The sequence below is a fragment of the Nocardiopsis sp. NPDC058789 genome, from assembly GCF_042745575.1.
Classification (GTDB): Bacteria; Actinomycetota; Actinomycetes; order Streptosporangiales; family Streptosporangiaceae; genus Nocardiopsis; species Nocardiopsis eucommiae.
In genome coordinates this window covers 1-56,555 of the sequence record NZ_JBHYOW010000003.1, presented here as the reverse complement: position 1 = coordinate 56,555, position 56,555 = coordinate 1, and the positions used below count along the sequence as shown (strand labels likewise).

The window sequence follows — 56,555 nt, the reverse complement described above, 5'->3', positions numbered from 1 at the left end:
TGAGGGTGAGGGGTTGGTGGGGTGCGTGGCGTAGTGCGTTGGTGAGGGCTTCCTGGGCGATGCGGTAGGTCTCGCGGGAGAGCAGGGCGGGGACGGGGGTGGTGTCGCCGCTGATGTGGCAGGTCAGGTCGGTGCCGGTGTGGTGGGTGGCCTGGGTGAGGTGGGTGAGGTCGCCCAGGTCGGGTGGGGGTGTGCGGGGGGTGGTGGTGTTCTCGCGCAGGAGGCCGAGGGCGTGGTCGAGGTCGGCGGTGGCGGTGCGGGCGGTGTCCGCGATGTGGGTGAGGGCCTGGCGGGCGAAGTCGGGGTTGGTGTCCAGGAGACGGGCGGCGGTGGCGGCTTGGAGGGTGACCACGGACAGGGCGTGGCCGAGGGAGTCGTGGAGTTCGCGGGCCAGGCGGTTGCGTTCGGCGAGGCGGTGGGCGTGGGCGTGGGCGGCGTGCAGGCGGTCGGTGGGGGTGGGGCCGAGCAGGTGGGGTGCGGCTCTGGCGAGGAGGTGGCCGGTGAGGGCGAGGGCGTAGATCAGGGCCAGGACCCAGGCCAGGGCGAGGAGGGGTCCCCAGGCGGGGTGGGTGAGGTGGCCTTGTCCGTAGAGGGTGAGGGGGCCTTGGGAGATGGGGTGGGGTGCGGGGTTCAGGGGTGCGGCGGCCAGGAGGGCGGCTTCGGTGAGCAGGGTCATGGTGGCCAGGCTGGCGGCCATGCCGACGATGAGGTGCAGGTGGAGCCAGAGGGTGGTGCGCCAGCGGCTGGTGGTGGGGGTGTGTGGCAGTGGGGTGAGCAGGGCGCGGGCGAGGTGGAGTTGGCCGGTGCGGGTGGCGGGCAGGAGTGCGGTGGCGGTGATGAGGGCGGTGCCGATGAGGAGGGTGAGGGGGAGGGTGGCGGGTGTGGGGGTGTTGGTGCGTGTGATGAGGGTGCTCAGGACGAGGGAGGCCATGAGGTAGGGCGTCAGGAGTGCGCCGCCGATGACGAGGTAGGCCCAGCGTTGGTGGGTGCGGGCGCTGACCAGGGGGTGCAGTGCCCGGGTCAGGGTGGTGGTGAGGTGGCGCATGGGTGGATGGTGGCACGTCGGGGTGGGCGGGCGCTTCCCTCTGGGGTGGGAGTGCGTTGGGGCGGGGGGTGTGGGGGTGGGCTGCCTCACTTTTGTTGGTTCATGGGTTGTTTGGCGGGGTCAGTGGGAAAGGTGCTCGAGCTTGCGTCCTAGGGTGGGGCCGTGACAGGCAGTGAGACGTCGCCCCCGGAGGCGACACATACGGACGACGGGTCGGGGCTGGCGCATTCGCTGCGCCGCCGACACATGACACTGATCGCGATCGGCGGGTCGGTGGGTGCGGGGCTGTTCATCGGCTCCGGTGCGGTGATCCAGACCGCGGGTCCGGCGGCGGTGGTGTCCTACGCGCTGGCCGGGGCCCTGGTGTTCCTGACCCTGCGGGCGTTGGGTGAGATGGTCGTGTCGGTGCCGGCCGGGGGGTCGTTCTCCGACTACGCCCGGTTGGCGTTCGGTCCCCGGGCGGGGTTCGCCATCGGGTGGCTGTACTGGTGGATGTACGCGGTCCTGGTGGCGGCGGAGTCGGTGGCGGGGGCGGCGATCCTGAGCCAGTGGGTCGAGGGCGTGGCTCCCTGGGCGCTGGCCCTGGTCGTGCTGTTGACAATGACGGTGGCGAACCTGATCTCGGTGCGGGTCTTCGCCGAGACCGAGTCCCTGTTCTCGCTGGTCAAGGTCGCGACGATCGTGGCGTTCCTACTGGTGGGAGGTTTGTACGCGCTGGGGCTGTGGAGTGGCGCGGAAGGGGCGACCTTCGCGCACCTGTGGGACCTGGGCGGGTTTGCGCCCAACGGTTGGGTGGCGGTGCTCGGTGCGACGGTGGTGGTGCTGTTCGCCTTCGGTGGCGTGGAGATCATCACGATCGCGGCGGGTGAGAGCGCGGAGCCGGAGCGGGGTGTGGCCTCGGCCATCACGAACGTGCTGTGGCGTATCGGTCTGTTCTACGTGGCCTCGATCCTGGTGGTGGTGATGGTCGTGCCGTGGAACTCCACGGATCTGGACCGTAGCCCCTTCGTGGTGGTCATGGAGACGGTGGGTATCCCCGGTGCGGCGCTGATCATGGAGATCGTGGTGCTGATCGCGGTGCTGAGCGTCCTCAACGCCGCCATGTACACGTCCTCGCGGATGTTGTTCATGCTGACCCGTCAGGGGGACGCACCCAGGGTGCTGCGGGGGACGAGCCGTCGTGGTGTGCCGGTGCGGGCGATCCTGTTGGGCACCGTGGTGGGGTACGCCGCGGTGGTCGCGGACTACCTGTTCCCCGGTCAGGTGTTCGCGTTCCTGGTGGCTTCCATCGGTGCGATCCTGTTGGTGCTGTTCCTGACCATCTGTGCTTCGCAGCTGGTGGTGGGGGCGCGGGTGCGGCGCAACGCGCCCGAGCGGATCACGTTGCGGATGTGGGGTTTCCCCTACCTGACGTGGGTGACGTTGCTGGGGTTGGTGGCGATCTTCGTGGCCATGGCGACCCTGCCCGAACACCGTCAGGCGTTGTGGGCGACGGTCGCGGCCGTGGTGGTGGCGGTGTTGGCCTACGAGGCGCGCCGCGTGTTCGGTGCCTCCCCGCCGAGCCGCCGGGTGCTGGGGGTGGACGGGCGTGCGACGCCCGAGGAGTTGGACCGGGTGGCCGGAACCGGCGCGGTGGCGGCCGCGGGCGGGTCCGAGGGCCGGGAGGGGTCCGGTGACGGGGACGCGGCGGCCGAGGATGAGGGTCACTCCCCCGGCCGGTGATCGGGACCGGTTTCCTGGCGGGTCGCCGTGGCGTCGTCCCCCGTGTGGGGGGCGGCGCCACGGCGCGTTCCGGGGGTGTGGGGGCGGGTCGAGGGGTGGGAACGGGCAGATGACGATCCGATGTCCGGGATGCCCCATTTTGTGGTTATGGTGCCGAACTCCGTTTTTGTCGCTATGGTGCTGCGCAACCCCTGAGAGGAGCACCCCCGTGCGACATTTCGTCGGCTTCCTGTCGGGCCTGTTGTTGGGCCCGGTCCTACTTCTGGTGACTGGATGGGCGTTCGCTCACCTGCGGGGCCTGAACGCGGTGCAGGCCAGCGCGCTGCAGGGCACCGGCCCCGTGGCGCTGGCCGGACTGGTGGGCGTGGGCCTGCTGGTGGCCCTGGTCGCGGTTCCACCGCGCCTGACCCCGATGCTGCCCTTCTCCGCCGCCCTGGTCCTGGGCGGCGCGACCGCCGCCGCCCTGGTGCGCATGCACCTGCTGGAGCGGCTGCCGGTCCTTCCCGGTGTGGAGGGCGCCCTGACGCTGCTGCCCCTGGGTGTGTTCGTGCCCCTGGCGCTGGTGTTGGCGGCTCCGGTGTTCGTCGGCGCCCGCTGGGTCCGCGACGACGAGGACGGTCCCACCAAGGAGGAGTACTTCGAGGGCCTCTACGACGAGGGCGAGGGAGACGGTCGGCCTCGCTCCAGCGCGACCCGCTCCGAGCCGGTCCCGGCCCACCACGAGCCCCGACACCGTCTGGAGGACGCCTGAGGGCCGCGGCCGCCCCTGAACACGGTGGGGCCCGGGAGAGCACGCTCTCCCGGGCCCCACGGCGTCGCTGCGTGGTACGCGGTCCCCTGGGGCGCTCTCAGCGCCAGGCCGGACCCCAGCCCGAGCTCTGGGAGACCCCGCGCGGCATGCGGGGCAGCCCGGTGGGGGTGGTCGCGGCAGGCGCGGCCCCGGGGGCCCGGTCCCGCTCCGCCGGCCCGGCCGGGCCGGCGGTCGAGGGAGCGGCCCGCTCCCCCTCCTCGGGCTGGTCGGCCACGCCCTCCGTCGCGGGGGCGCCGGAGCGCGCGTGCGTCCGTGGGGCGCGGTCTTCCTCACGCGGGTCCGGGTCGGAGCTCCCCCGTTGTTCGGGGTGGTGCGGGCCGCTGCCGTCGTCGTCGGCGTCGATGAGGTCGGGCTCCCAGGGCTCGACGGACGGCGCGGGCCGGTCGGGCAGGGCGTCGACGGGAGCGGTGCCGTCTCCGTGTCCGGTGGTGGGCAGTGCGGTCGAGCGTGGTGGAGCGTCCACGAGTCCGGTGGTGCTCACGGTCGCGAGGTCGGGCGCGGCGGGTTCCTCGACCGGGTCGCGGTGGTCATCGTCCTCGGTGCTGACCCGGGGGACGAAACCGCGTACGCGCTGGGCCTCGGAGGCGGGGGTGTGCAGGACCACGGGTTCGGGCAGGGGCGTGTGGTCCTGGGCGTCGGGGTCGGGGATGGCGGGTTCGGCCGGGGCCACCCGCTTCCACCACAGGGAGGCCTCCTCGGTGTCGAGTTCGGAGTCCACCTCCAGCCAGGCGCGTACGTGGGGCAGGCGGCGTCCGGCGTTCCAGGAGCGCGGGTAGGGCTGTTCGTCCAGGACCAGGACGTGTTCGCCGTCGATGGTGGGGATCTCGGCGGGTACGCCCTCGTTCCAGACCCAGGCGCCGTCGTGGGCGACGAGGTTCCACCAGCCCCACACGGTCTGGGCGGCCGGGTCGACGGGGCCGTCGCGGAAGGAGGCGGTCCAGCGCGGGTCGGGGGCGTCTCCGGGCAGTCCCTGGCCGTGGGGGCCGATGAGGGCGTCCGCGAGCAGGGTGTGGAGTTGGAAGTTGTCGCTGACGCCGTCGAAGCGGACGCGGAAGGCGCGGCCGGAGGCGCGGTCCATGACCAGGGCGGAGGAGGTCTCGGCCATGCGCAGCAGGGAGCGGACCTCGTCGAACTCGTCGAGGTGGTCGCTGAGCTGGTGGGCGATGGCGACGAGTTCGGTGTGTGTGGAGGGGTCGTTCCGGGTGTGGGCGCGGACGCTGGGCTCCCCCAGCATGGTGCGGGCGGCCAGGCCGTGGCGGCGGATGGTCCACCAGCACATGGTGGCGGCGGGGGCGTCGGGGCCCAGGTCGGCGGCCACGCGTGCTTCGGCGTCGGCGGTAACGGCGTCGGGGTCGGGCGGGGGGCCGCCGCCGGTGCGTTCCCAGGCGCGGACGAAGACGATGGCGCCCCTGCCCATGGTGCGCAGACGGTGCAGGATCTCGACGCCCGCGGGGCCGGGGTCGGTGCCCATCTCGACCAGGGCTCCGGCGACGACGGACAGGTCGGCGATGATGCCGGGGGCCGCGTGGTCTCCGGACAGGAGCGGGGTGAGGGCCTCCAGGGCCAGTTCCCGTTCGGAGGCGGGGATCTGGGAGGCGAGGAGGTAGACCTTGTGGACGGCGGGTGGGAACTGTTGGGGGTCGGTGGCGACGGAGGCGTCGATCAGTTCTTGGAATGCCGCGCGAAACTCGTCGACCATGGGACCGTCCCCTTTCTCACGCAACCAACCTAATGTCTCATCAGGGAAGGATCGCACTTTAACGGGTTGTATCTGGCGTTGCTGGTGGGTTTGTTGGTGTTTCGAGATGAGCGGGTGTCCGTTGAGTCGCAGCTCACACGCCCTGGGTGGGCTCACAGGCCCAGTCGGGTGACCGCGTTGTCCTCCAGTGGGTTGGCGGTGCGGATGTAGTCGTGGACGGTCTGGGCGTTGGTCCACCGTCCCTGCCGCATGATCTCGCGGTCGTTGGCCCCGCCCAGCGCGGCCTGGGTGGCGAACCCGGCTCTGAGGGAGTGACCGCCGAAGTCGTCGGGGTCCAGCCCGGCCCGTTCGGCGTAGCGTTTGACCAGGTTGCCCACGGACTTGGGGGTCATGGCCCTGTCCGCCACACGTCCGTGCCGGTCCACGGCGGGCAGCAGCGGCCGCCCGGTGCCGTCGGCCAGCTCCAGACGGGTCAGGTCCTGGCAGGAGTGGGCCGGGGCGGCCTCGGGGGCCCGGGGACGTTCGAGCCAGGCGCGCACCGCCTCCGCTCCCCCGTCGCGGTGCACCACCACCAGCGCCGACCAGTCGGCCACCGCGCACACCGGGCAGGTCAGGCGGTGACGGCCCCGGGGCAGCGCCACCCGTTGGTGGGCCCGGCCCTCCTGGTCGGTCTTGGTCGCCCACAGTGACGCCACCAGGGTGGGCGCCCCGGAGGCGGCGTCGGTGCGCAGCTCCAGGTCGTCGAAGCTCAGCCCGGCCAGCTCCGAGCGGCGCAGCGCCCCGGCGAAGCCGGTGAGCAGCAGCACGGCGTCGCGCCTGCGGGCCACTCCCCCGGGATGGCCTTCGGCCGGGCGCACCGCCAGCATCGACTCCAGGGTGCTCAGCACCACGGGGGCCTTACGGCGCGGGCGGGCCCTGCGGGTGCGGCGGATGCCGCGCAGGGTCATCCTGACCACCTCGGCGCGGGTGGGCGAGTCCAGACCGTGGGCGCCGTGCACGGCGGCGATGGCGGCCGAGCGGCGCTCCAGAGTGGAGGGCGAGAACGCCCAGGTGGTGCCGTCCTCACCCCGTTGCTCGGCGCAGGCGGCGAGGTAGACGGCCACGTCCACGGGGTCGGCGGGCAGGGAGGTGCGCTGTTCGGTCAGGCACCAGGCGCCGAAGGAGGTCCAGTCGGCGCGGTAGGCGCGCAGGGTGGCCGGGGACTGGGCGTTGGTCAGGTACCGGCCCAGGGTGTGCGCCTGCTCGGTGTCGAAGCGCTCACGCACCCGTTCCAGGGCGCGGGTGTCCACCAGGACGCTCTGGTCCAGGTGCTCCAGGCGCGAGCGCACGGTGGAGGGCAGGGCGATCTCGGCCCGGGGCTCGGGTGTCAGGGAGGGGTCGGTGGTGTCCACGGGTTCCATTGTGGCCCGGGTGGGGGCCCGGAGGTGGCAGGCGGGGCGGGCGTACGGGCAAGGGGTGTCAGCCGAACAGGTGGGTGGTGAGCGCTCCCCACAGCTCGACCGGGGAGACGGTGAGCAGGAGCAGCCCCACCGACAGGGCCAGCGCGACGGTGAAGGAGATCGCCGCCATCCTACGGCGCAGCACGGCGGCGGTGATCGCTCCCACGGCCGGGACGACCCAGGCCATGACCAGGAACCAGATCAGGGCGGTGCCGATGGCGCGCACCGCCTGGGCCTCCTGCTCGGCGAGCAGCCCCGGGTCGGGCACCGCGCCGGGGTCGATCGGGTCGGCGGTCATGTCGAAGGCGTTGAGCCCGGCCAGGAGCAGGGCGAGCAGGGCCAGCGGGCTGCCCAGGGCCCACAGCGACCACAGCAGGACCCACAGGGCGGTGATCCTGCGGTCGGGCGGGTCCGCGACCGTGACGGGGGTCCGGCTCACGGGGCGCTTGTCCGGGGTGTGCCCGGGTTCGACACGGCCCGCCTCGGGGGTCGGGTTCTGCTCGGACGACCCCTGGGCGGGCTTGCGGCGGTTGCGTTTCTTGGGTGACACCCCCGGGAGCCTACCCGGCCAGACCGGCCAGGTGGATGACCACGACGAACACCACGGGCCAGATCAGCAGCGCCAGCGACCACAGGGCGGCCCTGCGGTCCCCCGCCACGGTGGCCACGGCCGCGGCCAGGAAGGGCAGGCCCACGGCCGCGCCGAAGGCCAGGGTGAACCACTCGGCGGCCGAACCGGCGTGGGAGTCGGCGTCGACGCCCATCAGGTAGCCGAAGGGGCCCAGGGCCAGCGCGAGCAGCGCCAGGACGATGACGACGACACGGATGCCGGTGGGGTGGCGGGTGTTGCGGCCACCGCCGGAGGAGGAGGGACGTTCAGACACGGGGGCCGTGGTGCCTTTCGAGAACGGTGGCGGGCCGGGGCGGCGTGGCCCACCAGCGGGTGTGGGGGTGGGCTGGGTCGTGTTCACCGGTGCGGGGGCGAGGCCGGGCTGGCCGTGGCCGTGCCGCGCGACCCGGTGGGCGCGGGCTCGGAGGAGCCTGGCAAAGCATCCGCGGAACACTCCCTCGTGGCGCACGCCGTGGCCAGCGCTCGCGAGGCGCTGGGCGCTCGCGGGTCGGGCGTGGTGTGCTCCCTAAAACGTACTCCACCTGGGGGGTGTCCGAAACCCTGGGGCGTCGGCGTGTGGGGTGGTTCTCATGGTGAGGGAGTCACTGTTGGGGCCAGGGTCGGGCGGCGCCGACCAGTCCGGTGAAGGCGGCCAGCAGGCGGAGTTCGTCGATGGTGCGCGGGGCGGTGGTGAGCAGGTCGGGTGAGTGCACCACCAGGGCCAGGACCTGGGCTCGGGAGAGGGCGACGTTGAGCCGGTTGCGGTCCAGGACGAAGGAGGGGCCGCGGCTGGTCTCGGCGGCGTCGGAGGTGGTCATCGAGCACAGGACGGCGGCGGCCTCCTGGCCCTGGAACTTGTCGACCGTGCCCACGCGGACGCCCTCCAGGGCGGGGGTGTCGTGTTGGGCGTGGGCCAGGGCCTGGCGCAGGGTGCGCACCTGGAGGTTGTAGGGGGCCACGACGAGGATGTCGTGGCCGGTGAGGGGGCGGGGGCCCTGGTCGGGGTCAGTGGTGACCCGTTCGGTGACCAGGTGGCGGGCGGCGGCCACCACCGCCTCGACCTCCTCGGGGCTGTGGGTGGTGCGCCCGGTGTGGTGGACGGGCAGGGTGTACACGCCCGGGGTGAGGGCGCTGGGGGCGGTGGGGGTGCCCAGGGTGCGGTGGGCGGTGGAGGGGTGGGCCTGGAGGCGGCCCTGGTAGGACAGGTCGGAGACCGGCGCGCACACGTGGGGGTGCATGCGGCGGGTCTGGTCGAGGAAGTAGCCCAGGGCGGGGTCGATGATGGCGTCCGCGCCCATGAGGTGTTGCAGGGCGGAGGCGTCGGCGCCCTCGGTGTGCACTCCCTGGACGACCTGGGGCAGTTGTTGGGGGTCGCCGAGCAGGACGAGGTTGTGGGCCGAGGCGGACACCGCGAGGGTGTCGGCCAGGGCGAACTGTCCGGCCTCGTCGATGATGAGCACGTCGAGCGGGTCAGCGATGGTGTCGGCGCCGGACAGGCCCCAGGCGGTGCCGCCGATGAGGACGGGTTGGCCTTGGGCGGCGCGTTTGGCGCGCCAGTTGGCCAGGACCTTCTGGCTGGAGGGCTGTTCCCAGGGGGCGTCGGGGTCCTTCCGGCCGCCGCGCGGGCGTTTGGCGGCGGCCACTTCCAGGCCCTGCTGGTCGGCGGCGCGCAGGGCGGCGGCCATGACGTTCTCCACGGCCTTGTGCCCGGTGGAGCACACTCCGACGCTGCGGCCCTCCTTGATCAGGTGGGTGATGAGTTGGGCGGCCAGGTAGGTCTTGCCGGCGCCGGGCGGTCCCTGGACGGCGAGGTAGGAGTGGTCCAGGCGGTCGACGGCGGTGATGGCGGCGCTGATGAGGTCGCCCTGGTCGGGGGCGGGCAGCGGGCCCGGGGGGTGCAGGCGCGGGGGCAGGCGGCGCAGGACGTCCAGTCCGGGGTGGTGGGGCCACTCGGGCAGGCCCGCCACGGCGGTGTGGGCCACGCTCTCCAGGGCGCCGTCCTTGGGTTTGGGGTCCACCGGGGAGCCGGGCAGGGCCGCGACGGGGGCGCGGGAGACGGTCTCGTCGGGGTGGGCGGTCTCCACCAGGGTCAGGGCGTCGGGTTCGGCGCGGGTGACGGTGGCGGGGTGGGTGGTGGCGGCCTGGCCGGGGGCTCCGGGGTGGAGCAGGTGGACGCTCTCTCCGGTGGTGAAGGGGTTGGGGTGGGCGCGGTCCAGGCGCATGGACACCTCGCGGCGGGCCTTGGTGCGCCTGCCGGTGGGCTCCTCCCACTCCCCCACGTGCACCTGCCAGGGAACCGCGCAGTTGCTGTCGGTCTCCAGGTCCTGCAGGGGTGCGCTCTGGCGTTGGAAGTGTTCGCGCCAGGGCGGGGTGTTCTCGCGCTGGTAGTAGCCGACCAGGGCGGCCAGGGAGGCTCGGGGCTGGTCCTGCGGGGTGCGCTCGTCGGGGTCGGAGGGCACGTGTTCGAGGAGGGGTCGGGTCAGGGCGGCGTGGCGGGCGGCCTTCTCCGCGCGTTTGCGGGCGCGCTCGGCCTCCTCCTCGGTGAGTTCGAACTGGATGAGGGGCCGGTCGGTGATGCCCTGTGCGGTGCGGTGGCCCTCCAGCCAGTCGCGCAGGCGGGCGGTGGAGTGGCAGTCGTCGCGGTTGTAGGCGGCGATGTCGGCCAGGATCCGGTCGGCCTCGGCGGTGTCTCCGGCCTCGTGCGCGGCCAGGTAGGCGGCGTAGGCGTCGATGCTGGAGGCCGCGGTGGTGACGCCGCCGTCGCGGGAGGAGTCCAGGTAGAGGGGTTCGAGGTACTTGATGGAGTAGGAGCGCTGGGACACGCGCAGGCTCTTGCGGACCACGGTGAACAGGTCCACGAGCCGGTTCTCGCGCAGGAGCCGGTCGACCTCCTCCTCGCGGGTGTCGAACTCCGCGCTCAGGTGTTTGAGCCGGTCCACCTCGTAGGAGGCGTAGTGGTAGACGTGCGCGTTCTCGTCGGCGTCGACCCGCGCGGTGACGAAGTCGACGAAGTCCTCCAGGGCCTGCTTCTCCTGGGCGCGGTCGTGGGCCCAGAAGGCGTGGAAGGTCTCGTGTCCGTCGGTGTCCTCGGTGGTGGCGCCGAACAGGTACTCCAGGCCGCGTTCGCCCTGGCGGGAGTGGTAGGGGTAGCCCTCCATGTCGAAGAAGACGTCGCCGGGGCTGGGGGCGGGCAGGGTGGCCAGGCCCTCGGGTGAGAACACCTCGGCGGTGACGGTGCCCTGGGGATTGGCGGGGGTGCGGGTGGTGTCCTGGCGGACCTGGAGGGCGGCCTGGGCGCGCAGTTGGTCGAAGGAGCGGCGCGGCAGGGTGGTGGGGCGGGCGTCGTCGGGTGCGCAGGCCAGGGCGTCGATGGTGTCCAGGCCCGCGTCGCTGAGTTTGGTGGCCTGGTCGGTGCGCAGCCCGGCGACCAGGGACAGGTGACGGGCGGCGGTGCGGCCTTGGGAGCACCAGGTGTTGTAGCCGCAGCCCTCGCAGGCGGGGCGGGGCTGGCCCCAGGTGGGGGCGGGCAGGGCGGGTTCGGTGGCCAGGTGGGCCAGGAGGCGTTCGGTGATGGTGGTGAGGATGGGGGTGAACTCGGCGGTGGGCAGCGTGTGGGTGTGCTGGTCGCCGGTGAGCAGGTGCATGTGCTGGGGGGCGTGGCCGTGCAGGACGGTCACGGCCTGGGCGTAGGCGGCGAGCTGGACCACGGCGGCGGGTCCGGGTCGGCGGGCGAGTTTGGTGTCCCAGGGTTCGTAGGTGTGGGGGGTGGTGGCGTCGGGGCGGGGGTGGCCGGTGGCGGGGTCCAGGTCGGAGCGGATGAGGAAGTCGGCGCGTCCGTGGAAGGCGACGGTGTCGGTGAGGGGGTGGTGGAAGGAGGCCTGGTAGATGACGGGGGCTCCGGCGGCCATGGCCTCGGCGGTGGCTCGGGCGGCCTGGGCCAGGGAGTGGTCGTCGGCGGTGGGGGGTTCCACGCGTACGAGGTCGTCGCCGAACAGGGCGGTGAGGCGGTCGAGTTCGGCCTTCTCGTGGAGGTCGCCGTGGTGGGCGACCAGGGCGTCGACCTCTTCGGGGTGGGGTGCGCCGGGCACGTGGGCGGCGAGCGCGCTCTTGAGGGCGCTGCGGTGGTCGCACTCCAGTGTGTCGACGAGGTCGGTGGGCGAGACGACCCAGCCGGTGGTGGTGCGGAACAACGCCCGACTCCCCTTGGTGTTGTGGTGCCTGCGGTGTGGGTGGTGGGGATTGTGCCATGCCGTGGCGACGTGCGGGGCCCCGTGCTCGCTGGTGGGCGGCCTGGGGTGGGGCGTGTGGTGGCCCCGGTGGGGGGAGTCTACGCGGGGTCGACGATGTGTGGGGGTTGGTCGGCCCAGGTCAGCGGGGTGTCGGGGGTGAAGACGGCGGCGCGCCCCGCACCGGTGGGGTGCGGGGCGCGCCGGACGTGCCGTCGGGGGGTGTGGGCCTACCCGACGACCTCCCAGGCGACGGTGCCCACACCGGCGCCGGTGCCGATGATCTCGTCGAAGGCGGCCGTGGACAGGTCCAGGCAGCGTCCGGCGATGAAGGGGCCGCGGTCGTTGATGCGGACTGTGACCGACTTGCCGTTGTTGGGGTTGGTCACCTTCACCATGGTGTCGAACGGCAGCGTCTTGTGCGCGGCCGTCATTCCGTAGGTGTCGAAGGTCTCCCCGCTGGCGGTGGTGGCGCCGTGGAAGCCGTCTCCGTAGAAGGAGGCCTCGCAGGTGCCGCCCTCTCCGGTGCCCTCGCCCCCGCTGGAGCCACCGGTCTCACCCGAGGGTGCCTCGGGCGCGGTGGTCTCCTCCTCTTCGGGCTCCTCGCGGATGTCGGAGCCGGAGGCGGTCAGGGCCTGGGGCGCGGCGGCCTGGGTGCGGTCCTGGTCGTCCTCGGCCTGGGCGGTGTCCTCCTCGGGCTCCTCCACGACCAGCGTCTGGGGCTGGGCCCGCGGGATGCCCGCGGCGTTGGTGGCGGTGTCCGGGTCGGCGCCGGAGATGAGGACGGCCGCGGCGGCGGTGCCGCCCACGACCAGGGTCAGACCAGCGGCGGAGGCCACGACCAGGGCGCGCTTGCGGCGCGAACGCGAGCGCGCGGCGGCCAGGCGGGGGCCGACGACGGGTGCGGCCTCGGTGGCCGCCTCATGGTCGTCGGCGGGTGGTATCTGGGGCTCGTTTGTGCCCACAACACAGTCCTTCGAACGGGAACAGGGGCGTGGCGGTGACCTCCCGGCACGGCGGCCGTGGGAGGCGCGGTGCGCCGGGTGGTGCGGGCCCCGCAAGCGGGTGGAGCCGAGCACGGGAGACAGCGGGGACCGCCGGTGGCTTGGCACGGGGTCCGGGCGCAGAGCCTAGGGGTAACGCGAGGGTAACGGTACCGGAAAGGGCCGGTTTGTGGAACTTATCACCCACTGATATGGGATGTCCGCAGTTCCGGTCGGCGCGGAGGGAGCCCCTGGGGAAAGAGCCTGGTCAGCGGGTCGGGCAGGTCCAGGCCGCTGAGCTCGGCCACCGCCTGGGACAGGGTGGGGTTGTCCAGGTGCCCGCCCACGGTGGGGATGAGGGCGGCCATGGCCTCCAGGGGCGGGGCACCCAGGGTGGCGACCGCGTAGCGGGCGGCCACCGCCGGGGTGCGGGAGGCGCCCGCCCAGCAGTGCAGCAGCACCCGTTTGCCCTCGGCGCGCAGCGCGGCCACGGCTGAGGCGGCCTCGTCCAGGGTGAAGTGGAGGTTCGGGTTGCGGCCCGGGGTGTCGTGCAGCCACACCCGGACCCAGTCCGGACCGGCCAGGTGGGGGGCGTCCTCGGGGTGCGTGCGGCACAGGGAGACGGCCGCGTCCACCTCCTCCGGGCGGGTGCGCAGGTAGTCCAGGTTGCCGAGCAGGACCTGGGGGTCCAGGGGGTGGGGCACGGCGAAGGGCGGCAGGCGCAGTTCGGGCCGGTCCCGGATGGGCAGCTGGGGCCAGCGGTCGGGGTGGGAGCCGTTGAGGGACACCAGGGCGGTGGTGGTCAGCGCGTGCGGGTCGGTGTGTTCGCTGAGCCTGCGCACGGCCTGGAGCGGCAGGGCCGAGGTCCCCCACCGTGCTCCGGCCAGCGCTCCGGTGTACATCGCGGCCAGGTCCCCGTGCGAGTGGTAGGCCGCCCACACCGCGTCCACCAGGTGGGCGCAGGAGAACGCGCCCCGGGCGGGGCCGTCCGCGGGGTGGGGGGTGCGGGTCAGGGCCCGCCAGGACGCCCCGAGCGGGTCGTCGTTGGCGGTGTGCTCCAACACGGGTTCGCCGGCGGAGACCGCTCCGGTGAGGACCAGCGAGCGCAGCGCCCGCACCCACGCGGTGGAGACCGGGTCCGTTCCCGGGGACGAGGGGGCCGCGCGCAGGGCGGTGCGGACCAGGTGGGCCAGGGTCTCGGGGCCGGTGCCGTCCGGCACGTGCGGGGAGGCGGTGGTGGCCGCGGCGGCGAAGCGCTGTGCCGGGCCCGTGGGCGTGCCGACCAGGGCCGCGGCGGCCACGGCGCCCAGGAGGGAGCCGACGGCGCGGTCGTGTGAGGGTTCCTCGACGGGGCGGGAGTGGGTGGGTGCTGGCCACACGGCTGTCCTGTCCGGAGTGGGGTCGGGCGGGGCCCGGGCCCCGAGGGGGCGGGGCCCACCGGGGGTCTTCCCTGGAGAGGTGTGCCCCGCACACGCCTTGCCGGTTGTGGCCACGCCGGTACCCGGGCCCGGGGCGGGGACGTGGACAGGGGGCGCTGTGATGGTCAGGATGGGAGGTGTTATGCACACCATCGACGTCGCGCGCCCGGTGCGCGCCCTGGCCTCCCTGACCGCACTGTCCGTGGGCGACGCCTTCGGCTCCCAGTTCTTCGTCCCCGACAACCGGCCCCACCTGGTCGACCGGGAGCTGCCGCCCGGTCCCTGGCAGTGGACCGACGACACCGAGATGGCGGCGTCGGTCTACGCCGAGGTGCGGCGCGGCGCGGGGCTGGACCCCGACCGGTTGGCGTCCTCCTTCGCCCGCCACCACGACGTCGACCGGGGATACGGCCTGGCCACGGGGCGGATGCTGCGCCAGGTGCGGGAGGGCGGTGACTGGCGGTCGCTGGCCTCGGAGCCGTTCGAGGGGGCGGGGTCCTTCGGGAACGGGGCGGCGATGCGGGTGGCGCCGTTGGGCGCCTGGTACGCCGAGGACCTGGACGAGGTGGCCGCTCGGGCCGAGGCGAGCGCGCGGGTGACGCACACCCACCCCGAGGCGGTGGACGGGGCCGTGGCGGTGGCGTTGGCGGCGGCCCTGACGGCGCGGCGCGAACCGTTGGGTGCGGGCCCCTATCTGGACCGGGTGGTGGAGCGCCTGCCCCGGGGGCGGGTGCGTGAGGCGGTACGGGACGCCCGTGCCCTGCTGATCACCACCGATCCGATGGGGGTGGCCCGGGAGCTGGGCAACGGGTCGCGGGTCAGTGCCCTGGACACGGTGCCGTTCGCGCTGTGGGTGACGGCCCGACACCGGTCGGGGCTGGCGTCGGCGCTGTGGGCGACGGTGGCACCGGGCGGCGACACGGACACCACGTGCGCGATCGTGGGGGGTGTGCTCGGCGCGGGGCTGCCCGTGGGGGCGCTGCCCCGGGAGTGGGTGGAGCGCACCGAGGCCCTGCCCGCGTGGGCGTTGGGCTGAGTCCTCGTGTCAGGGCCCCGGGGCGGGCGGGTGGAGGAGTCGTTGGCGGTGGCGCGCGCGGCGCACGGCGGTGACGACGACCAGGGTCAGCCCGCCCGCGATGCCCAGGGCCGGGAGGAACAGCAGTGACCCCAGCGCGCCGAAGAGCCCGGTCACGAGGGTGCCGGTGCTCTGCGCGCCGGGGGCGATCCCGAAGCGGACGTCGTCGGCGGCCCGGCAGGTGAGGGAGTACTCCCCCGGTTCGGTGAGGGTGACCATGCCGATCATCGCCCAGGACCCGTTCTCGTCCTCCACCTGGTGGTTGAAGGTGGGGTAGCTGAAGGCGGGTCGGCGGCCGTCCGGGGCGGTCAGGGCGCAGGCGGTGTGGTCCACGCCCCGGGGTGAGCCGTACAGCAGCCAGCCCTGTTCGGTGTGGTCGGGGTCCTGGACGGTGAAGGTGGCGCTCTGGGAGCCGTGGGTGCTCGCGGCGAAGTCGGGCAGGGCGACGGCACGCACGAGCAGCAGGGCGAAGAGGACGGCCCCGGCGGCCAGGGACAGGGGGACGAGTGCTCCGCCCACCCAGTACCAGGCGCGGGAGGGGCGCAGGCGCCGGGGGTCCACGGGGGGTCGTCCGGGGCGCGGGTTCGGTGCGGCCATGCGGTGAGTGTCGCATGGGTGACCTGCGGTTCCCCAGGTGTTTGGCGGGTTCTTGGGTGTGTGGTGCCCGTTCCGTGGTCGGGCGGCGGGGCGCGTCCTCGGCGGGGGTCGGTGGCCGGTGGCCGTTCCGGGGGTGGTGCGCGCCGTGGTGGCCCGGCCTCCCGGGGTGTGGCAGTCGGGGGCCGGAGGACGGTTCAGCCGGGATTTGAGGGATGGCGTCCGGGTGATTCCTTCGCACTGCGGGTTTCTGACGAAAAGTCTCACAGAGCAGTTGAATGACACACTTGAAGGGTGGTGGTCGCGGGGATCACCCGGACTCCGTGAGGGGGCGCGATGGACCAGGCCGAGGTCATCCGGTACGTGACCGGGTTGGGTGAGGTGGACGTGGAGACCGCGAGTCGGGAGAGCGGGGCGCCGGAGGTCGCCTGGGGCGACTCGTTCGTCCTGTACGACCCGGACGGCCGGGCTCGCGAGCGTGCCGGCTTCACCCCGTTCGCGACGGTGGTGACCAAGGACTACCCGGGCTTCGACACCGACTCCGACCTGGACCGTCCCGGGGTGTTCCGGGTCAACGTCGCGGTGGGGCGGGCGCTGTTCGAGGAGGTGGTGGGGCACTCCCCCGCCGCGCACGCCGAACACCGGCGAGGGTTCGACTTCACCGAGCTGGACCGGCTCCTGCCCCACCCGGTCCACGCCACCCAGGGGTGGGTGTCGGTGCTCAACCCGGGGCCCCGGACCGCGGAGCGCACGCGTGAGCTGCTGGCTCTGGCCAGGGAGCGCGCCGCCGCCCGGTACCGCCCCCGGCGTTGAGGGTCGGCGCCCCGCCCGTCGCGGGGGGCGGGGTTCAGCCGTTCGCTCGATCGTGGCGCTCGCGCGCCGCGCGGACCTCCTCGCGGTGTTCCTGGGCCCAGCGGTCCAGGGCGGTGAGCGGTGCGAGCAGCGTGTGTCCGAGGTCGGTCAGCTCGTAGTCCACGCGCGGGGGGACGGTGGCGTGCGCGGTGCGCTCCACCAGACCGTCGCGCGCCAGGGCGCGCAGGGTGAGGGTGAGCATGCGCTGGCTGATCCCGTCGATGGCGCGGTGCAGTTCGCCGTAGCGGTGCGCGCGCTGGCCGAGCAGGACGATGACGAGCACGCTCCACTTGTCCCCGACCCGGTCCAGGACCTCGCGGACCGGGCAGTCCTCGGGGTCCTGGGTGAGGTCGCGTTCGGTCAGGGGCACAGGGGTGTTCGTCACGAACATGAGAGTTCCTTCTTGAGTCCGTTCTGTCCTGCCTGCATACTCACTGATCAATAGGTTACGCACAAGAAGTATGTGAGGAGTGGTGGGTGTGAGCGAGTCGCGGAGCGCGCCCGAGCCGGTGCCGGTGGCCGAACCGGACGGGGACGGGGTCCCCACACCCCTGCCCGTGGTCGGTGGCCTGGTGACGTTGGGTTCCGAGGACGCACCCGCGTGCTCGGACGGAATCTGCCTCTGAGAGGGACGTTCGTGCAGATCGAAGTATGGTCCGACATCGTGTGCCCGTGGTGCTACATCGGCAAGCGACGCCTGGAACGGGCCCTGGCGGGGTTCGAGCACGCCGAGGAGGTCGAGGTCGTCTGGCGCAGCTTCCAGCTCGACCCCGGTTTCCCGCGCGGGGTCAGTGAACCGGTCCTGGACTCCCTGGCCGCGAAGATGAACGCCACCCCCGAGCAGGTGAGGGCGATGACCGGGCAGGTCCGGGAGGTCGCCGCGCAGGAGGGGCTGCACTACGAGTTCGACGGCGCCGTCATGGTCAACACCTTCGACGCCCACCGACTCACCCACCTGGCCAGGGAACGGGGCCTGGGTGGTCAGGCGCACGAGCGCCTGATGCGCGCCCAGTTGGTGGAGGCCCGCGACCTGGGCGAGGTGGACACCATGGTGGAGCTGGCCGTGGAGATCGGCCTGGACGCCGCTGAGGCCCGCTCCGTCCTGACCGGTGACGCCTACACGGCCGAGGTCGAGGACGACATCCGTACCGCGCGGGCCCTGGGCGCCACCGGGGTGCCGTTCTTCGTGGTGGACCGTGCCTTCGGTGTCTCGGGGGCGCAGCCGTTGGAGGTCTTCTCCTCGGCGCTGGAGAAGGCCCACGCCCAGAGGGCCTGAGCCCGAAGGCGTGTCTCCCCCCGACGGGGGAGGCCCCTCACCCCTGTTGGGGAGGTGCGGACGGGGGCGCCGGAGGAGGGTGGGTGTGAAGGTTCGTCCCACCCCCGAAGGAGCCGGTCATGTCCGCCCCACCCACCCGCGTCCACTCGCGTCTCCCCTTAGCGCCCTTCTGGGCGGCGCTGGCATGGTCGGCCGTCGCCCTCGGCCTGGCCCTGGGCTGGCTGGCCGGTGTGGTGCCGCCCGGGCTCTCCGAAGCGGAGGCGTTCGGAACGCTCCACACCGCCGGCAACGTGGGGGTGACCACCGCGGTGAGCTGCGTGGTCGGCGCTGTGGGTGTGGCCCTGGCCCTGCTACTGCCGCGCGGGACCGCACCGCGCCTGCTGGAGTCGCTGACCTGGGCCCTCGTCGCGGTGCTGCTGCTGTTCTACGTCGAGTCCACCCTGCTGGTGTGGCTGGGCTACAGCCTGATCATGCCGGTGGTGGTCTGGGCGGAGCCGGCGCTGGGGGCGGCCTACGTCGCCCACACCCTCTCCCCCGGGCTGCTCCACGTGCTGTTCTTCGCGCTGGGTGCGGGGATCTGGGTGTGGGCGGCGCTGGCCCACCGCCGAGGGCGGCGACAGGGGTGCGCACGGTGCGGCCGCGCCCCGGCGTGGACCCCGGAGCTCGAACGCTCCCTGCGCGGGCGTGCCCTGCGTGTGGGCAGGGTCGCGGTGGCCTGTGCGTTCGTGCTGGCACTGCTCTACCCGGCCCTGCGCCTGCCGTGGCTGTTCGGGTACTCGATGGGCCTGCCCGCGGAGCGGTTCGCTCAGATCTCCGCGGACCCCGGCGCGATCATGGTCGGGGTGGGGCTGGGGTCGGCCGGTGTGGCGGGCGCGGTCCTCATGCTCGGCCTCGTCCAGAGGTGGGGGGTGCGCTTCCCCCGCTGGACGGTGGGACTGTCCGGGCGCCGGGTCCCGGTCTCCCTGGCCGTGCTCCCGGCGGGGCTGGTGGCGATGGCGCTGCTGGGGCTGGGACGCGGCGTCCTGGTGCGGACCTGGCAGATGGGCGGGATCGTCCCCGGGGAGGAGACGCACACGTTCGTCTTCGGGAGCATGCCCCTGTGGGCCGTCGCCCTGGCGGTGGCCACCGTGGCCTACGCGGTGCGTCGGCGCGCCGAGTGCGGGGTGTGCGGGCGGGGCCTGCCCGAGACCTGGCCCGTGCCGGTCCCCGCGAGGCCGCGGGCGCGCTCCGGGTCGCCGGTGGGCTGAGACCCGGACGCGGCGCCGCCCCGCTCCCCAGGGCCGGGGGCGGGGCGGCGCCGCGTCGTGGGCCTACTGGACGGGGACGCCGGGGATCTCTCCGAAGGCGCCCGCGTACAGGGTCATCTCCCCCACTTCCGGGCCGGGGGCGGGGAAGACCGCCAGGGCCAGGTACTCCTCGCCCGGGGAGAGCGTGAGGATCTCGTCCGCGAAGTCCTCGTACTCGCCCTCACCCGCGCGGATGCGGATCACGTACCGGATCACCCCGGTGCCGGGCTCCTCCAGCCGGAAGCCGCCCATGGTGCCCTCGGTGTACTGCTGGGGGCTGCCGGGCAGGGACGCCTCGTCACCCTCCAGGTCGGCTTCGAGGTCGGTCAGGGTGGAGTTCTGGAAGCCCACCATCTGGAACAGGTAGGCGCCGTCGCGCACCATCGGGTACACGTTCAGGTCGAGGTCCTCGTGGGCGACGGTGGTGAACGGGTCCAGTTCCTCGAAGTAGGGCGCCGGGGGGCCGACGTGGCGCGTGGCGGTGTCCAGCCCGCCACCGCCCTCGGTGCCGTTGTCGGCCATGGGGACCTCGTAGGAGAACTCGACGCGCCGGTTGCGGGCGCGGGCCTCCTCGTCGTCGTCCCCGCCCTCCTCCGCGAGCAGCTCCTCGGCGCCCCGGCCCTCGGTGGTCAGGGTGAAGTCCGCGCCCAGCTCCTCCTCCAGCAGGGCGCGCACGGCCTCGGCGCGTTCCTCGGACAGGGTCTGGTTGTAGCCGTCCGCGCCCTTGCCGTCGGTGTGGCCGACGACGGTGATCGCCACGTCCTCGCCGAGGTTCTCGCGCAGGGACTGCGCGGCCTCCCTGATGGTGTCCACAGCGGCGTCGGTGGGGTCGGACTCGTCGAACTCGAACATGCCGTCCGCGTGCAGGGCGATGACCTCCTCGTCGCCCGCGCGGGTGGTGGAGGCGGTGGCGCCGTCCACGAAGCTCTCCATGGACTGGACGAACCCGGTGGTGTCCAGGCCCGGCTCCGGCGGGGTCTCCGGGTAGACGATCTCGTCCTCGGGCAGGTCCTGCTCGATCACCCAGGTCTCGGGGTCGACGTAGTCGTGGACGTCGGGTTCGGGCAGCGGGGTGAACTCGTCGACGTAGGTGACGGGGACCCCGGGCACGTGTCCCGCGGTCAGTCCGGTCAGGGTGAGGAACTCCACGTCCTCGCTGGGCGCCGGGAAGTACCGGCGGATGGGCGCGGGCAGCTGTTCGTGGATGGGTACGAGGTCGCTGCCCTCGATGAAGTAGCTGCCGTAGGGTTCGCCGTGCCCCTCGTCGGTGATGGGGAGCAGGACCTCGCCGGAGACCGGGTCGACCAGGCGCAGGGGCGCTCCCGCGTAGGAGACGTCGTCGCCGTTGATGAACTCCAGGATCTCGCGGCTGAAGTCGAGCATCAGGTACTCGCCGTCGTTCTCCAGGGCCTTGACGGTGGTCTCGACGGCGACGTCGTTGCCGCCCTCGACGAACATGCGCCCCTGGCGGACGAAGGGGAGTTCGACGTCCTCGGCGGTGACCTGTGCGGTGGTCTCCTCCGATGCGGCGGGCTCCTCCTCGCCTTCGCTGGAGGTCAGGTCGCGGACCAGGCCGCAGGAGCTGAGGGTCAGGCTCAGGGCGATGACGGCGCCGGTCACGCCCAGGGCTCGTCGGTTCGTCACGCCTGGGGCTCGATGGGACATGGTTCGGGGGACTCCCTCGGGGTGGTGCCGGGCTCCGGCGGGGGCGCCGGGCTCGTGGGTCAGCTGGTCGGACGCGCGGCGGGGCCGTCTGGTTGCGGGAGGCCGCTGACTGGTGGGGCGCGGACGGGAGCGGGAGGTGCCCGCCGGGCCCTGGCCGGGCCCTGGCCGGGTACGGCGGAGGGGCGGTTTCTCCGTGGCGCCCGAACACCCGGTGGTGCTTGGATGGGACGTCACGTGACCCGTGGGCGGCACGGACGAGGAAGGGCGGGCGCGTTCCCATGCTGGAGATGGTCCTCGGAGTCGTTCCGGTGCTGGCCGCAGTGCTGACCGGTCTGTTCGCCGGTCTGTTCCTGTCCTTCTCGATGGCGGTCATGCCCGGACTGGCGCGCGCCGGGGACCGGGCGATGATCGAGGCGATGCAGGGCGTCAACACGGCCATCCTGAACCCGCTGTTCGCTCTGGTCTTCGTGGGCGCGCCGGTGGCGGCGGTGGGGACGACGGTGCTGTACGCCTCCTCGGGTTCCCTGGCACCCCTGGTCTGGTCGGGTGCTGGAGCCGTCCTGCTCCTGGTGGCGGTGGTGGTCACCTTCGTGGTGAACGTGCCGCGCAACAACGCCCTGGACCGGGCCGGTGCGGCCGGACGTCTCCAGGACCCTGGGGCGGTGCGTGCCGCGTTCGAGCCGGTGTGGGTGCGGTGGAACCACGTGCGTTCCCTGGCCTCGGTGGCGGCGCTGGTCTGCTCGGTGATGGCCCTGCTCCCGGCCTGACCCGGGTCGCCGCCGGTCGGGGCGGCGCGTTCGGGGCACACACCCGCCCCCGTGTGTGAAACGGTGGTGGGGTGAGCCCGCACATCGAGCCCTTCGACCCGACCGCGTCGCAGACGAGCGACCTCGCGGCCTGGAGTTCGGTCTACGCCGACGGGCAGTCCGCCCTCTCGGGCGGTGCCGCACCGGCGGAGGAGCTGGCCACACGGCTGCGCTCGGGGCGCGCGGGTCACGCCTGGCGCTGGTCGGCCCGGATCACTCCCGGCGATCCCATCCACGGTGTGGCCGAGCTGCGCCGCCAGCACCATGCCGCGAACACCGGGTTCCTGCGGCTGTTCGTGGCCGAGCACGCGCGGCGCCGGGGTACCGGCCGGGGGCTGCGCCAGGCCGTGGTCGAGGAGGCCCGCGCCCAGGGTATGGACCGGCTCCAGAGCACCGTCCTGGCCGGGGAGCCGGGCGAGCACTTCGCGCGGTCCAGCCCCTACCTGCACACCCTGCTGCGGCTGGAGCTCCAGCGGCAGTACCTGGACGAGCCCACGCTGCGGCGCTGCTGGAGCCTGGCCGCCACCCCGGCGCGGGGGTACCGGCTCACTCACTGGCAGGGGCCCGCGCCCGAGCACCTGGTGGCCTCCTTCGGCCGGGTCATGGCGCATCTGCTGGACGCTCCCGGCGCGGCCCTCCAGGTGGAGGCGCGTGCTTGGGACGTGCCCCAGGTCCGTGCCTGGGAGCACGCGATGACCGAGGACGGCTCGCGGCTCGTGGTGGGCGCCGCCCTGGACCGCACCTCCGACCAGGTGGTCGCGGCCACCGTGAGCACGGTGACCAGCGGTGTGGTCGCCGACCAGCACGACACTGCGGTGCTGCCCGCCCACCGTCGCAAGGGGCTGGCCAGCCGGGTCAAGGCGACCCAGGCCCTGCGGGTGCACGACCTGTTCCCGCACGTGGAGGCGGTGGCGGTGACCATCAACCAGGAGAACCAGGCGATGCTCGCGGTGAACCGCTCCCTGGGCTACCAGCGGGTCCACGAGCGGTTGCTGGTAGAGGAGGGCCTGGCCGCGCACTGACCGCGACCGGGTCAGACCAACGGGTCGCTCACGTGTTTTCGCGCGCTGTCGTAGATGATCTGGCTGCGGAAGGAGGCGACCTCACGGCGTTCGGTGAGCCGGTCGATGAGGAAGCTGTGCAGGGAGGTACCTACGTGGACTACCTGGACCGGCTCGCGGAGACCGACCCGGCGGAGATGGCGTACGTGGGGCTCGCGGTGTTCGGGCCCAAGAAGGACGTGAACAAGCTGACGAGGCGGCTGCCGCTGGCCAGCTGAACGCACGGCGCCCCCGCCACGGAGTTCCGTGGCGGGGGCGCCGTGCGCGGATCAGACGCCGAAGGCGTCCGGGTAGCGAATGGTGCCGCGCGGGGTCTCGCGCGAGGGGTCCAGGGACAGGGCCATCATGGCCTCGTCCGGGACGTCGAACGGGGCGCGTACGCCGAACCCGGAGGCCGGGGTGAACCCGAACCTGGGGTAGTAGTCGGCGTGGCCCAGGACCAGGACGAGGTTCTCGCCCAGGGCGCGGGCCGACTCCAGTCCGGCGCGGATGGCGGCCGAACCGGCGCCGGTGCGCTGGAACTCCGGCAGCACCGCGCACGGGGCCAGCGCCAGGGCCGCACGGCCGTCGACGTGGCACCGGGTGAACAGGACGTGCCCGACCGGGGTTCCGTCACCGGACTCGGTGACGATCGACAGACCCTCGATCCACGCGGCCGAGTCGGCGCGCAGGGCGTCGACGAGGTCGGCCTCGGCCGGGGTCTCGAACGCCGCGCTGTTGATCGCGTGGATCGCGCCGAGGTCGGCGTCGGTCTCGGGTCGGGTGAGCCAGGAATGGGTGTGGGACAACGTGAGGACCTTCGTTCTCATGGGTCCCGTCGTGTGGTCAGGCCGGGACCCGCTGGTGGGACATGCTGCGGGCGTCGCCCAGGGCGTCGCCGGTCAGGGCAGTCATCAATGCACCTCGGTGGGGGTACGCGGCGCCGAATCTCGGCGTCGCGGGGTCCAACGCTAGCAGTGAGCGGAACGTTCCCCGTGGTGAGGGCGCTCACGGGCCGACGGGGGCGGTGAGACCGTACGCCGGGCCCTCGGAGAACCGTCCGCATGGCTAGGGTGTCTTATCCACAGGGCCTTTGGTGTAGCGGCGGGCCCCGGGACGCGGACGGTAGGGAGAGCGGCACGGTGGAACTCTTCGAGGAAGGCGCCAGGGTCCTGACCCAGGAGATGGTCAGGGGCGGGTGGACCGTGGTCCAGGGCTGGGTCACCCGGGTGTTCGGGGGTGACGAGACCAAGCGGCACCGGGCCCTGGAGGAGGTGGCGGAGACCCGCCGAGAGCTCGACGCGGGCGACGGGGGCGCGGTGTCGGCGGAGGAGGTGGAGCAGTCCTGGCGTACCCAGCTGCGCCGTCTGCTGCGTGAGGATCCGGCGGCCGCCGCCGAGCTGCGCGCACTCCTGGACGAGGTGGCCCCGTCCGGAACGGGGAACGTCACCAACACCGCCCGCGACGTGCACGGGGTGCTCATCCAGGCGGGCACGATCCACGGCGGGGTGCACCGGAACGAGACCCGCTACGACGGCGACCACGTCGAGATGCGCGGGAACAGGGCCGGGCGCGACGTCATCGGTATCCAGAACAACCACGGTGACAGACGGAGCGAGGGCTAGGGGCGGCGTCGGCGTGAACGGACCGAACTCCCCCGGTGACCTGCCGACGAGCCACGCGCACGTCCAGGGAACGCGGGCCGGGCGCGACACCATCGCCGTCCAGAACAACTACGGCGCCGTCCCCGCCCGAGGCGCCGCACAGACCCTCCTGACCCTTCCCTCGGTGGACGCGGGGTTCACCAGCCGCAGCGGGGAACTGGAACGGGTCCTCGCGGTGCTCGACCCCGAGGCGGAGGGTGTTCCGGGGGTGGTGGTCTCCCAGGGCATGGGCGGGGTCGGCAAGACCCAGCTGGCCCTGGCCGCCGGTCACGAGGCGCTCCGTCGCGGGTGGTTCGCCGGGGCGCTCTTCGTGAACCTGCACGGCTACACGACCCCGGTGGACGGCGACCGGGCGGTGGAGTCCTTCCTGCGCGGCCTGGACGTGCCCCCACGGCGGTGGCCCGACGACGCCGAGGCCAGAAGGGGGCTGTACCGGTCGGCGCTGGAGGAACGGGCCCTGGAACTGGGTGGGCCGATCCTGGTGGTGGCCGACAACGCCTCCGAGGCGGGGCAGGTCGCCCCCCTGGTTCCCGGGCGGACCCGACACCGGTTGCTGGCGACCTCGCGCGACCGGCTCACCTCGCACGGCTGGCGGCGCGTCCCCATCGACCACCTTCCCGGTGACCGCGCCGTGCGGGTGCTGGTGGAGGCGCTCCGGGTGGGTGATCCGGACGACGACCGGGTGTCCGAGACGGAGGGCCTGGCCCGGGTCGCGCGGGCCTGCGCCGGGTTGCCGTTGGCGCTGCGTGTCTGCGCGGCCGTCCTGGCCGCGGCCCCGGACATGACCGCCGACGAGCTGGCGGACACGCTGGAGGCGTCCGCGACCCGGGTGCTGAGATTGGGGGACGGATCCCGCAGCCTGCACGCGGTCTTCGAGCAGTCCCGCGCGCGGTTGGCCCCGGACACCGCCGAGCTCCTGGCCCTGCTGGGGTTGGCTCCCGGGCCGGACATCTCCACGGCGGCGGCGGCCGTCCTGGCCGGGGTGACGGAGCCCGAGGTCCTGGAGCGCCTGCGTGCCCTCTCGGTCGCGCACCTGGTGTCCGGGAGGGAGGGGCGGTGGCGGATGCACGACCTGACCGCCGGCTACGCGGCCTCGCTGTGTGGCGGGGACGAGGCCCCGGAGCGGTTCGTTCGGGCCCGGCGACGGTTGTTCGACCACTACGCGTCCACGGCCGACGACGCCCGTCTCAACATCGTGGCGTTGTCGGGTCAACGGACCCCGGACACCTTCGCGGACCGTGCGGCGGCCACGCGGTGGATGGACGCCGAGCGCGCTGTCCTGATCGACACCGTGCACGTGGCCCGCGAGCTGGGTGAGACGCGGACGGAGACCGACCTGCCGCTGTACCTCAACACGTATCTCAAGTGGCGCCGGGACTTCGGCGACCTGGAGGACCTCCAGTGGATCGCGGTGCGTGCCTCCCAGCGGGGCGGGGACGAGGAACGGGAAGCCCTCTCATGGGACCACCTGGGCGCCGTCCTGCGTGCGACACGCAGGTTCGAGGAGGCGATGGACGCCCACGTGTGTGCGCTGCGCCTGTACACCGAGCTGGAGGACCAGCACGGGGAGGCCGTGTCGCGCAGCGGACTGGGTGCGGCGTTGAACGGGGAACGGCGCTTCGAGGAGGCCATCGACGTCCTCCGGGGCTCCCAGGCCATGTTCGCCCGCTTGGGCGACGTCCTTCGGGAGGCCAACGCCTGCAACCACCTGGGCGAGGCCCTGCGCGAGGTCGGCCGGTACGCCGAGTCCGTGGAGGCCCACCAGCGGGCGCGGGGCTTCTACCACCAGCTGGGAGAGGTGCACCGCGAGGCCAAGGTGTGGGTCAACCTGGGCGCTGTGCTGGCCCGGGAGGGGCGCTTCACCGAGGCGATGGAGGCCTACGAACGGGCCCGCACCATGTTCCAGGGGCTGGGAGACACCCTTGAGGTGGTGCGGACGGAGACGGGGACGGCCACCTGCCTCCGGGGGCTCCACCGAACGGACGAGGCCCTGGCCGCGCTCGACGCGGTGGTCGGCTTCCTCGCCGAGGAGCGGGACCCGCACCATGAGGGTCTGGCCCGCTACGAACTCGGGCTGACCTGGGCCGCGAGGGGTGACGCGGTGCGGGCGATCCCCCACCTGGAACGCGCGGTCGAGCTCCTCGCGGAGAACAACGACCCGTACCTGAGGGACCGGGCCGCCGAAGCGCTGGTCTCGGCCCGGGACTCTCCCGACCCGGTCGGCTGAGTCCCCGGCTCCCTGAACCGGTCCGGGTTCCGTTTCACGTGACACGGCGCAACGCACACCTTCGGGCGGGATGAACCTGGGGGTCGGCACCGGAACCCGCCAGGGCGCGGGCCCGGCCGATGGACGGCACCGCCGCCCGCCAGGGAGGCCGTCGCGGCCGGGGACGCGACCGCCCTGGCCAGCCCCTGCCCCGGGTGGTGTGTGGTCGCCGGGGTGCCCCTCCCACAGGGACCTCCGCACGCGGACCGCACCCGGATCGGAGGCGCGGTCGGCGGTTTCGGACACGACCCCGACCCGGCGGGTGTCCGGCGCCCCCGGGTCCCGTCGGGTCAGCCGATCTGTTGGCCGTCCCGGCGCAGGGGGGCGCCCAGCAGGCGGTTCAGGTCGGCTTCGACCTCGGCCAGCAGCTCGCGGCCGAACACGCACAGGGTCCCCCGGTCGTGTTCCCAGGGGTGCCCGAAGGTGCCCAGGCGCAGGTCTCCGGCGAGGTTGATGTGGTAGTCGCCGTCGGGGAACGCGTGCGCGGGGTGGCGGGGCCGTTCGTCCCCTCCGACCCGGCGGGGGTCGTACCGGTGCCCGGTGTGCTGCCAGCCCAGGGAGTAGAGGTGCTCACCCTCCGGGACGCTGGCGGCGAGCGCGCGCCGCACCACCCGGTTCAGTTCGCTGACGCGGTCGGGGCTTCCGGCCACGGCGTGGGCGGCCCAGGTCACGGAGGGGGTGGGTTCCACGACGCCGGGGAAGACCGTGGCGCTGGGGGTGAAGAAGAAACGTTCGGTGAACCGGTCCCAGAGGTCGTCGTGCTCGGGGTCGTCGTGGAGCTCGGTGACCGGCCGTACCGGAGCCGGGGCGCCGGGCGGGGCCCAGGTGAGGGTGCGCACGCTGGTGACTTCCCGGAACCCCGAGGCGAGGAGGAGTCCGTGCAGGTCGGGTTGGGTGGCGGGGTCGGTCTCGGCGGCCATGAGGCGGGCCTCGGCCTGGGTCCACACCCACCACAGGGGTAGGACGCGACCTGAGCTCGCGTGACGCGCCCACTCCCCCAGGAACTCCGCGCGGGGGGCGGTCATCCCCTCCAGGACCACGAAGGGGGTTCCGGTACGCAGGGTGGCCCAGCTGGCGGCGCGTACGTGCGCCCCGCGCACCAGGGTCAGGGTCCGTCTCTCGAAGGCTCTGCCGTCCGCCTCGTGTTCGGTCAGGGAGCGCCGGTGCGGTCCGGAGGCGGCGGCCAGGAGCCGGACGGCGTCGGCGGACACCCGGTCGTTCTCCCGGAGGCGTTCCTCCGGCGGGGGCGGCGCCGTGGGGAGGTCGGTGAGCGCGGCGACCAGCACGGATCTCTCGGGGCCCGGGACGAACCCGGCCGTGTGCAGGGCGCGGGTCAGGGCGGGCGGGTCGTGGGCGTGCACCGGCCAGTGGGCGGGTTCGCGGTGTGCCTCGAACCGGTCGCGTTGGCGGGCGACCAGGGCGGGCAGGTCCGTTCCGCTCGGCAGGGGGCCGTGGTCGACGACCCCGTGGGTGCCGTAGTGGGTGCGGACGAGGCGTCCGCCGTCCACGTGTCGGTCCCTCAGGTGTACCGCCCCGGCCTGGGGCGGGGAGGGGAGATGGCCACGCAGATGGGTGTCGTAGGCATGGCGGAGCTCGTGCAAGGTGGCAGCCAGGAGGGGTGAGGGGGCGGAGGAGGGGCGGCCCATTCTGCCAGTTCCGGGGGTGCGGGGACCCATCCCGAACGGCCCCGGGGGTGGCCGGAAGCCGGGGTGCCGGTGTCCGATTGTCGAAGCGGGTCCGTAACCTGGTCGATCGTTGTCCGAGCCCCGCCCACTCGGACCGAATCCCGTTCGGTTCAGGTGTGGCCACGAGTTCTACCCATCGGTAACATTGACGCATGAGCCTTGACCACCCCGCCGAAGGGCACGAGTTCGACCAGGACACCCGGGTCGACAAGCGTGCCGACGGCGAGTTCACAGCCACCCTCACCGACGGCTGGACCACGTTCACCTCGCACCCCAACGGCGGCTACGTCCTGGGGACGGCCCTCAACGCCCTGGGCCAGACCCTCACCCAGCCCGACCCCCTCGTGGTCTCCGCCTTCTTCCTGCGTCCCGCCGCCCCCGGCCCGGCGTTGCTGCGCACCGAGACCGTACGCGAGGGGCGCCGCACGGCCACCGGCACGGTCGTCGCGGAACAGGGCGGCAAGGAGATCCTGCGTGCCACCGCCACCTACGGTGACCTCACCGCCGAGGGGCGGGTGCTGCACCTGGAGGGCCCGCCGGAACTGCCCGCCCCGGAGGACTGCCACCTGCCCCCGGAGTTCGCGGGCACGCCCGAGGGCGTGACGATCGCCCAGCGCGTCGACTACCGCTACCCCGAGCGCCCGGGGTGGCTGGACGGGAGGAAGGACGGCCGGCCCCGCACCGACTTCTGGATGCGGTTCGCCGACGGCCGCGACGCCGACGTGCACTCCCTGCCCGCGATGGTGGACTTCGCGGTCCCCGCAGTCCTGGAGATCGGTGAGTTCAGCACGATCACCGTGGAACTGACCACCCACGTGCGCGCCAGGCCCGCCCCCGGCTGGCTGGCCTGCCGGGTCTCCACCCGGCACGTCTCCAACGGCCTCCACGAGGAGGACATGGAGATCTGGGACAGCCAGGGCACCCTGGTGGCCCAGGCCCGCCAGCTCGCCATGCTGCTGTGACCCCGTGCCCCGCGACCGGCGCGCGGCCGGTCGCGGGGCGACCGGCGAGGCCTCGCCGCCGGCCTATCCCTCCTCGGCGCGCCGGGTCAGGCGCTCCTGGCGCTGCCGGGCGGCCTGCGCGGTGCCCAGCCCGAGGCCGAAGGCGATCCCCTGCCAGGTCATCCCCCGCCCCTTGGCCATGGTGAGCAGCCCCGACTCCAGCTGGTCGAACTCGGCCCGGGCCCAGGGGACCAGGGTCAGGGCGGCGGTGAGGTCGTCCTGGTCCACGGCGGGGGCGCCCTCGTCCGGGAGGGCGCTGCCCGCGGCCAGGTCGCTGACGCGACGAATGGCCTCGTGGGGGGACATCGGCATGCGTGTCCGGGTCCAGCGGTCGCGGTCCTCGCCCGTGGCGTGCCGCTCGGTGATCCGGAAGAGGGCCTCGTGGACGCGTGCGCGCCGGGCTTGTTCCGGGTCGGGCTGAGTGAAGGCGTCCTGTGTGTTCTCCATGCCTCCACTGTGCGTTGTCAGCTCTTAGTTGTCAACCAAATGTTGTGAACGGATTGTTCACATGCTCAGTCGAGGACGCGGGTGCCGCGACCGCGGGCCCGCAGGGCACGGACGGCACGCCCCCTCCAGAGCAGCCCCTGCCGGGGGGAGAACAGGTAGGCCAGAGTGAACGCGACCGCCTGGGACAGCACGATGCACCCGCCGGTGGACACGTTCAGGTGGAAGCTGGTGAACACCCCCGCCACGGCGGCGACGACGGCGATCGCCGCCGAGATCAGCAGCATCCGCTCGAAGCGGTCGGTGAGCAGGTAGGCGGTCGCGCCGGGGATGATCACCATGGCCACGACCAGGATGATCCCCACCGCCTGGAGCGCCACCACGACCGTCACCGACAGCAGGCCCAGCAGCAGGGTCTCCAGCAGGCGCGGGTTGACGCCGATGGCGTGCGCGTGGACCGGGTCGAAGGCGTACATGGTCAGGTCGCGGTGCTTGTACCAGACCACGGCCAGCACCACGGCGGTCAGGATCAGGACCTGGAGGATGTCCGCGTCGGAGACCCCGAGCACGTTGCCGAACAGGATGTGGCTGAGGTCGGTCTGGCTCGGCACCCGCGAGATCATCACCAGCCCCAGGGCGAACATCGCGGTGAAGACCACGCCGATCACCGCGTCCTCCTTGACCCGGGAGGTCCGGTTGACCACCCCGATCAGCGCGACCGAGCCCCCGCCGAACACCAGGGCGCCCAAGGCGAAGGGCATCCCGAACATGTAGGAGAGCACCACGCCGGGGAGGACCGCGTGCGAGACCGCGTCGCCCATCAGCGACCAGCCCACCAGGGTCATCCAGCAGGAGAGCACCGCGCAGACCACGCCCGCGACGACGCTCACCAGCAGTGCGCGCTGCACGAACTCGAACCGCATGGGCACCGCGAACCATTCCACGACCGCCATCAGGACGTCCACGAGCGTCGCTCCTCACTGGGGTGGATGCCGAACGCCTCCAGGAGCACGTCCGGGCGCAGGACCTCCTCGGGCGGACCGTGCGCGATCACGCGCTGTTGCAGCAGGACGGCCTCGTCGCACAGCACCGGTACCTGGGCCAGGTCGTGGGTGGACACCAGCAGTGTGTGCCCCGTCTGGCGCAGTTGCAGCAGCAGGTCGGTGATGGTGGCCTCCGAACGCCTGTCCACGCCCGCGAAGGGTTCGTCGAGCAGCAGCACGTCAGCCTCCTGGGCGATGGCGCGCGCGACGAACGCGCGTTTGCGCTGACCTCCGGAGAGCGCCCCGATCTGACGGTCGGCCAGGTCGGTGAGGTCCGTGCGGGCCAGTGCGTGGTCCACGGCCTCGCGGTCGGCGGGCCGGGGGCGGCGCCTGCGTCCCATGTGCCCGTAACGGCCCATCATGACCACGTCGCGCACCCGCACGGGGAAGGCCCAGTCCACCTGTTCGGACTGGGGCACGTAGCCGACGAGGCCCTTGCGGCGGGCGGCGCCGCTGCCCATGCCCAGGAGGCGCACCCGGCCCCGGTCGACGGGGACCAGGCCGAGCACGGTCTTGAACAGGGTGGACTTGCCCGAGCCGTTCATGCCCAGCAGCCCGCACACCCGGCCGGGTTCCACGGACAGGTCGACGTCGTCCAGGGCGAGGACCTCGCCGTAGCGCACGGTGGCTCCGGTGACCTCGATGGCCGCGGTCACGGCGTCTCCCCCCGGTCGGTCAGTCCGGCGACGATGGCCTCCGCGTCGTGGCGGAGCAGGTCGAGGTAGGTGGGCACGGGGCCGTCGGCCTCGGAGAGCGAGTCGACGTAGAGGGTCCCACCCATGGCGGCTCCGGTCTCGCGGATCACGGACCGCTGGGCGCTGTCGTTGACGGTGCTCTCGCAGAACACGGTGGGCACGTCGTTGTCGCGGACGAACTCGGAGACGGCGGCGATCTGCTGGGGGGTGCCCTCACGTTCGGCGTTGACGGGCCACAGGTACCGCTCGGTCAGTCCGGCGTCGCGGGCCAGGTAGGAGAAGGCGCCCTCGCAGGTGACCAGGGCGCGGGAGGACTCGGGGACCCCGGAGAGCTCCGTCTCCAGGTAGGAGCCGACCTCGGAGATCTCCTCCTTGTAGGCCTCGGCGGCCTCGGTGTAGGTCGCCTCGCCCTCGGGGTCGAGTGCGGTGAGGGCGTCGCGGATGTTGTCGACGTAGACCAGGGCGTTGTCGGGGGACATCCAGGCGTGCGGGTTGGGTTCTCCCTCGTAGCCGCCGGAGGAGACGGGGATGGTCTCGATGCCTTCGCTGAGCACGGCGGTGGGAGCGTCCACGCGGTCGGTGAACTGCTGGAACCAGGCCTCCAGACCCAGGCCGTTCTCCAGGATGAGGTCCGCGTCCTGGCCGCGTACGAGGTCGTCGGGGGTGGGCTCGTAGCCGTGGATCTCCGCGCCGGGCCGGGTGAGGGAGGCGACCTCGACGCGGTCGGCGGCGACGTTCTCGGCCATGTCCGCGATGACGGTGAAGGTGGTGAGGACGAGGGCTCGGTCATCGTCGCGGTCGGTACCGGCGGTGGTGGAGCAGGCGCTGAGGGCCAGGGTGAGGGCGACCCCGGGGATCGTGGTCGACCAGGCGTTTGAAGAGAACCCATCTCTAAAGTTCGGCACGCCTAACATTTACCACAAGCGAGCCAAACCACGCATCCGGGAGTCGGTCCGGTGCACCCTTTCGGGTCGGCCCACAACTCTTTTACAGTTGTTGCAGTCATGACTGCAATGACTGTAATCTGGCGGCATGAGCGAACCCACCGAGGACGAACTGGCCTTCGTCGACGACGTCGCCGCGTTCTTCGAGGACGAGGGCCTGCCCCTGATCTCCGGCCGGGTCATCGGCTGGCTGCTGATCAGTGACCCGCCCGAACAGAGCGCCGCGCGCCTGGCCGAGGTGCTCCAGGTCAGCCGCAGTTCCATCAGCAGCGCCACCCGCATGCTCACTCCCAGCGGCCTCGTCGAGGGGGTGCGCAAGCGGGGCGAGCGCCAGGAGTACTTCCGGATCGCCGCCGACGGTTGGAGTCGCATGCTGGAGCGCCGCTACGCCCTGGCCACCAGCTTCCGCAAGGTCACCGAACGCGGACTGAGGGCGCTGGAGGACGCCCCGCCCGAACGCCGCGAGCGCCTGGCCAACGTCCACGAGCTCTACGGGTTCCTGGAGACCGAACTCCCCGCCATGCTCCGGCGCTGGCGGGACAGACAAGAGGACCGCACATGAGCACCACCGACTTCCACCGCGAGCACGTCTGCCTGCCCGAAGGGCGTCTCAGCGTCATCGTCGAGGGCCCCGCACACGCCCCTCCGGTCCTGCTGCTCAGCGGAGCGGGAGTGGACAGCGCCACCATGAGCTGGCGCCACCTCATCCCCGACCTCGCCCGGGACCACCGCGTCATCGCCCCGGACTGGCCCAAGCAGGGGCTCAGCACCCCCTGGAACGGCCTGGCCGACCACGCCGCCCTACAACGCTGCGTCATCGCGACCCTGGACCACTGCGGCGTGGACCGCGCCGCCGTCGTGGGCCTGTCCCAGGGCGGGGCGATGACCCTGGCCACCGCCCTCGACCACCCCGACCGCGTGGAACGCCTGGTGGCCATCGCCCCCGGCGGCACCCTGTCCTTCCCGCCCGTCTACCACCAGCTCCTGTGGCTCGTCTCCCGGAGTCGCCTGCTCAACTCGACCCTGCCCGGGATGATGGTCGGCAACAGGAAGAGGACCGAGGCCTTCGTCCGCACGGCGCTGTTCGCCGGCCCCGCCCCCGACCAGGACGAGGTCGTCGACGAGGTCCTGGCCGAGATGGACGCCCACGGCGCGGGCTCCTCCGACTGGCAGAACGCCTCCATCGGCCCCTGGCGGATGAACGTGGACCTGCGTCCGCGCCTCGGCGAGATCCGCTGCCCGGCGCTGTTCATCCAGGGTGACAAGGACGCGGGGGTCAAACCCGCCACCACGGTCGCCGCGGCCCGATCGGTGCCCGGAGCCCGGTGGGAACTCCTCGCGGGCCAGGGACACTGGGTCAACCGCCAATCGCCCCGGGCGGTGAACCGCCTGGTCAGGGACTTCCTGGCCGAGCGAGAGGCCTGAGCAGCCGACCGAAGTGCGCCCCGGAGTCCGATCCTTCCTACAATGGGCGCCCTGACGTGTGAACTCCCGCCCCGCCCCCGCGGCCGCCGCGTCACCCGTACCCTCGGCCCCGTCCCCACAGGAGTCCCAGGTGGTCCTTCCCCACCGCACACTGCACGAGCGCTACGAACTGCACTCCGAGGTGGGGCGGGGCGGGATGGGCCGGGTGTGGCGAGCACACGACACCGGGCTCAACCGGGCCGTGGCGGTGAAGGAGATCCTCCTGGGACCGGGCCTGGACGAGGAGGAACGCGCCCGGGTGACCGCCCGCGCGCGCCGCGAGGCCCAGGCCACCGCTATGGGCCAGCACCCCAACATCGTGACCGTGTACGACATCGTCGAGGACGACGGCCGACCGTGGATTGTCATGGAGCTCCTGGACGGCGACTCCCTGCTGCGCCTGACGCGCGAGCACGGCCCGGTTCCCCCGGAACGGGCCGCCGCCTGGGCCCTTGGGCTGCTCGACGCCTTGGAGACCGCCCACGGCCAGGGCATCACCCACCGCGACGTCAAACCCGAGAACGTCGTGGTCACCGACTCCGGCCGGGTGGTGCTCACCGACTTCGGGATCGCCACCATCGTGGACACCGCCGCCATCACCCAGACCTCCACGGTCATGGGCTCCGCCGCCTACGTCGCGCCCGAACGCCTCGACTCCCAGCCAGCGACCCCCGCCAGTGACCTGTGGTCCCTGGGAGCCACCCTCTACCACGCGGTGACGGGGGTGTCCCCGTTCCTGCGCGAGGGCGTACCGGCGACCCTGCACGCCGTACTCAGCTCGGATCCGACCGGGTTCCCTCCCGGGCCGCTGGGCGAGGCGATCCGGGGGCTGCTGGTCAAGGACCCCACGCACCGTCTGGACGGCCCCGGTTGTCGGGCGCTGTTGAGCGCCGCCGCCCGTGGTGAGAGCGGAACCTCGGCACTGACCGTGGCCCACCTCCCGCCGTCCGCCCCGGGCGTGACCGAGGGGTCCGGCCCGCAGGGCGTGACCGCCGCCCTCGGCCCGAACGGACCGACGGCCGACCCCACCGCCACCCAACCGGCGCCGCGGCGCGCACGGCGCCTCTCATGGCCCGTGGTGGTGCTCACACTGGGTCTGGCCGCGCTGCTCGTCGCCGCCTCCCTGGCCGTCGCCGACCGCTGGGCCGGGAGCGGCCGGGCGGTCGCCGACCTCGAGGATCCCGGGGCCAGCGCCACGGTGGCGGATCCGGGATCGCACCCCTCCGCCGAGGGCATGACCTGGACCGAGGATCCCGACGGGTTCGCCCTGCTGGTCCCCGACGGCTGGGTGCGTCGCGCGAACGGCGCCAGCGTGTACTACGACTCCCCCACCTCCGACGCCTATCTCCAGATCGACCGCACCCCCCACTCGGTCGACGACGAGTACGCGCACGTGCTGGAGCAGGAGACCGACTCCGTCGCGGAGGACCGGCTCCCCGGATACCAGCGGATCAGGGTGGAGGACGTCACCTCCGAGACCTCCTTCGTCTCGGCCGCCGACTGGGAGTTCAGCTGGGACCGGGGCCAGGGTGCCTGGCGCCTGCTGGCCCGCAACATCAACGCCGGAGAGGGCGAGTTCTACACCCTGGCCTGGTCCTCCAGTGAGTCCTTCTGGGACGGGGACGCGCCCCTGCGCGAGCAGGCGGTCTCCTCCTTCGACCCGTTCTGACACCGGTGGTGCACCGGCCCCGGTACGCTCGATCCGTTCCGTCGCGAGTGCAAGGGAGGTGGCGAGGGTGTCCCACACCTGGACCGCGATCGACTTCGAGACCGCCAACCAGGACCGCGGCAGCGTGTGCGCCGTGGGTCTGGTCCGCGTGAGCGAGGGGCGGGTGGTCGACCGGTTCACCAGCCTCATCCGCCCGCCAGAACCGGTGTCGTTCTTCTCCCGGCACAACACCGCCGTGCACGGCATCACCGCCGCCGACGTCGCCCACGCCCCCACCTGGGAGAAGGTGCGCGACCAGGTGGTCGAGTTCGCCCAGGGCGGCGCGCTGGTGGCGCACAACGCCCCCTTCGACATGGGGGCGCTGCGCCAGGCCTGCGCCCACACCGGGCTGGCGCTGCCCGGCTTCGACTACGCGTGCACCCTCGCGCTGTCCCGGCGCACCTGGGACCTGCCCGACCACCGCCTGCCCACGGTGTCCGCGCACGTGGGGCACACCATCACCCGGCACCACCGGGCCGACGCCGACGCCGAGGCGGCCGCGCACATCATGATCGCGGCCATGCGGCGCCACGGCACCGGCACGCTCTCCGAGCTGAGCCTGGTCAGCGGGCTGCGCCTGGGGCGCCTGGAGGCGTTCGCGGCGGCACCGGTCCCGGTGGCCTCACCCGCCGTGGTGGACGCGCCCGCCCGCGAGGACCGGTCCGGTCGGTGGCAGCGGGCCGCGCAGTCCCCGCTCCCCGAGCCCTCCCCCGACGCCGACCCGGACGGTCCCCTCCACGGCCGCACGGTGTGCGTCTCCGGAGACCTGCGCTCCATGGACAAGCCCGAGGTGTGGAAGCGCATCGCGGAGGCCGGGGGCCAGCCCGCCAAGAACGTGACGAGGAAGACCGACGTCCTGGTGGTGGCCGACAGCGACCACGGAGGCAAGACCTCCAAGCACAGGCAGGCCGAGGCCTACATCGCCAGGGGCCAGAGCATCGACATCATCACCGAGCCCGAACTCATGGGCCGTCTCGGGGTCACCGCCCCGTGAACCCGGCCGTCTCCGGCTGAGGGAGACGGACCGGAGCGCCGGTCGGACACGGGGAAGACGACCTGACCGGGACGGCGCGCCCGCGATCTGGGACAATCCCAGTGCGAATCCCCGTGCACCCCGTTCCACGACGTGCGGCGTACCGGGGGCGTCCCATCGGAAGGAACATCCCGTGACCACCGCAAGCAGCCCCACACCCTCCGAGCTCCTGGAGTCGGCCCGGCGCGACCACGCCGCCCTGGTCGAGCGTGGACTCTCCCTGAACCTGACCCGGGGCAAGCCGTCCTCCCGCCAGCTGGACCTGTCCGCGGACCTGCTCGAACTGCCCCGCGGCCGCTACACCGCCGCCGACGGCACCGACTGCCGCAACTACGCGGGCGCGCCCCAGGGCCTCCTCGAACTGCGGGAGATCTTCGCGGGCCTCCTCCAGGTCCCGGTCGAGCAGCTGATCGCGGCGGGCAACGCCAGCCTGGAGCTCATGCACGACAGCCTGGCCAACGCGTTCCTGGGCACGGTGCCCGGAGGGACCGGCCGCTGGGCCGACGCCGAGCGGATCGCGTTCCTGTGCCCGGTCCCCGGCTACGACCGGCACTTCGCCCTGTGTGAGCGCTTCGGCATCGAGATGATCCCCGTCCCGATGACCGACGAGGGCCCCGACATGGACGTGGTCGAGCGTCTGGTGAGCGCCGACGCCGACATCAAGGGCATCTGGTGTGTGCCCAAGTACAGCAACCCCGACGGTGTCTCCTACTCCGACGAGGTCGTGCGGCGCCTGGCGGCCATGCCCACCGCCGCCCCGGACTTCCGGATCTTCTGGGACAACGCCTACGCGGTGCACCACCTGACCGACGAGGAGGTGGAGATCGCCGACGTCCTCGCGGCCTGTGCCGAGAGCGGCAACCCCGACCGCGTCCTGGTCTTCGGATCCACCTCCAAGGTGACCTTCGCCGGTGCCGGGGTCGCGTTCCTGGGTTCCTCCCCCGCCAACGTGAGCTGGTTCCAGGGGCTCGCGGGCAAGCGGACCATCGGCCCGGACAAGATCAACCAGCTGCGCCACGCCATGTTCCTGGGCGACGCCGAGGGCGTGCGCGCGCACATGCGCCGCCACCGTGAGCTGCTGGAGCCCAAGTTCGAGACGGTGGAGCGCGTCCTCACCAAGGCGCTCGGCGGTACCGGTCTGGCGACCTGGTCCACCCCCAAGGGCGGTTACTTCGTGCGTCTGGACGTCCTGGACGGTTGCGCGCGCGAGGTCGTGCGCCGGGCCGCCGAGGCCGGGATCGCGCTGACCCCCGCCGGGGCCACGCACCCCTACGGTGACGACCCCCGGGACCGCACCATCCGCATCGCGCCCTCCTTCCCGGAGCTGGACGCGCTGGAGGAGGCCATCGAGGGTCTGGCCGTGTGTGTGCGCCTGGTCGGTGCCGAGAAGCTGGTCGCCGAGCAGGGCTGACCCCGCGGCGGTCAGCGAGACCACGAGGCGCCCCCGTCCCACTCGGACGGGGGCGCCTCGTGTGGTTCACGGGGTGACGTCGATGTTGGTCAGCCCCCGGGTCGCGTTCGTGACGGTGTTGGAGGCGTGCACCACGTTGGGCTCGTCGGCGCAGTCGGACTGGCTCCACAGGGCGATCGCGAAGCCGCCGACCCCGCCCAGGTCGGAGTCGTTGTCCCGGAAGACGTTGCCGCAGCCCGCGCCGTCGACCTGCTGCGTGCTGGTGTAGCCGTGCGCGAACACCCCGGGCCGCTCGAAGGTCCCGGTGTTGTGCTCGAACAGGTAGCCGTTACCCTTGACGTCCACCCAGCTGTCCGCGAAGTTCTGGCCGGAGATGCCCCGGCCGTCGAAGGTGTTGCCCGAGACCAGGCCGTCGCGGGTGCCCTCCTTGACGTCGAGGTGCTCCCCTCGGACGTCGGGTCCGAAGTGGTTGCCGATGACCTCGGTGCGGTCGCTGCGGTCCACGCCGTCCCCGCCCCCGTAGCAGCCCCAGTTGCTGTGGGCCGAGCCCAGGTAGACGCCCTCGCCGAAGCCCGGCTGGACCCGGCCGGTGTCGGAGATCCGGGAGTCGCGGACGGACCCGTCCGAGCTGGAGTCGCGGAAGTGCACGCCCTCGTCGTCGATGCCCCGCACCTCCAGGTCGCTCAGGCGGACGTGGTCGGAGCGGTCGATCACGATCCCCTTCTTGGAGTCGGTGACGGTGAGGCCCCGAACGTTCCAGTGGTCGGCCTCGTACAACCACAGGCCGTAGCCGGTGCTGTGGGTGTCGGGGGTGGGGCAGCCGCTGCCGGACGTGGGCTCGTCGTTGACCAGGACGGCGTCGGAGGGACCGGTGAGGGTGATGGGGGCACCGCTGGTCCCGGAGGTGGTGGCGACGAAGGAGCCGACGTACTCGCCGCCGTCCAGGGTGATGGTCTGGCCCGGCTGGGCGTCGGCGAGGGCCTCCTCCAGGGCGGGACCGTCGGAGACCCGGACGTCGGCGGGGGCGGGGGCGGCGTGCGCGGGGAACGCCCAGGCCGTCAGGGCGACCGCTCCGGCGGCGGCCAGGCAGAGGGACGGGCGTCGGGTGCCGGGGGTGGGCACGGGGCAGACCTCCGTGTCGGGGGGACCTCACGGTGGGTGAGGGTGTGACCACCGACCCTAGGGCGGGGTCGGTGAGCCTTCAAGAGGGTGCCGCCCCACGCCTCAGGTACCGAGGAACCGCAGGACCGCCAGAACCTCGTGTCCCTCCTCCTCCAACAGGCGGACCAACCCTCCCGGAGCAGGACCGAGTCGTCGGCGATCACCAGGCGCATGAGGGGCTCCATATCCAGGGGGAGGGCGAGGGAAGGATCATCGGTCCAGCGGAAGCACGACGCACGGCGGTGGACGGTTCCCGCGGGAGCGGAGCGGGGAGTTCGCAGCGGACCGCCACCGGGAGCGTGCCGCACTCCGTCGCGCGGCGGTGGGAGGTCCTCCAGCGGTGGGGCCCTCCACGGGTGGCGCCGTCGGAGCGGGCCCCGGGGGTGACGGAGCGTTCCGACACCCGTCACGCGCTGCGCCGTTCTGTCGGACCCGTCGAGGACAATGCCGGGTATGAGCGATCAGCGGCACCACGCCATCGACTACGTCGAACTCCCGGTCACCGACCTGGAGGAGACCAAGCGGTTCTACACCGAGGCCTTCGGGTGGCGGTTCAACGACTACGGGGGCGCCTACGCGGGCATCCGTTCGCCCGACGGCACCTCCGAGGTGGGCGGGCTCAACCCGGGCGGTGAGGTGCGCGGCGGCGGACCCCTCGTCCTGCTCTACTCCGAGGACCTGGACCGCACGGTGGAGGCGGTGGAACGCGCGGGCGGCCGCGTCCTCCATGGTCCCTACGACTTCCCCGGCGGACGGCGCTTCCACTTCGCCGACCCCAGCGGGAACGAACTGGGGGTGTTCGCGGACTCCTGACCGGACACGGGGGTGCCCCGCTCCCGCGCGCGGGAGCGGGGCACCGACCGGACGCTACTGCTTGGGAAAGCGCAGCGTGGCCCCGGCGTCCGAGTCCGGGGTCTCGCGGGTGGTGCCGGTGTCCACGCTCTGCTCGGGCACGGGCAGTTCGGTGAATCCGGCGTCCGACATCACCGCCGCGCGCAGCATGAGCGCGCTGGCCGGGGCCTGGAACCCGGCGTTCGGGTCGTCCAGACCGCGCGGAGAGGTGTCCACCAGGACCGGTGAGTGGTACGACCCCCACAGATGGGGCTCGTTCTCCCGGTCGGCGCCCAGCAGCAGCGTCTCCACCCGGGCCTCCGACAGCATCGGCAGGATGGAGGTGGTCCCCCTGACCGCCTGGTCGTGGGCGAGCTTGCGCTCGTAGTCGGAGAGGACCCGGTCGCGCTCCTCGTGGATGAGCTCACGCAGGCACTCCTCCGCGTTCTCGTGCAGGCGCTCCTCGGCGTCGGTGCCGCCGCGCCCGCCGGCGACCACCTTGATCGGGATGCTGAGCTGCCGGGGGCCGAGGTTGTCGCGCAGGTAGGCGATGGCCTCGTCGTCGCCACCGGCGATGATCACGGCCGCGTCCACCTTGCGCACCGCCTCGCGGACGAGGTCCGCCACCTGGGCCGCGTTGCCCCGCCAGCGGTCCTGCGCGGTGCCGGTGTCGGCGCGGCGCCCCCCGGCGTCACCGCGTTGACCGGGGAAGATACGGCTGGCCCCGTCGATGTTCTGCATGTTCTCACCCTCGTTGGCGAGCTCCATGACCGGGCCGCGCGTGGGGTGGCTGGGGTAGGCGAACACCTTGGCGTTGACCCGGTCCAGGGCCACGAGGACGTAGGGGAGGCGGCGTCCGCGGTCGATCGCCAGAGGGAGGGCGTCGGGGACGGGAAGGAACGACGCCCGGTCCTGCGAGGGCGGCACGGCGAGGGTGTGGGCCCCCAGGAGCCTGCCCTCGGAGGCGTAGAGCGCCTGTCCGTGGTCGCCGTAGGCACGGGAGTTGCCCTCCCCCACGGCCTCCTCCAGGACGTCGAGGGTGGTCGCGTCGGTGCCGAGCGCCTCCAGTTCCTCGCGCAGGTGCCGCCAGCGCAGTTCGATCTTCTTGTCGGCGTCCGTGGTGTCACGGCTGGTGTCCAGGTGCACCGAGGCCACCGGGCCGTCGCTTTCGTACAGAGGTCGCAGAAAACCAAGGTCCATAGAGTCTGCGGGGCGTGTGTACCCCGCCCCGCCCACCTCCTTCTCGGGGTCGGCCTGCGGGCCATCATGTGGGGCCATGGTGCGGGTTGGAAGGGCGCCGCGTCGATCCAGACACGGATGTTGCCCGAAGATTTCCAGGTTTTTCCCGATCCTCCCGATCCGGGGGTCAGTCTTTCCGGAAGCCGGACCCGGCCTCGCCCCGGGGTTCGGCGTCGGCCAGGGCGCGGTCGACCTTCCCCGGGGTGAGTACCAGGACGGAGACCGCGGCGAGGGCTAGAACTATCAGCCCCGACGCGACGAAGGGGGAGGCCAGGGCCCACTCACGGCCCCACGGTTCCTCCAGCACGGAGACCAGGACCCCGCCCAGGCCCATGCCCACCGACAGCATCCCCCAGGAGACGGTGCGGTGGGCGCTGAAGACCCTGGACCTCAGGGCGTCTGGGGTCAGCCTCTGGATGAGGGAGACCAGGGTGACGTTCCACCAGGTGACGGCGAACCCGGTGAGGAAGTAGCAGACCACGAATCCGGGAACCGAGCGCAGGAGCCCGACGGCCAGCCCGGTCGCGCCCAGGACCGTCAGGACCACCGCCATGGAGGTGGAGGGGTGGATCCGGCCCGAGAAGGACGGCACGACGAGCGCACCCGTGACCGCTCCGGCGGCGGTGACGGTCATCAGCAGCCCGTAGCCCTGCGGGCCCACGCCCAGCACGTCCTGGGCGAAGAGCACCAGCACGGCCCCGTTCAGTGCCGCCGCCAGGTTGGACGCCCCCGAGACCAGCGCGAGCGGCCGCAGGACCGGGTGCCGCCACAGCCACACCAGACCCTCGCGCAGCATGGATCCCATGGAGGGGCGCTCCCGCGACTCCTCCGTCACCGGGCGGAAGTCGCCGCGCAGGCCGCCCAGGCAGACCACCGCGAGCAGGACCAGAACGGCCTGGGCGCCGAAGGCCCAGGCGGTGGAGACCGCCAGCAGCGCTCCGGCGATCGGCGCGCCCAGGAACTTGTTGAGCACCCGCTCCACCACCTGGAGGAGTCCGTTCGCCCGCTCCAGCTGGGGACGCGCCACCACCGAGGGCACCACTGACTGCGTGGTGTTGTCGAAGAACACCTCGCACGCGCCCACCAGCAGCGCGATGAGGACCAGAAGGGGGATCGAGCCCACGCCCAGGGTCACCACCGCGGTCAGGAGCACCAGCAGCACCGCCTTGGCCGCACCGGCACCCATCATCAGGCGGCGCCGGTCCATCCGGTCGCCCACCACCCCGGCGACCAGGGCCAGGAACAGCCAGGGCAGCCGGGTGGCCGCGCCCACCAGGGCGACCAGGAACGCGTCGTCGGTGAGGGTGGTGGCGTACCAGGGCAGCGCCACCACAGCGATCCCGTCGCCCAGATTGCCCAGCCCCACCGCCCCCAGGAGCCGGTGGAACCGTCCTCCCAACGGTGCGCGGCGGCCGTGTTCGTCCGGGGGCGTGTGCTGGTCGTTCCGGTACATGGCACCTTCCGAAGGGGGTGAGGGCTCGGACTGGCACCGTAGAGGGTGGCACGCGGTGGTGACAGACGGTTCTCCCACCAGCAGACGGGCACCCCCGCCCCGCTCCGGCCCGACCGGAGGTGAACGGGAACGGTCGGGTCGGGGCGGATCCCGTGTCCCTAACGTCGGTGGTGAAAGAGGGAGGCACACGTGCTGGACCGGTTGAACGAGGCACTGGAGCGGGTCGAGAGGGACCTGGGCGAGCCCGTGGACGCGGCCGCCATGGCGCGGACCGCGCTCACCTCCGAGCACCACTTCCGGCGGATGTTCTCGGCGTTGTCCGGGATGCCGCTGTCGGAGTACGTGCGTCGGCGCCGCCTCACCCTGGCCGGAGCGGAGGTGATCGGGGGCCGGGACACGCTCCTCGACATCGCGGTCCGCTACGGCTACGGGTCCGCCGAGGCCTTCGGGCGGGCGTTCCGGGCGATGCACGGAATCAGCCCGGGCGAGGCCCGCCGGACGGGCGCGGCGCTCGACTCCCAGTCACGGCTGGCCTTCCACCTCACCATCGAAGGGAACACCGCCATGCGCTACCGCATCGTCGACAAGGGCGCCTTCCGCCTGGTCGGCCCCGGAACCCGGGTTCCGCTCGTCCACGAGGGCGCCAACCGGCCCATGACCGATTTCGTCCTGGGTCTCGGGGACGACGTGTACGAACGGTTGGCGGACCTGTCGGACCAGGAACCGCGTGGCGGCGTCTCGGTCACCGTCACCCACGACCCCGACCGGCGCGAGGGCAGCGACGTCGACTTCTACGTGGCCGCCGTGACCTCGGCTGCCGGGACTCCTGAGGGGATGCGGGCCCTGGACGTGCCCGCGGGGACCTGGGTGGTCCTCCTCTTCGAGGGGCTCGCCTTCCCCGAGGCCGTCCAGCGCGTCTGGGTGTACGCCGCCGCCGAGTGGTTCCCGTCCAACCCCGCCTACCGCTACCGACACGGCCCCGAGCTGCTGAGCGTGGAGTACGACGGCGACCTCGCCTCGGGCGAACTGTGGCTCCCCGTCGAGCGGACCTCCGTGTGATCCGGGGCCCGCTCGACGGCGCGGTCAACGGTCGCGGGGACGCGTCCGCGCCTGCTCCAGAAAGCGGCGCAGGACCTCGTTGAAGCGCTTCGGCCGCTCCAGGTTGGGCAGGTGGCCCGCGCCCTCGATGATCTCCACGACCGAGTCCGCGATGCGGACGTGCATGAGCTCGGCGCCCCCCGGCGGGGTGAAACCGTCGTGCTGGCCCACCACCAGCAGGGTGGGCGCCGAGATGTGCCGGAGCAGCAGGGTGTGGTCGGGGCGTGTGGCCCGGCCCAGCTGCGCGGCGGCGGCGCCCTCAGGAGGGGCGGCGTACATCATGGCGCGCACGTGGTCGGCCACGGCGGGCTGGTTCCGCACGTTCTCGGCGGTCATCATGCCGACCAGCATCTCGTCGGCGTAGCCGCGCATGCCCTCCTCGCGCAGGCGGGCCGCCATGGCTCGGCGCCGGGCCATGCCGGACTCGGTCTCTGGAAGCGGATTGGTCGCGGCCAGGGCCAGGGCGTCCACGCGGTCGGGGAAGAGCCGGTACAGCTCCAGGGCGACCTGCCCGCCCATCGACAGGCCGACCACGTTGACCACGTCGAGACCCAGGTGGTCGAGGAGGGCCGCGAGGTCGCGGGCCAGGGTGTCCAACGACGTCACCCCGGGCACCACGGTGCTGCGTCCGTAGCCGCGCAGGTCGGGGACGATCGTCCGGTAGCCACGCCCGGCCAGCGCTCTGACCTGGGGTTCCCACATGGTCTTGTCGAAGGGGTGACCGTGGACGAACAGGACGGGGCATCCTGCGCCGCGGTCGTCGTAACTGACGCTGATCCCGCGCACGGACGCGAGACGCGGGCCTTCGCTGTTCGCGGTGTCCGTCGTCTGGTGTGTCACAACAAACGATGCTATTCACGGGCGCAAGGGGATGAACAGGGGGCGTGGGGAAAGCGGTCGGGCCGCAGGTGGCCCCTCGTCACCCACGACCCGAGCACCGTGACCCGCCGTCCTCGGGCACGGTGCGACGAGGGGGACGTCCCGGCCGCGCCCGTGCCGGAGCCTCGGGGCTCCGACACCGGTGGAGACGCGGGTCGGAGGGTCGGGGTCGCCCGGATCGCCGGGCCGAGCGGGCGGCCCGCCAGGGAGGACCGCCCGCCAGGGTCAGCCGGTGGCGTCGGCGGGCCGCGGCCGTCCTCCCCGAGCGGTCACCACCGCCGCGAACAGGTACGGAACGGCGAACAGCGCGAAGGTCAGCGGGTGTCCCAGGACCAGGAAAGCCCCCGCGTACAGCAGGTAGGACGCGCCGGTCACCGTGTCCCTCCCGGCCTCGGCCAGGGAGGTGACCGTGGCCCGGCTGGAACCGGTGATGCTGTCCTGGAGGCGGGCGTCGGCAACGACGTTCGCCATCTGGCACACCCCGAACCCGCAGCCGAGCAGGATCCAGCCGGGGGCGTTCCCCAACAGGGCGCCGGTGGCGATGGCCACGGCGGCCAGGGCCAGGAGCGCGCCGAACACACGCGGTGACAGGCGCGAGGCCGGGCCCGCGAGAAGGCCGCCGCCGGTGACGCAGATCCAGACGACGAGGACGACCAGGGGCACGTCCTCGGTGGCGACACCGGCGGAGGAGACCAGCAGGGGCAGGTACTCGTCGAGCATCCCCCAGAACGCGGTGACGATCACGACCAGGAGGATCGCGGTGCGCACGCGGCGGCTGCCGCGTGCCTCCGCCAGACCGAGCCGCATGGTCTCCAGGTAACCGAGTTCGGGTTCTGCCGACTCCGCCGACACCTCCTCGGCCCGGCCCGAACGTGGGGGACGGCTCTCGGGCAGGGCCAGGCCGGTCAGCGCGCACAGGGCGCAGGCGGCCAGGCTGGCCAGCCCGATCAACGCGTAGCCGCCGTGCGCCATGACAGGCACGGCCAGCAGGGTCGCCGTGCCCACCGCCGCGACGCCGAGGGCCCGGGTGACGCCCATGATCGTCGCGTACCGGTCGGCGGCGCCCCGGTGACTGAGCTCGGTGTGGACCAGCGCCTCCAGCGCGCCGGAGGACAGAGCACCGGCCGCGCCCCACAGCACGAAGCCCAGCGCGAAGGACCCGTAGGACGGCAGGAGCAGCCAGGACGCGAATCCGGCACCGGTCAGGAGTGGCGCGAGGGCGAGCAGGTGGTGGCGGGGCACGACGTCCGCCCACGCGCCAGTGGGGATCGCCAGGAGCACGCTGGTCACGGACCACAGGACGAAGAGCGAGCTGATCTGGAGGACGGACAGACCGGTCTCGGTGAAGAGCAGGGCGTACAGGGGATAGAGGAGGACGAACTCCTCCAGGAAGGCGTACGCGTAGAGCGGCCGGGTCAGCCTGGACAGACGCGTGTGGGGCACGCGCGTGGACTGGGTGGACATGGAGGTCTTTCGGTCGAACGGACTCGGGCACCGGGGGTGGGGGTCACCCGGTGGTGCCCGGGGTCTCGTCTCGGACCGGCCTCGGCCGTGGCCTGGGAGCTAATGTCGTTGCTTCATTCCCCCAGTGTAGGACGCCCGTCGAAGGCGGCGTGGCCCGGCGTCACCGCAACACCGGGTGCGGTCCCAGTCGCGGCACCGGCGGCAGGGCCCGGTGGTCGGGTGCGGCCTCGAACGCCCGGATCAGGTAGGCGGCGAGCCGCCGGGACGCGGCCACCGCGTCCTCCTCGGTGTCGGCGCTGATGCCGCTGTTGGCCATGATCACCAGGGTGAGGTCGTCACGGACGAAGTCGGCACGCAACCTCCCGGCGGCCTTGGCGCGGCGGGCGAGCTCGGCGAAGGTGTTCTCGGCCTGGATCCGCTGCTCGTCGAAGATCACCCCGCCCACGAAGGCCGCGCGGAAGACCTCGTTGAAACCCCGGTCGGTGACCTGCATGACGCACAGGTCCTCGATGAACGCGCGGAACCCGCGCCAGGGGTCGGGGTCGGCGGCGGCCTCGTACAGACGGGCCAGGCAGGTGTCGAGTTTTCCCCGGAACACCTCGTTGACCAGGCTCTCCCTGTCGGGGAAGTGTCGGTAGAGGGTGGCGATGCCGATCCCCGCACGGCGGGCGATCCGGGTCATCGACACCTCGATCCCGCTCTCCAGGAACGCCGCCTGGGCGGAGTCGAGGATGCGACGCCGGTTGTGCAGCGCGTCCGATCGCGGCTTCCGAGAGGATTCGTTCGGCATGCCTCTCACTTTAGCCTCAACCGGAGTACCCCCTCCGTTTCAATGGTTGCCTGGGGAGAGGACGGGGTGTCGGGCTCCGTCCCCTTGGAGCGGAACGGACGGAGAAGACCGTGGTGGAGATGCGCGCGGCCCGGTACGACAGGTACGGAGGGCCCGAGGTGCTCTACGAGGGCCGGGTGCCCCGCCCGGTGGCGGGCCCCGACGAGATCCTCGTCCGGGTGCACGCCAGCAGCGTGAACGGCGGGGAACTGCTGGTGCGCGCCGGGCGGCTGGCCCTGGTGACCGGGAGGCGGTTCCCCAAGGGGATCGGTATCGACTTCGCCGGGGAGGTCGTGGAGGCGGGATCCCGGGTGCGGGGTCCCGCCGTGGGCGACCGGGTGTGGGGGTTCCAGAGCCGCGCCGGGGGCAGCGCCACCTCCGAGTACGTGGTCGTGCGCCCCGGGCGGGTCTCCCTCAGCCCGCCCGGGCTCGACGCCGTCGAGGCGGTATCGCTGCTGGCGGGCGGCACCACCGGGATCACCGCGCTGCGGGACCGGGCACGGGTGCGGTCCGGCGAGCGCGTCCTCGTGCGCGGCGCCAGCGGAGGGGTGGGCAGCGTGGTCGTCCAGCTGGCCAGGGCCATGGGTGCGCACGTCACCGGCCTGGCCGGGGCGCGCAACCTCGACTTCGTCCGTGGACTGGGAGCACACGAGGCCCATGACTACGCCACCACCGGCCCCGCCGAGCTGGCCCGGTGGGAGGGGTTCGACGTGATCATCGACATCGTCGCTACTGATCTGCCCGCCTACCAGCGGCTCCTGACCCCGAAGGGGCGTCTGGTGGCCGTGTCCGTCGGGTCGTTCTCCTCAGCTCTGCGGCTGGCGGGCGCGACACTGCTGCGCTCCCGCCGGACCGTGTTCTTCAGCGGCAACCCGAGGACGCCGCTGTTCCGGGACCTGGCCGGGTTCGTGGAACGCGGCGAGGTGCGACCGGTCGTCGACACGGTGCACGATCTGGCCGACATCGCGGAGGCCCACCGCGCTCTGGAGGCCGGTGGTGTGCGGGGCAAACACGTCGTCCGCCTGACCTGAGTCGGGGCCGGGGGAGGCGGCGCGGCGTGGAACGACGTCCCATCACGGAGAGTGACTCACGGGCTGTCAGTTGTGGCGGGAGTTCGACCCCACCGGGCGTGACCCGTCGCGGCCGGCGGCCCCGACACGTGCCTCAGGGCGCGGGACGCGCTTCGCCGCCGGGGTTATGGGGGGTGGGAACGGGACGGTGGCGAACGTACCATCCCAGAGTCGACGAAACACCCTGGTGGCGACCCTCAGTAACCTTGCCGTCGCCGAAACGGAGGTAATGTTCACCGCGTAGGGGTTGGGTCGTACCTCTTTCCATGGCCGGATGGACCACGGTTGCTCCCGTCCCGGGTACTCCGGGGCGGTCCGCCGCTCGAACCCAGGAGACCGTAGATGCCAGGTACACCCACATCCCCCACATCCCCCGACCACTCCCCCGTGCCGGCTCCCGTGCTCGCCGCGACGCGGCGTCAGGCGCTGGTCGGCGGTGCCGTCACCCTGGGCGCCGCGGCACTCGGCACGTCTCTGGGCTCTCCCGCCGCTCTCGCGGCCACGTCGGTTCCCCGGAACCCGACGATCTCCGACCCCTTCACCCTGGGCGTCGCCTCCGGTGACCCCCTCCACAACGGGGTCGTGCTGTGGACCCGGCTCGCCCCCGACCCTTTGGCCGAGGACGGCCTGGGCGGGATGCCGAACAGCGCGGTCGAGGTGGAGTGGCAGGTCTCCCACGACGAGAACTTCGGGACGCTCGCCGCCTCCGGAAGTGTCGAGACCGGCCCTGAGCAGGCCCACTCGGTCCACGTGGAACTGGAACGCCTGCGACCCAGGGCCGACTACTTCTACCGTTTCCGGGTCGGCAACGAGATCAGCCCGGTCGGCCGCACCCGCACGGCTCCCGTTCCGGGCACGCGCCTCGGCCGGTTCGACTTCGCGTTCGCCAGCTGCCAGAGCTACACCCACGGCCACTTCACCGCCCAGTCGCACCTGGCGCAGGAAGACCTGGACCTGGTCGCCTTCCTCGGTGACTACATCTACGAGACCCCCGACCAGGGCAGCATCGGTCGCGGCCACTTCCCCGAGGTGGAGGTCCGCTCCCTGGCCGAGTACCGGCTGCGGCACGCCCAGTACAAGACCGACCGCGACCTCCAGGCGGCCCACGCCGCGTTCCCGTGGGCGGTGGTCTTCGACGACCACGAACTGGAGAACAACTGGGCCGACGACACCTCCTACGAGGAGGACATCCCCCCGGAGGAGTTCCTGCTCCGGCGCGAACACGCGCTCAAGGCCTACTACGAGCACATGCCGCTGCGCGCCGCCCAGCGCCCGGCCGGTCCCGACCTGCACCTGTACCGCAGGCTGACCTTCGGCAACCTGGTCGACCTGCACCTGCTCGACACCCGCCAGTACCGCGACGCGCAGGTGGAGGACTCCGAGCGCGACGACCCCGAGCGCACCCTGCTCGGCGCCGACCAGCGGCGGTGGCTGTCCCGGGGGCTGTCGTCCTCCAAGGCCAGATGGAACGTCCTGGCGCAGCAGGTGTTCTTCTCCCAGCGGGACTTCACCGAGGGTGAGTCGAGCACCTTCAGCGACGACGCCTGGGACAACTACCAGGTGGAGCGGGACGGGGTACGGGACGAGATCGCCGGGGTGTCCAACCCGGTCGTGCTCACCGGTGACGTGCACGCCAACTACGTGGTGGACGTCAAGGCCGACTTCGACGACCCCCGATCCAGGACGGTGGCCACCGAACTGGTGGGGACGTCCTTCACCAGCGGCAGGGACGGCACGGAGCAGAACCCGGGCGACGCGGTCCAGCTGGCCGAGAACCCGCACATCAAGTTCATCAACCGTCACCGGGGCTACGTGCGCAACACGGTCACTCCCACCGAGTGGACCGCCGACTACCGGGTGCTGGACTACGTGAGCAGGCCGGGTTCGCCCATCCGGGACCGGGCACGGTTCGTCATCGAGAACGGCCGCCCCGGGGCCCGGCCCCTGGCCTAGGCCGTCCCGCGCCCGGTGTCCGCGCGAGCGCGCGGCGCCGGGCGGCTACTCCTCGGGGCTGAGCCAGAGGGCCTCGGCGGCGATCAGGCCCAGGGCCTGTTCCCGCACCTCCTCGCCCTTCTCCGGGCGGACCGAGAGCTGGAGGGAACCGGCGAAGGGGAGCCGCTCCACGACCTCCACGCGCATGCCGATACCGATGTCGATGTCGGCCAGGTAGCGCAGGAGTTCGGGGTCGGTGTCGTTGACCCGGACGATCACACCGGTCGTCCCCGCCTCGGCCTCGGAGAGCAGCACGGACTCGCGTTCGACGATGGCGCCCTCACGGGTGGGGATGGGGTCCCCGTGCGGGTCCACCACCGGATCCCCCAGGTGGGAGGCGATGCGGTCGACGAACTTGTCCGAGACCACGTGTTCGAGGATTTCGGCCTCGTCGTGCACCTCGTCCCACGAGTAACCCAGCTCGGCCACCAGGTAGGTCTCCAGCAGCCGGTGGCGGCGCAGGACCGCCAGGGCCGCCTTGGTTCCGGTCTCGGTGAGGCTCACGTTGCCGTACCGCTGGTGCTCCACGAAACCCAGTTCGTTGAGCTTGCGGAGCATTCCGGACACCGACGAGTTGGACACCGACAGCCGCTCGGCCATCCCCGAAATCGTCACCGGCCCGGTTCCGCGCTCCTGGAGGTCGTAGATGACCTTCACGTAGTCCTCGGCCGAAGTAGACGGTCGCGCCGGTGTGTTCCCCATGTCCATAACCGTATCGCGGACCACCCCCTGACCACGATTTCCGCACCGTTCCCGTGGACGGACCCCCGTCACGGTTCCGGCGGTGCCGTCGGGGCGCTCAGGCGTTGCAGCCGGGGGTGCGCGGGGCACCGGTGGGACGGCCGCGGGAGACGATCCGTGTGCCCGCGACGCCGATCTCGCGGACCTGGGTCGAGCCGCACACACAGCGCGACCACACGGTCATCCCCGTGCCGGTCCGGTGCTGGGAGAGCACCGCGAAGGGCTGGTCGTCCGGCCATCCGCAGTGGGGGCAGACACTGGTCATCGAGCACCTCTCGTTCGGTGTGGTCTTCCTGCGATCCAGCATCACGCCCACGAACCCTCACGGTCCAGGTTGAGTTTCTGGATGGCACTGTGAAGAATCGACTACATGATTGATCTTCGTCGGCTTCGGATCCTGCGGGCCGTGGCCCACCACGGAACAGTGACGGCCGCCGCGGAGGCGCTGCACTTCACGCCCTCGGCGGCCTCACAGCAGATCCGCCAGCTCTCAAGGGAGCTGGAGGTGCCGTTGCTGGAACCCCTGGGGCGTGGTGTGCGGCTGACACCGGCCGCCCGGAGTCTGTTGGAGCACGCGGACGCGATCCAGGCCCGCTGGGAGCGGGCGGAGATCGAGATGCGCGGGTTGGAGGCGGAACCGGCCGGGCCGCTGCGGGTGGCGGGTTTTCCCGTCGTGCTGACCCGCCTGCTGGCGCCCATGGCCGCCGCTCTGCGCACAGCGTACCCGCGCCTGGACGTACGGATCCTGGAATCGGAGCCCGGGGACAGTCTCGACCTGCTCTTCCGGGGTGACATCGACCTCTCCATCGTGGAGTCCGCGCCCAGCACGCCCGGGCTGGACGACACCCGCTTCGACCAGGCGTTCCTGTTCGAGGACCCCTTCGACCTGCTCGTCGCGCGGGGGCACCGCCTCGCCGAGCGGACCAGTGTGCCGCTGGCCGAGACCGCCCGGGAGTCGTGGGTGCTGCCCCAGCCCGGCACGACCTGTCACGCGCACGCCATGACCGCCTGCGGGGCGGTCGGTTTCACCCCGCAGGGACGTCACCAGGCGTTGGAGTGGAGTTCGGTGGCGGCGCTGGTCGCCCACGACCTGGGGGTGGCGCTCATACCGAGGTCGGCGGATCTGTCCCTGGACCTGCCCGTCACCCGCCTGCGCCTGGAGGGTTCCCCGACCCCGGCCCGCTCACTGCTCACCTTCACCCGCGCCGGAGCCCGGGAGCGCCCCTCGGTCGCCGCCGCCGTCACCGAACTGGAGCGCCTGGTCCCCCACATGATGGCCTGACCCCGCCCTCCGCGCCGACCTGGTTCCCCTCTCCGGGAAGGCCGCCTGACCTCGGAGAACCGTGTGTCCCTCCGGGTTCCCCGGCCAGGCCGATACGTCTCCCAAGGGACCACCAAAAAGAGCTCCTGACCAGCGGCGCGGGCGCGGATACATCCGTGTTCGCTCCGGTATTGCCCCCAGGGGCCGTGGATTGGACGTACCAAGTTCCGAAAAGCCGACCCAAGACGACCAACTCCCCTTGACACTGGGACGCGGCGGTGCGGGAAGGGAGATCATGAGGGACATTCGGGTTCGGTACGTGTTGGCCTTCGACTCCTCGTGCGACAGGTGCGCGGACATCTCCAGCACGGTGGAGTCGGTGTCGGGCGGCAGGTTGGAGACGCTCCCGCTCACCCACCCCGAGGTGCGCGAGTGGCGGGTCCGGCAGTGGGGGCCGAACGCCCCGTGGGTCCCGACGCTGGTCCGCCACCGGGGTTCCGAGATCCGATGCTGGAGCGGGGTCTCCATGGTGCGGCCGCTCCTGCGCGGGCTGGGCGCGCAGGCCGCCCTGCGCGTCGTCGAGGCCCTGGGCGAGCTCAGCCGCCAGCGCCGCCGCGCCCCCTGGGAACGGCCCCGGGTCCCCTCCCCCGGGAAGTCGGTGCGGCCACGCCTCCAGCGGCTGCACGCCGGATGGGTCGTCGTCATGACCCTGGCCCTGGCGGGCCGCACCCCCGCGCTGGCGCGCTCCGACCACGGTCTGGCCCGCGAGTGGGTGGAGGCCAACCGGGACCGCCTGCCCCGGGACTACGACGAGTTCACCGCCCACCCCCTCATCCGCCGCCGCCTCGTCTTCGCCGAACTCCCTCCCCGCGCACGTCGTGACCTGTGGTTGGAACAGCTGCGACGCTACGAACGCTCGCACCCCCACCTCAGCCCGGCGCAGCGGGAGGTGGTGCACCTGGCCCGCCGCACCCTGTCCGACGCGCTGGTGTTCCGTGACGGCCTCGACGCGGTCCGGGAGCGAGAGCTGCGCGGGCAGGCCGTCTCGGCGTTCGGCACGGAGGAGGCCCACGCGCTGCTGGCGACCCTGGGGCCCGACGAACCGGATCCGCGCGGCGGGAAGACCATCAGGAAGGAGCGCTGTGGGGCCTGGGAACCCTGCCTGTCCAAGGGCTGCGCCGAGGTCCCCTTCACCTGCGGCACCGCCTGGATGTACTCGCGCCACGGCATGCGTGCCCGCGCGGAACCGGCCGGATAGCGGTGGTGCGTCGTCAGCGGCCGGGTGGATGTTCCGCAGAGTAACGCCTCACTGGCGCCCCGGGGGCGGCAGATGGTCGACGATCCGGTCCGCGACCGCGTAGGGACTCTCCTGCGGTAACAGCCCGGCGGCCGTGTCCAGCTCGCCCTGGCTTGATCCAGCATCCGCTCGCGCTTCCACGACGCCGGAAAGCGGCCCTCACGTGCGGCGGGGACCCCGATCGCGGGTGCGTAGGCCTGGCACACGGTGATCGTGGTGTCGGTGTACCTGGCCCGAATGCTCGTGGGCCGGGGTGGCGCTGACCAGCGGGTGGAGCAACCGGTTTTCCGCCGGTCAGCGCGCTGGGCCTCAGCCCAGCAACCTGAGCATCTCCTGGGCCAGCGGGGCGGAGGACGCGGGGTTCTGGCCGGTGACCAGGGTGCGGTCCACGACGACCTTCGGAGCCCACGGCTCGCCCTCCTGGAAGTCCACCCCGGCCTCCACCAGGCGATCCTGGAGCAGCCACACGGCCCGGTCCGCGAGCCCAGCCTGCTCCTCCTCCGCGTTGGTGAACGCGCTCACCCGGTACCCGGCGAACGGGTTCGCTCCGTCCGGTCCCTCGGCGGCCAGCAGGGCGGCGGGGGCGTGACAGACCACGCCGAGCAGCTTTCCCGTGTCGAGCGCTGTGGTGAGGAGGTCACCGGCGAGGGGGTCCACCGCCAGGTCCTCCATGGGTCCGTGTCCGCCGGGCAGGTAGACGGCGTCGTAGTCACCGAGGTCCACCTCCTCGAGGCTGAGCGGAGAGTGGAGTTCGGTGAAGGAGTCCAGGACGGCGGAGATCCGGTCCGCGTTCTCCTGGCCGCCGTTGGCGTCCGCCTCCAGGCTGCCCCGGTCCACGGGCGGCACGACCCCGCCGGGGGTGGCGACGACGACCTCGTGGCCAGCGTCCCTGAACGCCTCGTAGGGGGCCACGGCCTCCTCAGCCCAGAAGCCGGTGGGGTGTCGGGTGCCGTCCGCCAGGGTCCAGTGGTCGGCGCCGGTCATCAGGAACAGGATCGTGGACATGCTGGATCACTCCGCAGGTGACTTCCGTGGGCCTGGATGGTGCCGCCGACATTAGTTGCCCGGGCAACCATGTTCCACCGGAACACCCTGTGTCCCCGGGTCGGCCACAACACGGCTGTGTTGGAGCATCGTGGAGGGGAGCACCCACGCTGTTCGTCCCGCCGCAAGGGTGGAGTCGGATGTGTCCGTTTCGAGAGGTGGGAAACCGACCCCTTGCCGCCGGTAGGTTCGCAGGTGAAAGGGCCTGTTCCCCGCGCACGCGGGATGGCGTCAGCGGCCTCGGGCGGGGACCTCGGCCTTGAGGAGCATCTCCTCGTACTCGTCCTCGGGGTCGGAGTCCAGCACGATCGCGCCGCCAGCTCCCACGGTGACCTCCCCGTCAGCACGCACGGCCGTGCGGATGACGATGCTGAGGTCCGCCTCTCCGGTGTGCGAGATGTAGCCCAGCGCCCCGGAGTACACCCCTCGCGCGGACGACTCCAGCCGGTCGATGAGCTCCATCGTGCGCAGCTTCGGCGCTCCGGTCATCGAACCGCCGGGGAAACAGGCGCGGACCGCCTCCACCGTCGACACCTCCGGGCGCAGCCGCCCACGGACGGTGGAGACCAGCTGGTGCACGGTCGCGTACGACTCGGTGTACATGAAGGCGGGCACCTCCACGCTGCCCACCTCGCAGACGCGGCCGAGGTCGTTGCGGAGCAGGTCCACGATCATGAGGTTCTCGGCGCGGGTCTTGGCTCCGGTACGCAGGTCCGAGGCGATGCGCGCGTCAGTCACCGGGTCGGGGTGACGGGGCGCGGTGCCTTTGATGGGGCGGCTCTCAGCGATCCTCGCGGAGTCCACGCGCAGGAAGCGTTCTGGCGAGGCGCTGAGCACCGTCACCCCCTCCGTACGGAGGAACGCGGCGTAGGGTGCGGGGCTGGCGGCCCGAAGGCGGCGGTAGAAGTCCAGGTCACCGCCGTCTCCGAGGTCGGGCAGCCGCACCCGGTTGGTCAGGCAGATCTCGTAGCTCTCGCCGTCGGTGAGGTGGCCCAGGCACGTCTTGACGTCGTCCACGTAGGCGTCGCGGGGCCGGTCCAGCAGAGCGGCCAGGTCGACGGGTGTCCGGGACGTGGCGGGTTCGGGCAGCGGGGGCAGGTCGCGCAGGGCGGTGATCGTGTCCCTGATCCAGGCGGACCCTCCGTCGGCGCTGACCACGTAGGTGCGGCCCTCCTGGTGGTCGACGGCGACGAAGCGGTCGCAGCGCATCCACACGGCGTCCGGGGTCGCGGCCGTGTGCGCCCGGCTCGCGCCGCAGTCGGCCTTGAGTTCGTAGCCGAAGTAGCCCACGTACCCCCCGGCGAAGTCGAAGGGCAGTCCGGTCGGGCGGTGTGTGTGGCGGGTGCGGCGATCCAGCGCCGCGAACACGTCCCCGGGCTCCAGACGGGTCCCGTCGACGGTGCCGACGCGCACCGCCGGGTCGTCGACGTCGTAGGTGAGGACCTCGGAGGCCTCCCCGAGGAAGGAGAAACGGGCGGGCCCCTCGGGCCGGGAGCTGTCCAGCCAGAACGCGTGGTCGGCACGGGCGTACAGGTGCGCGAAGGCGCGTTCGGTGTCCACCGCGTGGGGCAGTGTCTCGTAGCGGATCGCGGGGCCCTCACCAGGGGTGTCCCGGGCGCGGTCCGGGGGCCTGACCTGGTGGTGGGGCGCTCCGACGTGTTCGCGGGCCAGGGTGAGGAAGTTGGAGATCAGGTCCGCGCCGTGCTCACTGGCGACGGACTCCGGGTGGAACTGCACGCCCCAGCGCGGCAGGTCGCGGTGGCGCAGGCCCATGACGACGCCGTCCTCGGCCCAGGCGGTGGCCACCAGGGGCTCGGGCAGGGGTTCGGAGACGGAGAGGGAGTGGTAGCGCACGGCGGTGAAGTTTTGCGGTACGCCGGAGAAGAGCCCCGTGCCGTCGTGCCGGACCCGGGTCAGGTGACCGTGGCGGGGCTCGGGCGCGGCGGTCACCTCGGCTCCGGCCAGGTGCGCGATGGCCTGGTGCCCCAGACACACCCCCAGGACGGGGAGCTCGGCGCGGGCGAGGAGTTCGGGGACGCGCCCCAGGTCGCGGGCGTTCTGCGGGCGTCCCGGGCCGGGGGACACGACGACGGCGTCCACGGTGGCCGGATCGAGTTCGGACCAACGCGGGTCGTCGTTGGTCAGGACCAGGGGTTCCGATCCGAGCACGCGGGCGAGGAGCTGGAACAGGTTGTAGGTGTAGGAGTCGTGGTTGTCCACGAGGAGCAGTCTCAAGAGGAAAACCCCAGGTAGTGGGCCTTGTGTGACCCTGGGTCCCCCGGTCTGACCGG

51 protein-coding genes (1 of these 51 running past the window's edge) are annotated in these 56,555 nt (G+C 72.5%); 24 read left to right on the top strand and 27 right to left on the bottom strand.

Annotated elements, in window-relative coordinates:
* Positions 1-1,045, bottom strand: partial view of a sensor histidine kinase gene (locus ACFW3L_RS04480; RefSeq protein ID WP_378736303.1) — the 5' portion only. Its footprint begins 209 nt before the window's first position; 1,045 of the gene's 1,254 nt are visible here — the first part of the coding sequence; it begins with the start codon at positions 1,043-1,045; its stop codon lies beyond the left edge, outside the window.
* A gap of 246 nt (positions 1,046-1,291) precedes the next feature.
* Here ACFW3L_RS04480 and ACFW3L_RS04475 point away from each other — a divergent pair, with 246 nt between their 5' ends.
* A complete protein-coding gene (locus ACFW3L_RS04475) occupies positions 1,292-2,767 on the top strand; it encodes an amino acid permease (RefSeq protein ID WP_378736301.1) in 1,476 nt (491 codons plus the stop codon).
* Between the two features lie 208 nt (positions 2,768-2,975).
* Positions 2,976-3,518 (top strand): hypothetical protein, encoded by a 543-nt coding sequence (locus tag ACFW3L_RS04470; protein WP_378736299.1) that lies wholly within the window; start codon positions 2,976-2,978, stop codon positions 3,516-3,518.
* A gap of 97 nt (positions 3,519-3,615) precedes the next feature.
* Here ACFW3L_RS04470 and ACFW3L_RS04465 read toward each other — a convergent pair whose 3' ends face one another.
* From ACFW3L_RS04465 to ACFW3L_RS04435, 7 genes are all read right to left on the bottom strand, one after another.
* Positions 3,616-5,277, bottom strand: a complete 1,662-nt coding sequence (locus ACFW3L_RS04465; RefSeq protein WP_378736297.1) for a hypothetical protein — start codon at positions 5,275-5,277, stop codon at positions 3,616-3,618.
* A 152-nt stretch (positions 5,278-5,429) separates the two neighbouring features.
* Entirely contained in the window at positions 5,430-6,677 is a 1,248-nt protein-coding gene (locus ACFW3L_RS04460) for a site-specific integrase (RefSeq protein WP_378736295.1), read from the bottom strand.
* A gap of 58 nt (positions 6,678-6,735) precedes the next feature.
* Positions 6,736-7,266 (bottom strand): hypothetical protein, encoded by a 531-nt coding sequence (locus ACFW3L_RS04455; protein ID WP_378736293.1) that lies wholly within the window; start codon positions 7,264-7,266, stop codon positions 6,736-6,738.
* Positions 7,267-7,276: 10 nt separating this feature from the next.
* Positions 7,277-7,600 (bottom strand): hypothetical protein, encoded by a 324-nt coding sequence (locus ACFW3L_RS04450; RefSeq protein WP_378736291.1) that lies wholly within the window; start codon positions 7,598-7,600, stop codon positions 7,277-7,279.
* A 328-nt stretch (positions 7,601-7,928) separates the two neighbouring features.
* The gene (locus tag ACFW3L_RS04445; RefSeq protein WP_378736289.1) at positions 7,929-11,516 is read right to left on the bottom strand and encodes a TM0106 family RecB-like putative nuclease; all 3,588 of its coding nucleotides are present in this window, start codon (positions 11,514-11,516) and stop codon (positions 7,929-7,931) included.
* 266 nt (positions 11,517-11,782) lie between these two features.
* Entirely contained in the window at positions 11,783-12,517 is a 735-nt protein-coding gene (locus ACFW3L_RS04440) for a septal ring lytic transglycosylase RlpA family protein (protein WP_378736287.1), read from the bottom strand.
* Positions 12,518-12,735: 218 nt separating this feature from the next.
* Positions 12,736-13,914, bottom strand: coding sequence for a protein phosphatase (locus ACFW3L_RS04435; protein ID WP_378736285.1), 1,179 nt, complete (start codon positions 13,912-13,914; stop codon positions 12,736-12,738).
* A 181-nt stretch (positions 13,915-14,095) separates the two neighbouring features.
* On the opposite strand from ACFW3L_RS04435, the gene ACFW3L_RS04430 reads away from it, so the two are divergent.
* Positions 14,096-14,989 carry an ADP-ribosylglycohydrolase family protein gene (locus ACFW3L_RS04430; RefSeq protein WP_378736283.1) on the top strand — a complete coding sequence of 298 codons (894 nt, stop codon included), beginning with the start codon at positions 14,096-14,098 and terminating at the stop codon, positions 14,987-14,989.
* Between the two features lie 9 nt (positions 14,990-14,998).
* Here ACFW3L_RS04430 and ACFW3L_RS04425 read toward each other — a convergent pair whose 3' ends face one another.
* Complete coding sequence (locus ACFW3L_RS04425) at positions 14,999-15,625, bottom strand: hypothetical protein (RefSeq protein WP_378736281.1); 627 nt, start codon at positions 15,623-15,625, stop codon at positions 14,999-15,001.
* Between the two features lie 333 nt (positions 15,626-15,958).
* On the opposite strand from ACFW3L_RS04425, the gene ACFW3L_RS04420 reads away from it, so the two are divergent.
* On the top strand, positions 15,959-16,435 hold the full coding sequence (locus ACFW3L_RS04420; RefSeq protein ID WP_378736279.1) for a DUF6194 family protein: 477 nt from the start codon (positions 15,959-15,961) through the stop codon (positions 16,433-16,435).
* Positions 16,436-16,469: 34 nt separating this feature from the next.
* Here the strand turns inward: ACFW3L_RS04420 and ACFW3L_RS04415 are convergent, their stop codons facing one another.
* Positions 16,470-16,865, bottom strand: a complete 396-nt coding sequence (locus ACFW3L_RS04415) for a winged helix-turn-helix transcriptional regulator (protein ID WP_378736277.1) — start codon at positions 16,863-16,865, stop codon at positions 16,470-16,472.
* Positions 16,866-16,953: 88 nt separating this feature from the next.
* On the opposite strand from ACFW3L_RS04415, the gene ACFW3L_RS04410 reads away from it, so the two are divergent.
* From ACFW3L_RS04410 to ACFW3L_RS04400, 3 genes are all read left to right on the top strand, one after another.
* Complete coding sequence (locus ACFW3L_RS04410; RefSeq protein WP_378736275.1) at positions 16,954-17,100, top strand: hypothetical protein; 147 nt, start codon at positions 16,954-16,956, stop codon at positions 17,098-17,100.
* An 11-nt stretch (positions 17,101-17,111) separates the two neighbouring features.
* A complete protein-coding gene (locus ACFW3L_RS04405) occupies positions 17,112-17,750 on the top strand; it encodes a DsbA family oxidoreductase (protein ID WP_378736273.1) in 639 nt (212 codons plus the stop codon).
* A gap of 119 nt (positions 17,751-17,869) precedes the next feature.
* Positions 17,870-18,997: a hypothetical protein gene (locus tag ACFW3L_RS04400; protein WP_378736271.1), complete on the top strand. Its 1,128-nt coding sequence runs from the start codon at positions 17,870-17,872 to the stop codon at positions 18,995-18,997.
* A gap of 63 nt (positions 18,998-19,060) precedes the next feature.
* Here the strand turns inward: ACFW3L_RS04400 and ACFW3L_RS04395 are convergent, their stop codons facing one another.
* The gene (locus tag ACFW3L_RS04395; RefSeq protein WP_378736270.1) at positions 19,061-20,680 is read right to left on the bottom strand and encodes an OmpA family protein; all 1,620 of its coding nucleotides are present in this window, start codon (positions 20,678-20,680) and stop codon (positions 19,061-19,063) included.
* A gap of 299 nt (positions 20,681-20,979) precedes the next feature.
* Between ACFW3L_RS04395 and ACFW3L_RS04390 the strand changes: the two genes are divergently transcribed.
* From ACFW3L_RS04390 to ACFW3L_RS04380, 3 genes are all read left to right on the top strand, one after another.
* Positions 20,980-21,468 (top strand): DUF1772 domain-containing protein, encoded by a 489-nt coding sequence (locus ACFW3L_RS04390; RefSeq protein ID WP_378736268.1) that lies wholly within the window; start codon positions 20,980-20,982, stop codon positions 21,466-21,468.
* A gap of 71 nt (positions 21,469-21,539) precedes the next feature.
* Entirely contained in the window at positions 21,540-22,529 is a 990-nt protein-coding gene (locus ACFW3L_RS04385) for a GNAT family N-acetyltransferase (protein ID WP_378736266.1), read from the top strand.
* Positions 22,530-22,645: 116 nt separating this feature from the next.
* Positions 22,646-22,786 carry a DUF2000 family protein gene (locus tag ACFW3L_RS04380; protein ID WP_378736264.1) on the top strand — a complete coding sequence of 47 codons (141 nt, stop codon included), beginning with the start codon at positions 22,646-22,648 and terminating at the stop codon, positions 22,784-22,786.
* 51 nt (positions 22,787-22,837) lie between these two features.
* Here ACFW3L_RS04380 and ACFW3L_RS04375 read toward each other — a convergent pair whose 3' ends face one another.
* Positions 22,838-23,377, bottom strand: coding sequence for a GNAT family N-acetyltransferase (locus ACFW3L_RS04375; protein WP_378736262.1), 540 nt, complete (start codon positions 23,375-23,377; stop codon positions 22,838-22,840).
* Positions 23,378-23,689: 312 nt separating this feature from the next.
* On the opposite strand from ACFW3L_RS04375, the gene ACFW3L_RS04370 reads away from it, so the two are divergent.
* Both ACFW3L_RS04370 and ACFW3L_RS04365 read left to right on the top strand, forming a co-directional pair.
* A complete protein-coding gene (locus ACFW3L_RS04370) occupies positions 23,690-24,172 on the top strand; it encodes a hypothetical protein (protein ID WP_378736260.1) in 483 nt (160 codons plus the stop codon).
* 13 nt (positions 24,173-24,185) lie between these two features.
* The gene (locus tag ACFW3L_RS04365) at positions 24,186-26,438 is read left to right on the top strand and encodes a tetratricopeptide repeat protein (RefSeq protein ID WP_378736258.1); all 2,253 of its coding nucleotides are present in this window, start codon (positions 24,186-24,188) and stop codon (positions 26,436-26,438) included.
* Between the two features lie 329 nt (positions 26,439-26,767).
* Here the strand turns inward: ACFW3L_RS04365 and ACFW3L_RS04360 are convergent, their stop codons facing one another.
* A complete protein-coding gene (locus ACFW3L_RS04360; RefSeq protein ID WP_378736257.1) occupies positions 26,768-27,985 on the bottom strand; it encodes a DUF2716 domain-containing protein in 1,218 nt (405 codons plus the stop codon).
* Between the two features lie 329 nt (positions 27,986-28,314).
* On the opposite strand from ACFW3L_RS04360, the gene ACFW3L_RS04355 reads away from it, so the two are divergent.
* Positions 28,315-29,124, top strand: a complete 810-nt coding sequence (locus ACFW3L_RS04355; protein WP_378736255.1) for a thioesterase family protein — start codon at positions 28,315-28,317, stop codon at positions 29,122-29,124.
* Between the two features lie 63 nt (positions 29,125-29,187).
* On the opposite strand, the gene ACFW3L_RS04350 is transcribed toward ACFW3L_RS04355, so the two are convergent.
* From ACFW3L_RS04350 to ACFW3L_RS04335, 4 genes are all read right to left on the bottom strand, one after another.
* A complete protein-coding gene (locus ACFW3L_RS04350) occupies positions 29,188-29,610 on the bottom strand; it encodes a DNA-binding protein (protein ID WP_378736253.1) in 423 nt (140 codons plus the stop codon).
* Between the two features lie 65 nt (positions 29,611-29,675).
* Entirely contained in the window at positions 29,676-30,572 is an 897-nt protein-coding gene (locus ACFW3L_RS04345) for a metal ABC transporter permease (RefSeq protein WP_378736251.1), read from the bottom strand.
* On the bottom strand, positions 30,560-31,306 hold the full coding sequence (locus ACFW3L_RS04340; RefSeq protein WP_352387941.1) for a metal ABC transporter ATP-binding protein: 747 nt from the start codon (positions 31,304-31,306) through the stop codon (positions 30,560-30,562). The genes ACFW3L_RS04345 and ACFW3L_RS04340 overlap by 13 nt, the downstream gene beginning before the upstream one ends.
* The gene (locus ACFW3L_RS04335) at positions 31,303-32,250 is read right to left on the bottom strand and encodes a metal ABC transporter substrate-binding protein (RefSeq protein WP_378736248.1); all 948 of its coding nucleotides are present in this window, start codon (positions 32,248-32,250) and stop codon (positions 31,303-31,305) included. The genes ACFW3L_RS04340 and ACFW3L_RS04335 overlap by 4 nt, the downstream gene beginning before the upstream one ends.
* Before the next feature lie 127 nt (positions 32,251-32,377).
* Between ACFW3L_RS04335 and ACFW3L_RS04330 the strand changes: the two genes are divergently transcribed.
* From ACFW3L_RS04330 to ACFW3L_RS04310, 5 genes are all read left to right on the top strand, one after another.
* Positions 32,378-32,851, top strand: coding sequence for a GbsR/MarR family transcriptional regulator (locus tag ACFW3L_RS04330; protein WP_378736246.1), 474 nt, complete (start codon positions 32,378-32,380; stop codon positions 32,849-32,851).
* Complete coding sequence (locus tag ACFW3L_RS04325; protein WP_378736244.1) at positions 32,848-33,714, top strand: alpha/beta fold hydrolase; 867 nt, start codon at positions 32,848-32,850, stop codon at positions 33,712-33,714. Before ACFW3L_RS04330 ends, ACFW3L_RS04325 begins: the two co-directional genes overlap by 4 nt.
* 130 nt (positions 33,715-33,844) lie before the next feature.
* The gene (locus ACFW3L_RS04320; RefSeq protein WP_378736242.1) at positions 33,845-35,422 is read left to right on the top strand and encodes a serine/threonine-protein kinase; all 1,578 of its coding nucleotides are present in this window, start codon (positions 33,845-33,847) and stop codon (positions 35,420-35,422) included.
* 67 nt (positions 35,423-35,489) lie between these two features.
* Complete coding sequence (locus ACFW3L_RS04315; RefSeq protein WP_378736240.1) at positions 35,490-36,455, top strand: exonuclease domain-containing protein; 966 nt, start codon at positions 35,490-35,492, stop codon at positions 36,453-36,455.
* A 172-nt stretch (positions 36,456-36,627) separates the two neighbouring features.
* Entirely contained in the window at positions 36,628-37,905 is a 1,278-nt protein-coding gene (locus ACFW3L_RS04310) for an aminotransferase class I/II-fold pyridoxal phosphate-dependent enzyme (protein ID WP_378736238.1), read from the top strand.
* Positions 37,906-37,971: 66 nt separating this feature from the next.
* Here ACFW3L_RS04310 and ACFW3L_RS04305 read toward each other — a convergent pair whose 3' ends face one another.
* Positions 37,972-39,027 carry a right-handed parallel beta-helix repeat-containing protein gene (locus ACFW3L_RS04305; RefSeq protein ID WP_378736236.1) on the bottom strand — a complete coding sequence of 352 codons (1,056 nt, stop codon included), beginning with the start codon at positions 39,025-39,027 and terminating at the stop codon, positions 37,972-37,974.
* A 492-nt stretch (positions 39,028-39,519) separates the two neighbouring features.
* Between ACFW3L_RS04305 and ACFW3L_RS04300 the strand changes: the two genes are divergently transcribed.
* Positions 39,520-39,879: a VOC family protein gene (locus tag ACFW3L_RS04300; protein WP_378736234.1), complete on the top strand. Its 360-nt coding sequence runs from the start codon at positions 39,520-39,522 to the stop codon at positions 39,877-39,879.
* A gap of 54 nt (positions 39,880-39,933) precedes the next feature.
* Here the strand turns inward: ACFW3L_RS04300 and ACFW3L_RS04295 are convergent, their stop codons facing one another.
* Together ACFW3L_RS04295 and ACFW3L_RS04290 are read right to left on the bottom strand one after the other, a co-directional pair.
* Positions 39,934-41,097: a hypothetical protein gene (locus tag ACFW3L_RS04295; RefSeq protein ID WP_378736232.1), complete on the bottom strand. Its 1,164-nt coding sequence runs from the start codon at positions 41,095-41,097 to the stop codon at positions 39,934-39,936.
* A gap of 166 nt (positions 41,098-41,263) precedes the next feature.
* On the bottom strand, positions 41,264-42,589 hold the full coding sequence (locus ACFW3L_RS04290) for an MFS transporter (protein WP_378736230.1): 1,326 nt from the start codon (positions 42,587-42,589) through the stop codon (positions 41,264-41,266).
* 189 nt (positions 42,590-42,778) lie between these two features.
* On the opposite strand from ACFW3L_RS04290, the gene ACFW3L_RS04285 reads away from it, so the two are divergent.
* The gene (locus ACFW3L_RS04285) at positions 42,779-43,648 is read left to right on the top strand and encodes a helix-turn-helix domain-containing protein (RefSeq protein WP_378736228.1); all 870 of its coding nucleotides are present in this window, start codon (positions 42,779-42,781) and stop codon (positions 43,646-43,648) included.
* Positions 43,649-43,672: 24 nt separating this feature from the next.
* Here the strand turns inward: ACFW3L_RS04285 and ACFW3L_RS04280 are convergent, their stop codons facing one another.
* The 3 genes from ACFW3L_RS04280 to ACFW3L_RS04270 form a co-directional block, all read right to left on the bottom strand.
* On the bottom strand, positions 43,673-44,527 hold the full coding sequence (locus tag ACFW3L_RS04280; protein WP_378736226.1) for an alpha/beta fold hydrolase: 855 nt from the start codon (positions 44,525-44,527) through the stop codon (positions 43,673-43,675).
* A 264-nt stretch (positions 44,528-44,791) separates the two neighbouring features.
* Complete coding sequence (locus ACFW3L_RS04275; protein ID WP_378736224.1) at positions 44,792-46,030, bottom strand: MFS transporter; 1,239 nt, start codon at positions 46,028-46,030, stop codon at positions 44,792-44,794.
* A 160-nt stretch (positions 46,031-46,190) separates the two neighbouring features.
* Positions 46,191-46,820, bottom strand: coding sequence for a TetR/AcrR family transcriptional regulator (locus ACFW3L_RS04270; protein ID WP_378736222.1), 630 nt, complete (start codon positions 46,818-46,820; stop codon positions 46,191-46,193).
* Positions 46,821-46,939: 119 nt separating this feature from the next.
* Between ACFW3L_RS04270 and ACFW3L_RS04265 the strand changes: the two genes are divergently transcribed.
* Positions 46,940-47,890 carry an NAD(P)-dependent alcohol dehydrogenase gene (locus ACFW3L_RS04265; protein WP_378736922.1) on the top strand — a complete coding sequence of 317 codons (951 nt, stop codon included), beginning with the start codon at positions 46,940-46,942 and terminating at the stop codon, positions 47,888-47,890.
* 381 nt (positions 47,891-48,271) lie between these two features.
* Positions 48,272-49,882 (top strand): alkaline phosphatase D family protein, encoded by a 1,611-nt coding sequence (locus ACFW3L_RS04260; protein WP_378736220.1) that lies wholly within the window; start codon positions 48,272-48,274, stop codon positions 49,880-49,882.
* Between the two features lie 45 nt (positions 49,883-49,927).
* On the opposite strand, the gene ACFW3L_RS04255 is transcribed toward ACFW3L_RS04260, so the two are convergent.
* Positions 49,928-50,623, bottom strand: a complete 696-nt coding sequence (locus ACFW3L_RS04255; protein WP_378736218.1) for a metal-dependent transcriptional regulator — start codon at positions 50,621-50,623, stop codon at positions 49,928-49,930.
* Between the two features lie 97 nt (positions 50,624-50,720).
* On the bottom strand, positions 50,721-50,927 hold the full coding sequence (locus tag ACFW3L_RS04250; protein WP_378736215.1) for a hypothetical protein: 207 nt from the start codon (positions 50,925-50,927) through the stop codon (positions 50,721-50,723).
* A 105-nt stretch (positions 50,928-51,032) separates the two neighbouring features.
* On the opposite strand from ACFW3L_RS04250, the gene ACFW3L_RS04245 reads away from it, so the two are divergent.
* Both ACFW3L_RS04245 and ACFW3L_RS04240 read left to right on the top strand, forming a co-directional pair.
* Positions 51,033-51,944, top strand: a complete 912-nt coding sequence (locus tag ACFW3L_RS04245; protein ID WP_378736212.1) for a LysR family transcriptional regulator — start codon at positions 51,033-51,035, stop codon at positions 51,942-51,944.
* A gap of 274 nt (positions 51,945-52,218) precedes the next feature.
* Positions 52,219-53,181, top strand: a complete 963-nt coding sequence (locus ACFW3L_RS04240; protein ID WP_378736210.1) for a bacteriocin fulvocin C-related protein — start codon at positions 52,219-52,221, stop codon at positions 53,179-53,181.
* A 348-nt stretch (positions 53,182-53,529) separates the two neighbouring features.
* Here the strand turns inward: ACFW3L_RS04240 and ACFW3L_RS04235 are convergent, their stop codons facing one another.
* Both ACFW3L_RS04235 and pabB read right to left on the bottom strand, forming a co-directional pair.
* On the bottom strand, positions 53,530-54,225 hold the full coding sequence (locus ACFW3L_RS04235) for a type 1 glutamine amidotransferase domain-containing protein (protein WP_378736208.1): 696 nt from the start codon (positions 54,223-54,225) through the stop codon (positions 53,530-53,532).
* Positions 54,226-54,495: 270 nt separating this feature from the next.
* Positions 54,496-56,499: an aminodeoxychorismate synthase component I gene (gene pabB, locus ACFW3L_RS04230; protein ID WP_378736206.1), complete on the bottom strand. Its 2,004-nt coding sequence runs from the start codon at positions 56,497-56,499 to the stop codon at positions 54,496-54,498.
* Positions 56,500-56,555 lie beyond the last annotated feature (56 nt).

Coding starts and splice junctions, on each gene's coding strand:
- ACFW3L_RS04375 (WP_378736262.1), bottom strand. CDS start 23,377: ATGAGAACGAAGGTCCTCACGTTGTCCCACACCCATTCCTGGCTCACC.
- ACFW3L_RS04250 (WP_378736215.1), bottom strand. CDS start 50,927: ATGACCAGTGTCTGCCCCCACTGCGGATGGCCGGACGACCAGCCCTTC.
- ACFW3L_RS04265 (WP_378736922.1), top strand. CDS start 46,940: ATGCGCGCGGCCCGGTACGACAGGTACGGAGGGCCCGAGGTGCTCTAC.
- ACFW3L_RS04425 (WP_378736281.1), bottom strand. CDS start 15,625: ATGGCCGCACCGAACCCGCGCCCCGGACGACCCCCCGTGGACCCCCGG.
- ACFW3L_RS04235 (WP_378736208.1), bottom strand. CDS start 54,225: ATGTCCACGATCCTGTTCCTGATGACCGGCGCCGACCACTGGACCCTG.
- ACFW3L_RS04465 (WP_378736297.1), bottom strand. CDS start 5,277: ATGGTCGACGAGTTTCGCGCGGCATTCCAAGAACTGATCGACGCCTCC.
- ACFW3L_RS04460 (WP_378736295.1), bottom strand. CDS start 6,677: ATGGAACCCGTGGACACCACCGACCCCTCCCTGACACCCGAGCCCCGG.
- ACFW3L_RS04430 (WP_378736283.1), top strand. CDS start 14,096: ATGCACACCATCGACGTCGCGCGCCCGGTGCGCGCCCTGGCCTCCCTG.
- ACFW3L_RS04300 (WP_378736234.1), top strand. CDS start 39,520: ATGAGCGATCAGCGGCACCACGCCATCGACTACGTCGAACTCCCGGTC.
- ACFW3L_RS04245 (WP_378736212.1), top strand. CDS start 51,033: ATGATTGATCTTCGTCGGCTTCGGATCCTGCGGGCCGTGGCCCACCAC.
- ACFW3L_RS04420 (WP_378736279.1), top strand. CDS start 15,959: ATGGACCAGGCCGAGGTCATCCGGTACGTGACCGGGTTGGGTGAGGTG.
- ACFW3L_RS04390 (WP_378736268.1), top strand. CDS start 20,980: ATGCTGGAGATGGTCCTCGGAGTCGTTCCGGTGCTGGCCGCAGTGCTG.
- ACFW3L_RS04355 (WP_378736255.1), top strand. CDS start 28,315: ATGAGCCTTGACCACCCCGCCGAAGGGCACGAGTTCGACCAGGACACC.
- ACFW3L_RS04325 (WP_378736244.1), top strand. CDS start 32,848: ATGAGCACCACCGACTTCCACCGCGAGCACGTCTGCCTGCCCGAAGGG.
- ACFW3L_RS04260 (WP_378736220.1), top strand. CDS start 48,272: ATGCCAGGTACACCCACATCCCCCACATCCCCCGACCACTCCCCCGTG.
- ACFW3L_RS04270 (WP_378736222.1), bottom strand. CDS start 46,820: ATGCCGAACGAATCCTCTCGGAAGCCGCGATCGGACGCGCTGCACAAC.
- ACFW3L_RS04400 (WP_378736271.1), top strand. CDS start 17,870: ATGTCCGCCCCACCCACCCGCGTCCACTCGCGTCTCCCCTTAGCGCCC.
- ACFW3L_RS04415 (WP_378736277.1), bottom strand. CDS start 16,865: ATGTTCGTGACGAACACCCCTGTGCCCCTGACCGAACGCGACCTCACC.
- ACFW3L_RS04295 (WP_378736232.1), bottom strand. CDS start 41,097: ATGGACCTTGGTTTTCTGCGACCTCTGTACGAAAGCGACGGCCCGGTG.
- ACFW3L_RS04240 (WP_378736210.1), top strand. CDS start 52,219: ATGAGGGACATTCGGGTTCGGTACGTGTTGGCCTTCGACTCCTCGTGC.
- ACFW3L_RS04255 (WP_378736218.1), bottom strand. CDS start 50,623: ATGGGGAACACACCGGCGCGACCGTCTACTTCGGCCGAGGACTACGTG.
- ACFW3L_RS04275 (WP_378736224.1), bottom strand. CDS start 46,030: ATGTCCACCCAGTCCACGCGCGTGCCCCACACGCGTCTGTCCAGGCTG.
- ACFW3L_RS04350 (WP_378736253.1), bottom strand. CDS start 29,610: ATGGAGAACACACAGGACGCCTTCACTCAGCCCGACCCGGAACAAGCC.
- ACFW3L_RS04475 (WP_378736301.1), top strand. CDS start 1,292: ATGACACTGATCGCGATCGGCGGGTCGGTGGGTGCGGGGCTGTTCATC.
- ACFW3L_RS04290 (WP_378736230.1), bottom strand. CDS start 42,589: ATGTACCGGAACGACCAGCACACGCCCCCGGACGAACACGGCCGCCGC.
- ACFW3L_RS04330 (WP_378736246.1), top strand. CDS start 32,378: ATGAGCGAACCCACCGAGGACGAACTGGCCTTCGTCGACGACGTCGCC.